This is a genomic window from Paenibacillus solisilvae (genome assembly GCF_042656405.1).
Classification (GTDB): Bacteria; Bacillota; Bacilli; order Paenibacillales; family Paenibacillaceae; genus Paenibacillus_Z; species Paenibacillus_Z solisilvae.
Map to the genome: position 1 here is coordinate 1 of NZ_JBHSOW010000092.1, position 57,671 is coordinate 57,671.

Genomic DNA, 57,671 nt, shown 5'->3' on the forward strand with positions numbered 1-57,671 from the left:
CTTCGCGCCGCTGCTGCGCTCACGGCGCTTCGCGCCGCTGCGCTGCCGGCCGCCTTCGGCTCCGGCAGCTGCGGGCGCGGCGGCGCCGGCGGCATCAGCGCCGCCAGCCGCGCAGCATGCGCAGCCGCGCGCTCCGCAAGCGCGGCCAGCTGCGCCAGTGCGCCGGCTTGCGCGCCAAGCCCGCGCAGCCGTTCGCGCACAGGGGCAGCGGCAGCTTCGCCAGCCGCTGCAGCCCGTTCCGCAAGCGTGTCGATCCACGACAGCGCCCGCTTGCGGTAAACCGCTTTAACTTCCGCGGCAAGCTCGCTGCAGTAATTAATCGTATACTCCCCGCTGAAGCTGGCTCCCGGTTTAACCCGCTGAATGAGCAGCTCCGAATGAACCGAGCCTTGAAACAGCGCAACTAACTCCTGTTCCAATGACTCGCCTCGCCAACCAATCGCATCCGCTGATTTGCGAAGCAAATCAATCAAATGCCACTCGATATCAGCTTTGACATGAGCGGCAAAATCGTCAAAGAACGCTGATAAGCGCCGTTCTTGCTCCGCTGCCGTCTTCGCGCCCGCGAATATAAGACCCGCTTTGAAACCCGGCTTACGGCTTTCAAGAAAATGGTGTGCCAGATCCCGAGTAGCGGCTGGCGTGATGTTGGCATTATCAAGCAGACGCTGCACTTCCATGCGCAGACGCGTCCGCAGGCTATCCACTTCAGCTGCAGATAAAGTCAACTGGGCTTCAAGGTCAGCAATTTCTGCTTTCACCTTCTCCGCTTCTGCTTCACCGCCTGCAGCTTCAAGCAAACGTTCGCGCTCAGGTTCATTTATTTCATCCAGCAGCTTGGCATGCATGCGGACGAGATGGCGGGCAGAAGCATCCACGCTGCAGACCGCAAGCGGTTCACGCAGTTCAGCAAGCAGCTCAAATAAGCCTTCAAGCTTATCGAATTCCGAATAAGGATGATTAGGCTGGCGCAAGGACAGATAGATGATTCCATTCGGCTCCAAATGCCAGTTGGCAAAGCCTTCTTCTACACTTCGTTTATAGTGATCGAAGCTGATTTCGTTCGCCCGATGCTTATCGATTTGATTCACAATCAAGTACAGCGGCTTGCCCCATTCTTTAAGCTGCTTAGCAAACGTAAAATTGATTTCCGACTGAACGTGATTATAATCCATCACGTAAAAAACGACGTCCGCCAAATGGAGCGCCGATTCGGTCGCCATCCGGTGCGCGTCGTCAGTGGAATCAATACCAGGCGTATCAAGCAGCACGGTATGAGTGCCAAGCCTTGGTATTGGATAAGACAAAGAAACGGATTGCACCGTTTCTCCGTCCTTACAATAGTCGTTCACTAGGTTAATGGGTACTTCAAGCTGCTGCGCTTGTCCTTGGACAAGCTTGGTTATGATAGCCTTCGATTCTCCGTTCACGATCTTAACGACATTCGCGCTTGTTGGAATCGGGCTCGACGGTAATAGGTTCGTCCCGCATAACCGATTGACCAGCGTCGACTTGCCTGCTGAGAAGTGACCGCAAAAGGCAACCGTCAATTGGTTCTCCGATATTTTGCCCCGGAGCTCTATTAGCTGCTCTGCATGCTGCTCGTCGCCTGTGCTGACCATGATGGAAGCCATTTCCCCAAGCGATCCGATAAGCGAATGAGCAGCCGTTTCAGTTGGATGGCTCATTTCTCTCTCTCCCCGTATTCTTAACCGTTCTTGTGAAGGTTATTGTTTACACCAGCAGTGCTGCAGGCATGCAAATTTCAAAAACTTCGCCATGCTGCAGAATGGTAATGTTACGCTCTCTTTCTTTCATCACGACACACTCCGGTTTCAAGCGCATACGTTCAATATATTGATCAGGCACGTCTCCTGCTCCACTTACTGTGACGCCTTCAAGAATAATTTCTTCGTTCTCAGCTGGCGGTGCCTCCATAATTTGCTCGTAGATGTCAGAGAACAGCGCGAAGTCTTTCGTGTATACGGAAATGCATTTCATAGTAATCATCCTTTTTAGTTTATTTGTTTGGATTAGGTTTAGCCTTTCGGTTTACAGCAGGTTTCATACGTTGTTTGCCTTCTTTGCAAACATCCAGCAATGGGCATACCGGGCAATTCGGATTTTGTGCTTTACAATGATACCTTCCGAAAAAAATAAGTCGGTGATGCGTATCGGTCCAATGCTCGCGCGGGACAAGCTTCATCAGCTTCTTCTCCACCTCAAGCACGCTATCATCAGCTTTTGCTAGGCCCAATCGTTTGGACACTCGTTCTACATGTGTATCTACAGCAATGGCAGGAACCCCGAATGCGTTCGATACGACGACATTGGCTGTCTTACGCCCAACACCAGGTAACTTTGTCAGCTCTTCATGCTGCTGTGGCACTTCACCGCCATAATTGTCAATCAACATCTGGCTCAGCTTCTGAATATGGGCGGCTTTATTGCGAAATAGGCCTATCCGTCGGATGTCCTGCTCCAGCTCCTCAATGGGAACTGCCAAATAATCAGCAGGAGTTTGGTATTTCTGAAACAAGCTTGCTGTTACCTTGTTGACAGTTTCATCGGTGCATTGCGCTGAAAGCAGAACAGCAATCGTCAATTCAAACGGATTGCGATGATTCAATTCGCAATGTGCATCCGGGAACATCTCTCCCATGACACTTAAAATATGAGACATCTTGTCCTTCGCGTTCAACCGTCTCTCCCCCAATTTGGGCTATCGAATCAAAGTGTAGCGAAAAATGTCACAATAAGCAACCTTAAAAGGCTACATTTTCAAGCTTTTTCATGACACTTTCAACATTTTGAAAAAAAATTGTCCCAGCAGGTAAGCCGGGACAAGGCAGGATGAAGTTGATTACGTGTTTTTAACAATTTCTACTAGTTTATTTTGGTAAAAATAGAGTGTAATTTTATCGCCATCTTTTAACTGTGTAATGGAAACTGGAGTATCGTTTTGTGTAACTTTCGTGCTTGTTGTAACCCCAAAAGTATTTGATTCTGACAGATTAGCCCGTTTAACCGATAGAATGCCCGTCGAGCTGTCATACTTCCAGAATTCCTTGTTGAGTCCGCTTAGGACTGTAATGATAATTTGATCCTTCGAATCTCTCTTAACCTCTACACGGTCACCAGCTTGCAGAGTGCTCGCAGAGCTGCTTGTAACTCCGTTCTTCACTACACTGTAGACGGTTCCGAGCAGCACATCTGAGCTTGCGCCGTTATAGTCCACAATAGTTAGCTTATCAGCCGCTGCAGCAGCAAGACGTCCAACCGTTACCTTGACCGTTTTAAACGATACCGGTGTAGAGCCCATATAATTCAAGTTACCGATTTGACCTGCTGATACGTTAGCAATCGTTACTTTTTCACCATTCTCATTGAAGAAATCCCATGAAAGCGCGGAATATTCTGCAGTGACTTGGCCGCTGCTTTTCAGCTTGAGCTTCTTGCCTGCCGCATCAACCGAAACGACCTCGTATTGAGCAGTTGTTTGCACCTGCAGGGAGACCGCTTTGTCTTGATTCGCATTCAATAATGCGGTAACGGTGTCTCCAACTTTGACATCAGCAAGTGTCGCGTTCGATTTGCCATAGATGTCTACGCTTGGATACTCCAGCGGCAGTGTAATTGTAGTGCCGTTAGACTGGTTTATCGTAACGATATTATTGACTGCATTAATTGAGGTAACCGTTCCTGTATACTTATAAACAAACTGCAGAAGAACGGCTTTATCATCTGTATACCCTAGAGTCAGCTTTCTGTTCTTAACCAGAAAGCTGCTTGAAGCACTCAAGGTCATCGAAGTTCCGTTATAATCGATTTTTGTTTTGTCGGACAAGTAAACAGACACTAAGCCTCCTGACGCAGTTTTAACTAAGAGGGCCTTTGTATCCGCATCGTAGCTGATGATTGAAACTCCGTTTAATACTTGAACTTTACGGTTTACAACTTTAATGGCAGTGACCTGATCATTCTGGTTGAGCGTAAGATCAAGGACATCCCCTTTAATAAGATCGGTCAGCATCGTTCCATTCAGACCTTCGATCGTCACTTCAACTGCATCCGTTACGAACTTCGCTTCAAGCCTCTCTTGTGCTGTTCCTGCGTTCCGCTTGTATTGAATCGTCTTACTGTCCGAACTGGCCGAGTAGAATTCTCCACGAATTGTAGAAGTTGTTACGGTCGATTGCAGGATAACGATCTTCGTTACGACACTGTTTACGACTTCATAAGAAACGGTATCGCCTGCATGAATCTGAGCAACTCCGCCTTCTACGATCGTTCCCTGCCAGATTACATCGGCTTGGGAAGCAACGGGAAACGTTTCTTCCTGGTTCGTGGCAGCATTCAATACTTTAATAGAAGCTGGAGAGGGCTCCACGCTTACGATTTTTCCTTGACCTGTTTTATTCACAGGTGCAGATTGAACCTTAATTGAGATCGCCTGGGGCTCCTTCTGATAAGCGGTGCGGGTAATTTCAATCTTACTATTATTAGGAAGCGAGCTTACCGGAATAACTGCACCGGAAGCATCTTTGACTTCAACTTTATCGTCATAAGAAATCTCCAGCGGTTTCTTCTGTACCAGAATGTACAACAAATGCTCGTCGGGCAGCACGCTGACCAAATCACCGGATATGGTTTCAAGCTGCTGCTTGTCTTCGGCCTGTTCCAGATAAACGACTTTATCGCCGTTTGTGATGAAGGATATTTTAGCATGAAGGACAAGCTTATCCGTGGTCGTCGAACGCTCCGAATCAAAACGTGTTACATACGTATCCGGTGTAAGCTGGTAGGTCATCTCTTTGCTTTCCCCGTACACTTTAATAGAAGAGCCGTCTATAAAAGAAAGTATTCCTGTCGATTGACCAGTGTAATTAACCGGAAATTGACTCTCCGCACGACTGAAGATCGTCGCCAGAGAAGCTCTCGTAGCATAACCTTTTGGATCAAATTTATCGGCTGTGATGCCTTTGACGAGCTGCAGCTGAACCGCTGCATTCACGTAGCCTTTAAATCCAGTGCCGACTTTATCTGCATCTTTGAACGAAACTGCTGTAGAATCAAGGCTTTCAGCCAGCTTCTGCTGTCCGATCGCTCGAATGATCAGCTTCGTAATCCACTCCCGGCTTGCTTTCTGCTCCCCCCAGTTACTGCCTGGATTAGTCTCTGCAAGCTTAAATTCTTGCATCCGGTCAAGTAAACCTAAGTTAAAGGCAAGTACAATGTAGGGTTTAAAGTAGTTGCCTACCTGGAATGTCGGCGGAAAAACAACCGCTTCATCTGTATTTATTTCATTTTCCTTGCCGATGAAACGAACCGCAAGTGTAACGGCCTCCTGTTGCGTAATATTATCATTCGGTTTGAATAGCCCGTTGTTCCCTTTGACGATTCCCTGAAGCGCAAGCTTCGCAATGTGCTTTTCCGCCCAATGACCGGCAGCAACATCACTAAAGCCCGCTATTCCTGCACTGCTGGCATTTGCTGTAGTGCCCCAGACGCAAAGACTTGCAAGTAAGGAGAATATTACAAATGATGACAGTATTCTTGTCCACTTTGTGTGAAGTGACATACTCACGAATCCTTTCGTTTATTGGAATTTTTATTCGGGCTCCAATTACTCGGCTGCCGGTTTCTTAAACGGGTGTTCCAATTCATCATGACCCATCAAACTCTCGACCTGCTCGCCGTCTACGAGAATATCCAGCGAGTCTACGTCATCGAACTGAAACATCGTTTTTTGAATCGATTCCATGGCCAGTTCTTCTCCAGGTGCTCCTAACCGGGCTTCGTCAGGAAGGTGGACATCAATAGTGACTGCTTTACCTTCGACTTTAACATGGAGCAGCTCGACGTTCTTCCAAAGTGACATCTCTCCGCCAGCCCCATCTTTCTGCAGGGCCTTGAATGTCTGTTCGATTTTTTCGTCGCTGCTTGCAAATTCAATTTCGCTTTGCTGCTCTTTAAGAGAAGATAGATCATCATCTGCCGCAACGTATACGTTGACAGTTGCTTTGTCCTTAGCCGGTTCAACCGGCTGAGGCGTATCTTGCCCCTGATTCACAGAAGGCTCTTGCGCGGCATTAGAGCCTTGAGTCGGATCTTCTGTCTTTGCTCCACATGCACTGAGTAACAGGACAACTGCAATCGCCGAAAGCATAAGTATGGATCGTAATGGCATCTGACGTTTCATCGGCACTCTCCTAATTTAATTTCAAATATTCTTTAATTCCTTTAACGATTTCTTCTGCGATCTTATTCTGCTTTGCATCAGAGAAGAGAATCGATGAATCTCCTTTATTAGACAGGTACCCTGCCTCTAGAAGCACAGCAGGCATTGTTGTTTTTTTGATTACGACAAAGCCGGCTTGTCTTACTTTGCGATCCGCAAGACCTGTGCCCGCAACTAAATGCTTATGTAAGACATCTGCAAGAGCTTTGCTGTTTGCACGGTTATAATACGTTTCTGAACCTGATACAGTTCCACTCGAGGCACTATTCGCATGAAAAGAAATAAATAAATCCGCCTTCAGGTCATTCGCGAACATGGCACGGTCATTCAATTCAACGAACGTATCATGTGAACGAGTCAAATAGGGCTTTATCCTTGGTTCTTTATCCAATAGTGCTTTCACTTTCAGCGTAACAGACAAATTATATTCCTTCTCGTGACGTCCATTTACCGAGTAAGCCCCAGGATCTTTAGCGCCATGCCCCGCATCCAATACGACTTTAAACACGCCAGTGCCAGGTTTATCCGGATTCTCTGGAGGCGGAACGACAACCGGACCGGTTACGTCCAAAAGATCGATGCGAACGATATGATCCTCATTCGAGACTTGGAAGTTGGTAGCAGCGCCTAGGTCAAGCACAACCCGGACGGTTGATGGCTTGTCCGAATAATAAGAATATCGAATTTTCTGTAAAGAAGGATGTGTATCAACGACAATTTCTCCAAGCATCGCGCTTGCATTGGAAGTGAAAGCCGGTGTGAATGTAGGGTCGAAATTCATATTTGGCAGATCCACGACGATGCGTTCCGGACTATGCAGAACTTCAGTCTTCACAGTGCCAAACTCACCGTTGTAGGGCAAGTATATGCTTGCTAATCCGTCAAACTCAACAGCCTTAAGCGCAGCTGCAGGACTTTCACTGCCTGGATCCGTAGGTGATCCGCCTGAACCATTGTTTCCATCCGAGCCGTTCCCGGTTCCCGATCCTGAGCCAGGATCCATAGATCCGTTACCGCCATCACCTGATGAAGGAGGTTCTACCTTCTGATAAAGATAGACGGATTTGCTGACCACGTCCCAGAAGACATCAAGTCCAAAGTTTTCGCTAACGAACCGAAGAGGTACCATGGTTGTATTCTTCATGGAAATTGCTGGAACACCCAGTGCGACTTTACTATTATTAACAACTGCGGTCTTGCTGCCGATGGTAAGAACCATGCTGGTTGTCCCATTAGAAATATTCACATTCGGGGATGACCATTCAACATCAAAACCAAGACCTTGCGTAACCGTACGTATCGGCACAAGTGTCGATTGGCCGACAATTTGCGGCTCTGTGGTCGTTTGCAGCTGCTTTCCGTTCAAATAGAGTTTAGGTACGACTGCAGCCCCCACTTCACCCGGGAACAAAGAAACGAACAACGCCAACAACATAATAACGGTTACAAACTTCTTCATCTTTCACCTCGATGACTGATTTTTCGTCTCGAGCATAACGTACAAGCCGATGCCTTCAGACGAATATTAGACGCATGCCGTCAGAAAAAGTTGCGTTTTAAGGGAAAATGTACTAAAATTTTCGCCCAGAAAAAAAGACCCTGGTAAGCCAGGGTCTCCTCGAGATAAGTTCTAGCTATGAATTAATAAGCAACGCGGCTTGCTTCATAAGCTGTGATTTTATCTTCATGCTGAAGTGTCAAACCGATATCGTCAAGACCTTGAAGCAGGAATTGACGGCGGTGCTCGTCCAGATCAAACGAAATTTCAAGACCCGATTGATCTGAAATCTTTTTGTTCTCCAGATCAACAGTCAGCTTATAGCCTTCTGTCGCTGCTGTACGCTGGAACAGCTCTTCCACTTGCTCTTCGCTCAAGCGAATCGGCAAGATGCCGTTCTTGAAGCAGTTGTTGTAGAAGATATCCGCATAAGAAGGCGCGATGACAACTTTAAAGCCATAATCAAGAATGGCCCATGGAGCATGCTCACGGGAAGAACCACAGCCGAAGTTTGCGCGGGAGAGCAGAACTTCAGAGTCTTGATAGCGAGGCTGATTCAGGCTGAATTCAGGAATAACATTGCCTTTCTCATCCCAGCGCCATTCGAAGAACAAGAACTGGCCAAACCCGCTCCGTTCAATACGCTTTAGAAATTGTTTAGGAATAATTGCATCTGTATCGACATTAACGCGGTCAACAGGTGCAACAAGACCGGTTAGTTGTTTAAACTCTTCCATTTCGTGTAACTCCTCTCAATCTTGTTCTCTATTAGTTCAATACTTCGGATTTAACTTTCCAATCACGCACGTCAGTGAATTTACCCATGATTGCAGCAGCTGCAGCCATAGCCGGGGAAACCAGGTGCGTACGTCCATCGCGCCCTTGACGGCCTTCGAAGTTACGGTTGGAAGTCGAAGCACAGCGTTGTCCAGGCTTCAACACGTCCGGATTCATTGCAAGGCACATCGAGCAGCCAGCATCACGCCATTCAAATCCGGCCTCTGTGAAGATTTGATCAAGACCTTCTTTCTCGGCTTGAAGCTTAACACGGCCTGATCCAGGAACGACGATAGCCGTAACACTGTCGCTGACTTTGTAGCCTCTGGCGATTTCAGCAGCTGCGCGAAGATCTTCAATACGTCCGTTCGTACATGAACCGATAAAGACATAGTCAATCGGAATTTCACTCATTGGCGTACCAGGAGTAAGACCCATGTATTCAAGAGCTTTCTCAGCCGCTTTCCGTTCATTCTCAGTTGGCAGCTCCGATGGAACAGGAACATTCTTCGTGATATCTGTACCCATTCCTGGGCTCGTTCCCCAAGTTACTTGCGGAATGAGAGAATCTACGTCAAATTCAACGACTGTATCGTAAGTCGCGCCTTCATCTGTAGGAAGCTGCTTCCAAATCGCAACAGCACGTTCAAAAGCTTCACCTTGCGGTGCGTACTCACGTCCGCGCAGGTAATTGAAGGTTGTTTCATCCGGAGCGATAAGACCCGCGCGCGCGCCGGCTTCGATGGACATATTACAAACCGTCATACGCTCTTCCATGCTTAGCGTACGAATCGCTTCGCCCGTAAATTCCATAACATAGCCGGTACCGAAGTCAGTACCATTCTGCGCGATAACGCCAAGGATCATATCCTTTGCTGTTACGCCTGGTTTACGGCTTCCAACGAAACGGATTTCCATCGTTTTGGCTTTGGATTGCTGCAGACATTGAGTGGCCAATACGTGCTCAACCTCAGATGTTCCGATACCGAATGCAAGGGCGCCAAATGCACCGTGCGTTGAAGTATGGCTGTCACCGCAGACAATCGTTTTACCAGGGTGCGTAAGACCAAGCTCAGGTCCCATAACGTGAACAACACCTTGATCAATGCTGTCAAGATCGAACAGGGTTACGCCAAAATCTTTACAGTTCTGAGTAAGAGTGTCGATTTGCTGCTTGGAAATTGGATCTGTAATGTTGAAACGGTCTTTCGTAGGCACGTTATGATCCATCGTTGCGAATGTCAGATCCGGACGGCGAACTTTACGGCCGGACAAACGAAGTCCTTCAAACGCTTGCGGAGACGTCACTTCATGAACGAGCTGCAAATCGATGTACAAGACACTCGGCTTGCCTGCTTCGGAATGAATGACGTGATTATCCCAAATTTTCTCAAACATTGTTCTTTTCGTCATTGGTATCACCTCATAAGATAAGTTCAATCATTCAACTCTGCTATTCAATGAAACAATCATAGCATTTCTTTCTTCATTGATCCAAGATATAATATCTATAAATGCAATAGGTACGGCCTATGACAGCCAATTGAGGAAAATAATCGTAAAAAGGAGCATCATCCTTCATGGAATTCCGCCAGCTGCAGTATGTGATCCAAATCGCCAAAGAGAAGAACTTCTCCCGCGCTGCCGAGAAGCTGCACATCGCCCAGCCCTCGCTCAGTCAGCAATTATCGAAGCTTGAAAAAGAGATCGGCGTCCTTCTGTTCCGAAGAACGACCAATTCCGTTGAGCTTACCCATGCCGGAGCCGTATTTGTCGCCAAAGCGCAGAGCATACTGGACAATATCGAACAGCTCAAGCAGGAGCTCGACGATCTCGCCCATATGCGTAAAGGAAAGCTTGTGGTCGGCAGTCTTCCGATTACCGGCTCGCATGTTCTTCCGCTTGTACTGCCTGTATTCGGCAAGCTGTACCCCGAAATTGATGTTGTTCTCGTCGAGGACAGCTCCAGCCGTCTTGAGCAGCTGACAGCCAGCGGACAAACCGATCTCAGCCTGCTATCCCTCCCGCTGGACGATCCTTCCCTGGAATGGGTTCCGTTAATTGAGGAGGAAATATGGCTGGCTCTCCCCCATGAGCATCCGCTTGTGAGAATTCAGGAGCCCATCCATATAGCTGATCTGGCATCTGAGCCGTTCATTGTACTCAAGAAAGGTCAGGGATTTCGCCAAATCGCCCTTAAGCTGTGCAATGATGCCGGATTCGAGCCCCGCATCGTATTCGAAAGTTCAAATATAGAAACCGTTCAGTCCCTTGTCGCGGCGGGCATGGGCATTGCTTTCGTGCCAAAAATGATGACACGCGCCAAAACAAGTGAATTTCTGCCGGTTTATTTGCCGATTACCGCTCCATCTCCATCCCGGACCCTTGTCATTGCGAGCCGAAAAGGCCGCTATCTGTCGAAAGCGGCCGAGGCATTTATCGAAACGATGAAGACTACCGTTGAGAATCAATTTAAAGGATGAACGAATGAACTTAGTACAGCTGCGGGCGCCTGTCCTCGAATACAGGAATTTTGGAACGAACTGCATCCACCAGCGACAAATCAATCTCGGCGCGGACAATGCTCTCTTCTTCCGATGCTTCGGCAATGATTTCGCCCCAAGGATCAATCACGAGCGAATGACCGAAGAAATGGCTCGTTCCACTCGTACCGCAGCGGTTGCAGGCGATCACGAACATTTGATTCTCGATTGCCCGTGCCATAAGCAGCGTCCGCCAATGATGCAGCCTTGGACTCGGCCACTGTGCCGGCACGAACAGCAATTTTGCCCCGTTGATGGCCAGCTTGCGCGCAAGCTCTGGAAACCGGATATCGTAACAGATCATCATGCCCGCATCCGTACCAGAAACGTTCAGCTGGCCAAGCTTGTCGCCTGACTGAAGATGTTTTTCCTCATCCATAAGGCGAAAGAGATGGATCTTGGAGTATTGAGCTGTAATTTCACCCTGCTCATTAAATACATAGGTCGTATTATAGACACCGTCCGTGCGTTTCTCCGCAATCGAACCCCCGAATAGTTGGACGTTATGCTCACGGCTGAATGCAGAAAGGAGTTTCTTGGTTCTCTCCCCATTCTCATCGGCCAGCTCATTAATTTGTTCTAAGGCATACCCGGTATTCCACATCTCCGGCAGCATGATCATATCTGGCTTTACTGCATGCTGGATGGCTTCATTCAGTTTTAATTCCAATCTTGTGTAATTCGCATCCGGATTCCCTGCATCCACATGCATTTGCACCAATGCGAGTCGAAATATGCTCCCCATAACAGTCTTCCTCCTACCTATTTTCCCTAATAATAACGTCTCATGGTTCGCTGTCAAGATGGGCAAGGTATATAGGAAGCCATCTTACCTTATCAGAAGGAGACGAAATGATGAAATTAAAACTGATCGCTGTTTTTACACTTGCTTTATGCTTGCTTCTTCCTTATTCGATTGGCGCTGCAGCTGCAATGGACGACGGTTCCGGGCAGCGTCAGGTTCAAGCCTTCGACGTTACAGCCGGGAAAGTAATCAAATCTGTTCCGAACAGCAAGGAATATCAGAAATTCGCCAAGACCTGGCTCGGATCCGTGACCGGACTTTCACCGCAGTTAGGAACTAATGACAAGTGCGGTTATGTGTTCCGTATTCCGCTGGATGAAATTACCACTGTAAAAGCGGGTGCAGAAACGGTCAACACTTCCGATGTATTTTTATTTTACTGCCCCGGCAAGCCGCAGTTATTGCTAATCTTTGACGAAAATAGGAAACCTTATTTACTTCAGTTCACTGCAGATATTAAGCCTTTCCTGAAAGCAATTGATATCAAATAACTATATTATTCTAAAACACTCGAACAGCATACTGGCTCGACACCTATTCCTTGATTATGCTACATTTTACTTTAGGCATAATTTACTCGGAGCCAATATATAGCTGCAAATGGAGTGATAAATATGGATCGAACCAAATCCTTTCAAATTAGCCCGGCAGACCGGATGACCGGTTTGCCGACGCAATTTTTTGCCGGACTTGTACGTAAGGCAAACGCTCAGGTCGCCAAAGGACGGGATGTCATCAATTTGGGGCAAGGCAATCCGGATCAGCCTACACCGCCTCATATCGTTACAGCCCTGCAGGAAGCGGCACCAAACCCCCTCTATCATCGTTACCCGCCTTTCAGCGGATTTCCATTTCTTAAGGAAGCCGTAGCACAGAGGTACAAGGAAGATTACAATGTTGATCTGGACCCCGAGAAAGAAATCGCTATACTCTTCGGGGGCAAAACAGGTCTGATCGAGCTAAGTCAATGTCTGCTTAATCCTGGCGATATATGCCTTGTACCAGACCCTGGATATCCTGACTATTGGTCTGGCGTTGCCCTTGCAGGCGGACGTATGGAATATATGCCGCTAACCGCAGACAACAGCTTCCTCCCTAATTACGACGCGATCTCCACGGCAGTCGCTGATCAAGCGAAGCTGATGTTTATTAATTACCCTAACAATCCGACCGGTGCTGTAGCCGGACCTGATTTCTATGCGAAAACGGTTGATTTCGCCGCTAATCACGGCGTCGTTGTCGCCAGTGACTTTGCGTATGGTGCTATCGGATTTGATGACAAACCGCCGGTGAGCTTCCTTCAAACACCTGGAGCTAAAGAAGTAGGCGTCGAATTCTATACGTTGTCCAAAACCTATAATATGGCTGGCTGGCGCGTTGGCTTTGCCCTTGGCAATCCCGAAATCATATCGCTAATCAATCTTATACAAGATCATTATTACTGCAGTTTGTTTGGCGGCATTCAAGCAGCTGCCGCTGCAGCACTCACAGGTCCGCAGCAATGTGTAACGGATTTAACTGCTACATATGAGAAACGCCGTAATGCGCTCTTTGGTGGGATGGCTAAAATCGGATGGGATGCCCCTAAGCCCGGAGGTTCTTTCTTCTGCTGGCTGCCGGTTCCTAAAGGCCATACCTCCGCTTCATTCTCCGATCTTGTGCTTGAACAAGCCGATGTAGTGGTTGCTCCAGGTATCGGCTTTGGCACACACGGTGAGGGATATGTGAGACTCGGTCTGCTTGCGCCTGAAGCACGTCTGGAAGAAGCTATTTCACGTATTGGAAAACTTCATTTATTCGGCTGACCTATTGGTGTTCCAGTCATTTGCAGCCTTTACATGCCGAGTCAGAACATGGTATGCTTGATGGAATAAATAACAACTGAACATCAACGTATTGATGGGGCCAAGTATGCATAGAACGGCACGCTCAGAGAGTAAATTCAGCTGCTGCAAGAATTTACCGTGACGATTGCAGAAACCAATCCCGGAACGGCCGGCGATGAGTCGGACAGAAGCCTGCTGTTATCAGGTTTATGAAGCGGAACGGCATGTCTTCAAACTTGAAGAACGATAGCCGTTAATAAAGGTGGTACCGCGGAAGTTACACTTTCGTCCTTTCTATATTTTGAGAGGGCGGAAGTGTTTTTATTTTGCCATTGGAGAGGGATAGGTAAGATGACGGAAACGATCGTAGTCAAAATCGGCAGCAGCTCGCTCACATCGGATGAGGGCGGCCTAAACCGCGAAAGAATCGCCTTCTTCTCACATGAGCTTGCAGCGCTTCATGAAGCCGGCTATCAGGTGCTGCTTGTAACCTCTGGCGCAGTCGCCGCCGGCTTCCGCAGAATCGGTTACGAGTCAAGGCCTAAGCTGGTGCATGAGAAACAAGCAGCCGCTGCCGTTGGGCAGGCATTACTGATGCAGGCTTATCAGGAAGCTTTCTCCTCATATGGAGATCATGGCGGTATCGGTGTTGCTCAAATATTGCTTACCCGTGCGGATTTCTCCAACCGGAAACGAATTCAAAATGCACTTATGACGGTCGAAGAACTGCTCAGGCAGCGAACGATTCCCATTATTAATGAGAATGACACGGTGGCCACCGATGAGTTGAAATTTGGTGATAATGATACTTTATCCGCCCTGGTTGCCAACATGGTTAAAGCGAAGCGGCTGATTATATTGACTGATATGGATGGGCTCTACACGGAAGACCCCCGCATTAATCCAAATGCAATTCGAATTGAGCGTGTCGATCAAATCTCAAATGAACTTCTCAGCATCGCCGGAGGCTCCGGCTCCTCTGTCGGAACCGGCGGTATGCGCTCCAAGATTGAAGCAGCCCGCATCGCGATGCGGGGCGGTATTCCGGCTTTCATTGGCCGGGTGCTGGAACCTGGGGATTTGAGGCTCGCTGTCGATAATATTGGCAATGGCACTTATTTTGATACAAGTTCGCATAACTTACCGATGAAGAAACAGTGGCTGGGCTTCCACTCGTTCCCACAAGGAAAAATTATTGTCGACACAGGTGCTCAGAATGCGCTGGTTGAAGGCGGGAAAAGCTTGCTGCCGGCTGGCATTCGTTCCATAGAGGGTGATTTTCATCCCGGTGACGTGGTTGAAGTTATTAACGAACAGCTGGAAACGTTGGGTCGTGGAGTTGTTAATTATGCAGCTTGGCAAATCCAGGCGGTAGCAGGTCTTAGCACGGAGGAAGTCCGAAGACGTGTAGAAGTAAACCGAATTGAAGTTATCCACCGTGACGAATGGGTTACGTTAAAGTCTTAATCGAAATAACTACTTGAAGATTGGGGAGATTACGAATGAGTGAAGTTCGTGGGAAAGCATCGCTGGCCAAACAAGCGGCAGCGACGATGAATCGACTGACTACGGAACAAAAAAATCTTGCCCTCCTGCAAATGGCTGATGCCTTAGTGAAGGAGCAGGCATCCATTGTTGCTGCTAATACTTTGGATATCAAGCGCGGCCGTGAGAATGGGACTAGTGAATCCATGCTGGACCGGTTAACGCTGACTGAGAAGCGTATCCATGCAATGGCTGAAGGGCTGCGTGAAGTCGTACTGCTGCCGGATCCGGTCGGTCGCCTGCTGGAGTCCTTTGACCGTCCGAATGGGCTTCACATCGAGAAATTGTCCGTCCCGCTTGGCGTCATCGGGATGATCTATGAAGCCCGTCCAAATGTGACTGTGGATGCAGCTGCTCTCTGTCTCAAAACCGGCAATGCGGTCGTTCTTCGCGGAGGCTCGGCGGCACTTGAGTCCAACCGCAGAATTATTGAAGTTCTTCGAGCGGCATTGGAGCAAACAGATCTGCCTGCAGAAGCTTTGCAGTTAATCGAAGACCCTAATCGATCCTCTGTAGATGAAATGCTCAAGCTTAACGGTTTGCTTGACGTTATCATTCCGCGCGGGGGCGCTTCGCTGATCAACAACGTCGTCGCTAATGCTACAGTTCCTGTGATTGAGACAGGTGCAGGCATTTGCCACACATACTTCGATGCTAGCGCCGATCCTGCTATGGCTTCAGATATCGCCTTTAATGCAAAAGTACAGCGTCCTTCTGTGTGTAACTCCATGGAGACTCTTCTTGTTCATGATGTCTTCGCTGTACGTTATTTGCGCGATATTGCGGATCGTTTCTTAGCGGCAAATGTCGAGCTGAGAGGCTGCTCACGTACGAAGGAGCTTATTCCAGAGTCAAAAACCGCATCAGAAACAGACTATGCGACGGAATACAATGATTATATTCTTAATATACGGGTTGTAAACGGACTGGATGAGGCGCTTAATCATATCAGCCAATTTAGCACAAAACATTCTGAATGTATTGTCACTGAAGATCAAACGAATGGGGATCGTTTCCTTCTGGAAGTTGATGCGGCAGCCGTTTACCACAATGCATCCACCCGCTTCACGGACGGATTTGAATTCGGATTCGGTGCCGAAATTGGGATTAGTACACAGAAGCTCCATGCTCGCGGCCCGATGGGGCTCCCTTCTCTAACCTCAACGAAATACCGGATACATGGCAGCGGACAAATTCGCGGCTAAGCTAAGATCGCAAGGAAGTATTAAAGAAGTATCACAGAACTTTTAGGAGGTTATACCATGACTCAACTCTCAACATCCGGTGTTATGCCTGAGATTGGCACTTTGCGATTATGTTTCTATGGGGCCGGTTCAATGGCCGAAGCCATTGTTCGGGGCTTGTTAGACCGCGGACTCACGATACCGGATAAAATCGGCATGATGAACCGGCAAAATGCCGAACGCCTGGATGAACTCTCCGGCCGGTATGGAATTATCACAGCAGCCGATGAGGCTTCAAAACAATCGATGCTGCAGAAAGCAGATCTCATTTTTTTGGCAATGAAGCCTAAAGATGCAGCCGAAGCCATTAAGCTGCTGCGAAGCAGCATCAGAGCGGACCAAATTATTGTTTCTTTGGTAGCGGGCATGTCCATTGATACAATCGAATCCTTGCTGCAGAAGAAAACGGCTGTTATTCGTACGATGCCTAATACGTCAAGCACCATCGGACTGGGCGCAACCGGCATCAGTTTCTCAAGTTCGGTTACTGAAGGTCAGAGGCTGCTTGCTGATCAAATGTTTCAATCCATTGGTTTAACGGCTGTAGTCGAGGAGCCGATGCTGGATGTTGTAACCGGTATTTCCGGAAGCGGGCCTGCTTACATCTATTATGTGATGGAAGCAATGATAGAAGCGGGCCGCAAGTTAGGTTTGTCGGAGGAAACCGCCCGCGAATTAACGGTTCAAACGGTGCTCGGGTCCGCTCATATGGTAAGAGCAACGAATGAAACACCCGCTGACTTACGACGCAAAGTAACCTCCCCTAACGGAACGACACAAGCGGCTATTGAAACTTTAGACGCCCATCATTTCACCCAAGCCATTATTGCCGCGGTGAGCCGCGCAGCTGAGCGTGCAGGTGAGATGGGAACTGAAATTGAAAGGGTTGCTAAATCATGAGTGCTCCTGTATGTATAGCCACTTACCGCTGCTTTGATGACAAAGCTGATTTTCATAAGAAAGCACAAGGAATCGCTGTAGGTCTGACCGTCGGCAGTTGGACAGAGCTTCCAGAGGCCCGTAAGGCTGAGATGGAAAAGCATTTGGGACGCGTCATTTCCGTAACTGTGCATGAACCGGCAACCGCCGCGCCAAGTGAACGGTATGCGGATCTCAAAATCGCCTATCCGGATGTCAATTACAGCCGTGATCTCCCTGCACTGCTGGTAACTGTATTCGGCAAGCTTTCCATGGACGGTAAAATCAAGCTGCTCGATTTGGACTTCTCCAGTGATTTCGTTTCTGCTTTTCCAGGACCGAAATTTGGAATTGAAGGTATTCGCACTTTATTAGGGGTGCCGCAGCGCCCGCTTCTGATGAGCATCTTCAAGTCTGTCATCGGCCATGATTTGCCGAATCTTCGCGAACAATTCTATCGCCAAGCGCTTGGCGGCGTTGACCTCATTAAGGATGACGAAATTTTGTTTGAGAATCCATTGACTCCGCTTGAGAAACGTGTTGAGGCCTGTATGGCTGCCGCCAGGCTAGCACAAGCAGAAACCGGGCAGAAGCTGCTCTATGCAGTAAACCTTACCGGTTCAACTTCAAAGCTTGCCGCAAATGCAAAGCGCGCGATCGCATCCGGAGCAAACGCCCTGCTCTTCAATGTGCTGGCTTACGGCTATGATGCTCTGCATGAACTAAGCAGCGATCCCGAAATAACAGTACCGATCGCCGCTCATCCCGCGATCGCAGGTGCCTTCTACCCTTCACCGCACTATGGCATTGCAGCGCCGCTGCTGCTCGGTAAGCTTATGCGTCTCGCGGGTGCAGACCTCGTCCTCTTCCCTTCGCCGTACGGCTCAGTCGTGATGCCGAAGGAAGAGAATTTAGCGGTTCAAGCTGCCCTTATCGATTCATCAATACCTGTACGTTCCAGCTTCCCTGTCCCATCAGCCGGAATTCATCCGGGACTGGTTCCGCTTATCCTGCGTGACTTCGGACAAGATGTTGTCGTCAATGCCGGAGGCGGCATACATGGACACCCGCAGGGAACAGCAGCTGGAGGACATGCCTTCCGTCAGGCAATCCAGGCTGCTCTGGCCGGCATTTCATTACCGGAAGCCGCCGCACAGCCCGGCAACGAGGCGCTTCAAGCCGCGATAGACAGCTGGGGGTACAAAGAATGAGCGAGCAAGCCCTCCGCACAATAGACAACAAGAAGAATCGCGTCATTTTTTGTGATTTTGACGGAACGATTACAGAGAACGATAACATCATCGCCATTATCCGCCATTTTAACCCGCCTGGCTGGGAAGCGATCGTGAACGATATCGTCGGTCAGCGCAAATCCATTCGTCAAGGCGTCGGGGAGCTGTTCCGCTTACTTCCTGCTTCAAGGAAACGGGAAGTTGTGGATTATGCCATATCGAACGCTCGCATCCGCAGCGGATTTGCCGATCTTCTTGAATATTGCAAAACAAACAATATTGAATTCTACGTGACGAGCGGCGGAATTGACTTCTTCGTCTATCCCCTGCTCTCGCCATTTGGTATACAGGCCGAACATATCTACTGTAATGGAAGTGATTTCAGCGGCGAGCAAATCGAGATTACATGGCCTCACGCTTGCGAAAGCCATTGTAAAAACGACTGCGGCATGTGTAAAACGACCATCATCCGCCGCTTTCAGCCGGAGAGCTATTCCCGTATCCTGATCGGTGATAGTGTTACAGATTTTGAGGGTGCGAAGATCGCAGATGTTGTTTTTGCGCGATCACATCTCATCTTGAAATGCAGGGAGCTCGGTTTGGATTTTCATGAATTTGAAACCTTCCATGATGTACTTGATGTAATTAAACAACAAGAGGAGGACGTGAACTAACATGTCATTTGGGGATATCTCATTAGAGGATAAGCAGCGCGCCCTGCAGGAGCTGAGTGAAGTGAAAAGCTTGTTCGCTTCTCGCGGCTGGTTTCCGGGCACAAGCGGCAATCTGTCGATCCGCGTAGGCGATTTCACGCCTGAACAATTCGATTTTGCTATTACAGCCAGCGGCAAGGATAAGTCGCTGTCCACGCCGGAAGACTTCCTGTTCGTCGATCAGGACGGGAAGCCAAGCGAGCTGACGAAGCTGAAGCCCTCTGCCGAAACGCTGATTCATTGCGAAATCTACCGTCAGACCGGGTGCGGAGCTATTTTTCATATCCACACTGTCTTCAACAGTATCGTTTCGGAACTGTTCTGGGAACGCAAATCTATCCCCGTCGATGGAGTAGAGCTGATTAAAGCCTTCAACATCTGGGATGAAGAGGCGCATATTGATATTCCGATTGTATCGAATTTCGCCCATATCCCAAGCATCGTTCCTGAAGTAACACAGCGTCTTGACCCCCGGATTCCCGGAATTATGCTGCGAAAGCACGGCATTTATGCTTGGGGAGCCAACGCTTTCGAGGCTAAACGTCATCTCGAAGCATTCGAGTTTCTTTTTGAATATGTGTACCGGTGGGAGCTTCTAAATAGAAAAGCGTAACCTACAGCTCGTTCCACCTGCAGGGACGATGCAGAAAAGGCAGTGTAAGACGGTCTCAAAAGATCGTCCTGCACTGCCTTTACTATATATTAATGCCAATCCCGATAAATGGAGAGCTTACTTCTTTCGCTTTCGCTTCGATACGCCCAACTGCTGGGCTGCCAATACGGCCAGCTCTATTTTATTGATATTCAAGCAATGCTCTTCCGTGATTTCAAACACCGCAGGAAGAGGCAGAGTTTGCAGAAAGGCACGTACCTGCTTAACATTCGAGAACCAATCTCCGGGCTGGACCGGCTTTACCGGAATATCGCCCCAGGCCTCCCCTAACTCCGGGCTGTATAATGGCGCTGCCCCTTTGTTTAACCGGCTCCCCGTCAGCTTCTGGACATAGGGCGCCCATTCATTACTGACAGCAGCATGTTTAGTATATAAATGAGGCGCATAATCCGCCCGTGAGCCAGAGTGATGCACCGCTCGAACGAACGCATGCACCCCTATTCTAACCTGCGGCACCCCGAATAAGATCGCATATAGGCTTTTTCCAAACTCAATCCGCTCATGAAGCTCACTGAAATTCTCCAGAATCAAGCCGGCGAGCTGCAATTCTCCGGTATTTTGAGAGCCGTACGGCATAATCACCGCATTGGTTTGCAGCGGCGCCTGAAGCTGAAATACGAGCTTATCCAGCACTTGCTTTCGGTAATATTCGTCTTGAACGATCCTGCCTTCAATGACGTTCTGCTCATTCACAATAAGAGCTGTCGTTAGCAGAGCTGAATCTCCCCGCTGCCAAAAATGCGTCCAAACAGGCTTCATAAACCGTGAAACGCCGAATACCGGCAATAAGTCGCTCAAATCAAGCCCAGCCCTCTTACCTGCCTCATATAGCAGCAGCTGAGGATAGGCATCATAAAAAATAAGTGCATTTATCCTCTCCAAGAGTTCAAAAATCCTGCTTCTCTCTTCTTCCGTAAGCAGCCTGGGCAGCAGCTCCCCCTTCAAATCCGTCATGTTCCATCCGCCATTTCGCGATACGACGTGAGCGAGAAGTGCCCAATGCAGCTCCGGACAGCGAAAATAAACCGCACGATACGCCTCCGTACGCGTCACATTATTGCGATTCGCCTGCTCCGTTTCAATTTGAATCCTATAGATGAGCGCTCGCTCGGCCTCCTCTTTCCTGCTCGAAGGGGCATCTGCCGCGGTGTTAGATTGGGCTGACCATTCAGTCACCAGCTCCTCTACAAATTCCTTGCGAAGCGTCAGCAGATTTGCAGTGAGTGACAATCGATGCGAAGCCTGTCGCGAGCGTCGTTTCGAAGCAGCGAGCTGAAAGAGCTGCGGCGGAATCCGCATCATCATTCTAATGCCGCCGGCCAGAAGCTTGAGTACTGCGTGTCCTCGACCGGATTTCCACTCCATCAGCCCGCTTCTCCTCTCTATCGATCCCTTTACGTTCAGTATTGACAAGCCTTTCTACAATTAGCCATTCAACCAGAGGGCTCGGACATTGTATAATAGACGCAAAGCAAAATGGAAAGGATTCGATGCTCGAATGTGCGGAAGATACACCATTACAGTATCACTTGAAGAGCTCATGCTGCGCTATTGGATCGGGGATACGAATATTCCCTTTCACCAGCCCAAATATAACGTCGCCCCCGGACAGATGATCCTGGCGATTGTGAATGACGGAGAAAAGAACCGGCTCGGAGAGCTCAAATGGGGTCTTGTCCCTTCTTGGGCGGATGATCCGAAGATCGGCAATAAAATGCTTAATGCCCGTTCAGAGACCGTATGGGAAAAGCCTGCCTTCAAGAAGCTTATCCAGCGCAAACGCTGCATCATTCCCGCAGACGGATTCTATGAGTGGCAGAAACGGGATTCCGGCAAACAGCCGATGCGAATCGCTCATCGTGACCGCAGTCTTTTCAGCATGGCAGGGTTATATGACACATGGGTCACTCCGGAGGGAAATAAATTAAGCACATGCACAATCTTGACAACAGAACCCAATGAACTGATGGCCCCCATCCATAATCGCATGCCGGTAATTCTAAAGACTGAGGATGAACGGAGCTGGCTGGACCGATCATTGCACAATCAAGCTCATCTAAATTCACTTCTTCGTCCTTATCCGGACGCGCTGCTGGAAGCCTATCCGGTAACAAGTGCCGTCGGTAATGCAGCTATGGATGACCCCATCTGCATTAAACCGCTGGCCGCTGAATCGTAACCTACAAAAAAACCGCTGATCAATAATGATCAGCGGAACATGGCCCACAGCTTAATGAGATGAAGCGTATTATTCGGATCAATCCGGGAACCGAGTACGAATTGAATAAGCTGTTCTTCCTGAGCTTCCGAGAGAGACTCCTGCAGAATGCCGGCTGCTGTGCGCACAAGACGCTTCACCTTCGTTCGATCCTGCAAATCATATTTGGTCAAGCCATTCGTCACTTGCTTAATCCTATCTTTCGTAACCGGGTTCTTCATCTTCGTCTTCACACGTTCAACAAGCTCCGGCTTAATCCCGTATTTCGTGTAGCTCATATCGGTCAAGCACCTCCGCCTTGGCTTTTTAAGCCATACGTTGTACTATATGCCGAACAGCCTGAGAAAAGAAACTAGTCCAATAAATCCCCTTGAAAAAGTTGATCCTTCTTCAAGATACCCCGAAGTCTCGCAAAAGGGGCTTCCGACCAGAAATCAGCACTTGCCGTAAGCTCGGCAGCATCATCACGCGCCTGCTCTAAGATTTCGAAATCGGCTGCCATATCCGCTAATTTGAAATCCGGCACGCCGCTTTGCTTGGTCCCGAAGAAATCACCCGGCCCCCTGAGCTCCAGGTCACGCCTGGCTACCTCAAAGCCATCGTCCGTCTCGGTCATCACCTTCATTCTCTCTCGCCCGGTCTCAGACTTGGGGTCTGCGATCAGTACGCAATAAGATTGATGGGCCCCCCGGCCAACACGTCCGCGGAGCTGGTGAAGCTGGGATAATCCGAATCGCTCAGCATCCATGATGATCATCAGTGTTGCATTAGGCACATCCACCCCTACCTCGACAACGGTAGTCGCAACAAGGACATGCACCTCATTTCTGCCGAATGCCCCCATCACTTCATCTTTCTCTGATGCGGATAACCTGCCGTGAAGCAGTCCTATACGCATATCCGGAAAAGCCTGCCCAATCTGAATATGCAGATCAATCGCATTCTGAACATCCAGCTTCTCAGATTCCTCAATCAGCGGACAGATAAAATAAGCCTGCTGCCCGTTATCTACCTCTCTTCGAATGAACCCGAGCACCCGATCAAGCATACCGTGCTTCACCCAATAGGTCTTAATGGGCTTACGGCCCTGGGGCCTCTCACGAAGCGTAGATACGTCCAAATCGCCAAATGCCGTAATGGCAAGCGTCCTTGGGATCGGTGTCGCTGTCATTGTCAATACGTCCGGATTGACGCCTTTATGCCTTAGAATGCTTCTTTGATTAACACCAAAGCGATGCTGTTCGTCCGTTACAACAAGGCTCAAGCTGCGAAAATTTACACCTTCTTGAATAATTGCATGCGTGCCAACAACCACATCAATAAGTCCCATTTGAAGTCCTGCAAGAATATCCCGTCTTCGGCGCTCGCCCATACTTCCGGTCAGCAGACCTACTTCGAGCCCAACCTCAGCGAACAGTTTCTGCAAAGATCGCAGATGCTGTTCAGCCAGTATTTCCGTCGGCACCATCAAAGCACCCTGATGGCCCGCTTTTACGGCAGCAAATAATGCAATAGCTGCCACAACGGTCTTCCCTGAGCCTACATCACCCTGGAGAAGCCTGTTCATACAATAGGGCTGACGCAGGTCAGTTAGAATCTCGTTCACGACTTTCTTCTGTGAATCGGTTAATTCAAATGGCAGGGTCCGCACAAAGACCCGAATGGACTCCGCATCTACAACATGAGGCGTACCGTCCATTCTCTTTCGATTCAGAGACCGATAGGCTTGAAGCTTCAATTGAAATAAGAACAGTTCTTCATAGACCAATCGTCTCCTGGCAGCTTGTCCGGCACTCGTATCCTCCGGATGATGTATATGGGTGACAGCCTCCCGCCTTGGCATCAACTGATATTTGTCCATTAAGACAAGAGGCAGCATTTCCTCCATCATAGGGCCGTACTGCTGAAGCGCTTGTCCGATGATTTTACGAATCCAGGGCTGCGTAATACTCCCGCCAACCGAATAGACCGGCTGCAGCGAACCCGCACGGGCAGAGCCGCTATCCGGAAACTCAGAATTCGAGACCGTCATCTGAAGACGCTGCTGCTCCCACTTGCCGGTTAATATGATTTCGCGGCCAAGCGTCAGCTGATCCTGCAGATAATGTCTGTTGAACCATACGGCTGTCAACAAGACACCGTCTACGGCAACCTTGCACGTTAACCGATTCTTCGCTCGTCCATATCGCTGCAGGATCGGGTTGCCCACTATCGTACCTTGGACAGTTCCTTTCTCTCCGCTCTTCGTCTCCGCAAGACTTCGAATACGATAATCCTCGTATCGAAATGGAAAATAGTCCAACAGATCCGCAATCGTGTGAATGCCAAAGGCGTGAAGCTCTAATTCTTTCTGAGCACTCACGCCTCTCATCTGCCGAACCGGTATTTGATCCAGTTTCATCATGACAACCTCACACCCGGTTTATGAATAATGCGGCAGTTCCGGGACCGACATGCGTACCGATAACCGCTCCGATCTCCGTCTGCCTGATATTGCGTATTTGAAGATGGGTTTGCGCCAGAGCGGCAAGCTCCAGTGCAATCTCGCTCTTATGCGTCCAGGCTACGGTCATTTCTACCGGATCAGCCCCAAACTCCTGTTTGAACAGTTCCATGATTCTCTGCATCGCTTTTTTGGTTCCCCTTACTTTATCAACAGCAGTAACCTCACCGTCGTCATCTAAAGTAAGGATAGGCTTTACGTTCAGGATCGAGCCAAATAAAGCGGCGGCTTTGCCGATTCTGCCGCCTTTCTGGAGATATTCCAGCGTATCTACCAGGAAGAACAGCTTTTTATCTTTTTTTAAACGTTCAATTTCCGTCAGAATTGCTTCCTTGGACTTTCCCGCTGCTGCCATTTCCGCCGCCCTCACAACCAGCATGCCGGCGCCGTAGGAGGCGGATTTCGTATCGATCACCGTAATATCGCTGTCGCTTGGCTCCTCAAGCAGCGTAGAGCCCAGAAGAGCTGACTGATAGGTCCCGCTAACTGCCGATGACAAATGCAAGGAGATAATGGGAGAACCTGGATGCTTCTGCAAAATTCGCTGGTACGTTTCCAAAAATTCCACTGGCGAAGGCTGTGAGGTCGTAGGCAGAGTGGACGACGCAATAAGCTTCTCATAAAATTGATTATTGCTGATCGAGACCGCATCCAGATACGATTCCTCGCCAAACATCACTTTTAGGGATACCATTTCAATACCGAGCTGTTCACGGACACGTTTAGGAATATCCGCTGTACTGTCCGTCACAATTTTGACCGTGCTCATAACGTCACCCCTATTCCACTGCAAAAAGATATGGATAAAGCGGTTGTCCGCCTTCGTGCACTTCAAGTTCGGCGTCTGGGAATGCAGTTTGAATCCAAGCGGTCAAAGACGCCGTCTCAGCCTCATCAGCCTGCTCCCCTGTCAGTATGGTTACCAACTCTCCGCCGTCCTCCAGCATCGTTGTGAGGAGCTCACGGCATGCCTCTTGAAGACTAGGCGATGCCGTAACAATCGCTTTCTCAACAATACCGATATAATCGCCTTCATGAATATTTATTCCATCGATAGCGGTATCACGGACGGCATGCGTGACCTGACCGGATCGTACCTGTGATATCGCTTGCTTCATGGCATCCGCATTTTCTTCCGCCGTGCTTTCATCTTTGAAGGCAAGCACCGCAGCCAATCCCTGAGGAATCGTTTTGGATGGAATGACAGTCACGCTGCGGCCGCATAATTCTGCTGCCTGCTGAGCAGCCAATATAATATTGCCGTTGTTGGGCAGTAAATAAATTTGCTCTGTCGATAGCGATTCGATCGCATTCACGAAATCCTCTGTGGACGGGTTCATCGTCTGGCCGCCGGATAAGATAATATCGACGTTATTTTCCAGGAAAATAGAGCCGATTCCTTCACCCATCGCAACAGCAATAATTCCGAATGGCGCCCATTCGTGAGCCTGCTCCGCAGGGACATCTGCAGCTGGCGTCCCTGTCAATACCTCTGGAACCGCCAACGCAAGCGCTGCTTCCTCGACACTTGCGGATACGGAAGCTTCCTGCTTGCTTTGATCACGATTTGAAATGCCGTTCTGCTCATCATACAGCAGGTCCCGATGCTGTTGACGCATATTGAGAATATGGATATCAGTAAGTTCACCGTACAGCAGAGATTGCGTAAGCACTTCCCCTGGTTTACGAGTATGAACATGTACTTTAATCACATCATCATCCGTTATCACGAGAATGGAATCCCCGTCTCTGCTTAGCATTCCTTTGTAGAGCGCCTCATCGAAACGAAGAGTGCCTTTACCGGCAAGCTTCCTGTTAATGAAGAATTCCATATCATAGAGAAATTCAATCGTTTCTGTAGATAATCGGGATTGGGCGCTTGACAAGGAAGAAGCAGGAGCTGTGACAGCAGGCTTCTTCAATTGATGCGCAGAAGCTTTGAACGCCCCAGGCAGAGCCGTCTCCATTGGCACCGCGTTATACGCTTGGGCTGCAGCATCGTTCGACAGTGCTCTTAAGAAGCCCTCATAGATGCATACAAGACCCTGGCCGCCGGAATCGACAACACCAACTTGTTTAAGCACGGGGAGCAGATCGGGCGTCCGCTGCAGGGATTCATTAGCTTTCTCATGTACTTCCCGCATGAGATCAACCATATCCGAGGCTCGTTTTGCATAGGCAGTCGCATGTCTTGCCGTATCCTTCGCAACGGTCAGAATGGTCCCTTCTACAGGTTTAACGACCGCTTTATAAGCCATGTCTACGCCATTCTGAAGCGCTGCTGCAAAATGAACCGGATCAATCTGTTCCAGTCCTCCGATGCTCTTGGCAAAGCCCCGAAACAGCTGGGAGAGAATGACGCCAGAGTTCCCTCGTGCCCCCATAAGCAGCCCCTTGGAAAGCGCTTCCGCAACTTTGCCGGCGGACTGTGACGGTTTACTGTTCAATTCACGGGTACCCGTGGTCATTGTAAGATTCATATTGGTTCCGGTATCGCCGTCAGGGACTGGAAAAACATTCAGCGCATTAATGCGTTCAACGTTACGCGTTAAGCATTCCGCGCCGCTATTCACCATAGCTGCAAGGTCAGATCCGTTAATTAAACGTTTAGTCAAAGCGTTGATCCCCTTCCTACCGAGATACCCGTACACCTTGTACAAAAATATTCACAAAGTCAACCTTGAGGCCAACGACGTCGTTAAGCACATACTTCACTTTTGACTGAATGTTATGCGCTACTTCGGATATTTTTGTGCCATAGCTGACGATGATGTATAAATCAATGTGTACTTGCTCGTTCTCCCGGCGAACTTCAACGCCGCGTGACAAGTTATCCCGGCCAAGAAGCTCGGTAATACCGTCCTTTAACTGCTTTTGTGACGCCATTCCAACAAGTCCATAACATTCCAGCGCCGCCGATCCGGCAAGAACGGAGACTACGTGGTCCGTGATGAATACTTTTCCGAGATTTGAATCAATCTGTAGAGGCATGGATTACCACTCCTTCACCGTTTATATTATGGACTAGACATCATTGTACTATAAATAACGACGATTTAGAAGTCCAGTCCCCATAAAGCGTCTATTATCTGCTTTAATCGCCGATATACATCGTATAAAGCTATTTTCAAACGCTTGATGGATAGCCCAGGATATGCTATTATATTGGAGTCTGTTTATTTGCATGGGTCTTCAAGGGAGGTGTATTCCATGTCACGCAAATGTTTCCTTACGGGTAAAGGTCCCGGTACAGGTAATCACGTATCACACGCTAACAACAAAAACCGCCGCACTTGGGGCGTTAACGTTCAAAAAGTTCGCATTCTCGTTGACGGCAAACCGAAACGCGTTTATGTTAGCACACGTGCTCTTAAAGCTGGTAAAGTCACTCGCGTATAACGGCGTTAAGCCATGGACAAAAAGCACCTGACAGGATCAGGTGCTTTTTTGCATATCGAGGCACAAATGCAGCCGTCCAAATCACCGCCGTCTTCTGTGCAGAGAATACCGCACGGTTCATTCGTTTTGCGGCTTTCATAGGCGTTAGTTTTTTTGGAACGTATTCAAAATCGCTTTAACGAACCCGCCCAAAAATTTTGGTAGTTTAATTGTGTAGAATTTCATGCTCCACCCCTCCCAAAAATGTGCCTACAGCCCGGCAGTCCAATCCGTTCATCCACTTGTTAGCTGTATAAGCGCCATCTGCCATTCAACATCCGAATCGGCTCCTTCACCTTCCTCTTAGGCAATAAAAAAGGCTACAAGAACATTCGTTCATGTAACCATAGTATGCGGCGGCAGACTGTCCTATTCCATTGTAAGCATGCGGCGTCTAACCGCTTAACGATGCTCCGCTCAAATTAGGCGGATGCGAATGATAATAAGAAATCGCCGTGAAAACGACTGTGAACAGCAGGAAAAAGAAGATCGCCAGTACAACGAACACAATCCGTGACCGAACAGCTTCGAAGCGGCGGAACGTGTAAACGCCTAGAGCAAGAGCCAGAAGCGAGAACACAAAACGTATGATGCTCTCTATAACAGGAAAAATAGCTAACAGCAAGCCGCAAACCATACCGTACAGAAAAATAAGAAACCCGGCCTTCAATCGTTCACCCATATTCGAATCGCCTCCTATCGTAAAGAAGCAATTGCTGCTGCACGATCCTTATGGGTGAATACCGCATTTCCCGCCACTAATACATTTGCTCCCGCTTCTCTTACGAGCTGTGCTGTTGTGCTGTTGATGCCTCCATCTACCTGCACATGCATGTTATTTAAGCCCCGCGCTTCCAGAATGCCTCTAAGCTGCCGCAGCTTCTCGAGCGACTGAGGGATAAACTTCTGACCGCCGAATCCCGGATTAACCGTCATGATCAGTACGAGATCGAGATCCTCGAGGACATTCTCGATGACGTTCAACGGTGTTGCTGGATTAAGTGCAACCCCGGCCGGCAATCCGGCCTCCTTAATCATATGAATGACACGGTGAAGATGAACACAGGCTTCTGCATGAACGGTTATGCGATCCGCACCTGCGGCAATAAATTCAGAGATATACAGCTCCGGGCGTTCAATCATCAGATGAACGTCAAAGGTAAGCTTTGTATAAGACCTTACCGCGTTTACAACAAGCGGGCCAAATGTTAGATTTGGCACGAAATGACCGTCCATCACATCAATATGAATCCAATCGGCACCCGCGGTCTCAACGTTTTTGATATCTTCAGCTAATGCGGCAAAGTTTGCCGATAAAATCGATGGTGCTATGATAGACATTTCAGTACCTCCGCTTTTTCTCTTTCATTTCAGCCATGAACAGCACATAATTCTCATGGCGGCTTGCTGCTATTTCGCCCGCTTCAACAGCGCGAAGCACTGCGCATTCCGGTTCATGCAGATGTGTGCATCCCCGGAATTTGCAGTCTGCAGACAGCTCGCGCATCTCCCTAAAGCAGCTGCCCAGCTCCTCGATCCCAAGTTCAGCAAAGTCCAATTGGCTGAAGCCCGGTGTATCTGCTACGTAGCTGCCTCCGATGTTAATGAGCTCGACATGCCTGGTTGTATGCTTACCCCGGCCCAGCCGGTTGCTTATCTCATTCGTCTCAAGCGTTAAGCCCGGGACGAGCGCATTAAGCAGGGATGACTTCCCTACCCCTGACTGACCGGCGAATACGGCAAGGTGCCCTTTGAGACGATCCTTCAGAGCTGAGGTTCCTTCCCCTTGCCTTGAGCTTGTTACGAGAACATCATAACCAATAGGCCGATAAATACGAAGCACATCTTCCATCGAACGTTGTGCCTCTTCTGCGGCTTCTCCCTCTTTGGTTAGATCCTGTTTGCTTAAACAAAGAACAGCATCAATGCCGGCATGCTCAATGTGTACAAGGAACTTATCCAGCAGCTGCAAATTCAAGGCTGGCTCCGTGACAGAGAAAACAAGGACAGCAAGATCGATATTGGCCACTTGCGGACGAATGAGTTCCGAGGTGCGCGGCAGAATCGAATTAACAGCCCCTTCACCGTTCTCTGTTCGCTCGTAGCGTACCAAATCACCTACCAGCGGTGATTCATCGTTCTTACGGAAAATCCCCCGAGCGCGGCACTGGATGGGCATAGAGCTCATCTCAGCTTCCAACGGAAGCACATAATAATAACCGCTTAAAGCTTTAATAATGCGGCCAATTTGACCGTCATCCTGGCTGCTTGTTTGCGTCCTGGTTTGGTGGTTCCGTGCCGTTTGGTTCCGTGCCGTTTGGGTTCGTAGTTGTGTCCGTGTTTGTGCTGCCATCTGGATTACTCTCCTCGGTTTGTGCCGGTAAGTCAATTATCGGTGCATCTGTACCAGGTACGGTTTCTGGGGTGGAATCGGCACCTGATTTTACATCCTCATAGGTTTTTGAGAACATATCAACGAATTTGCCATCACGGAAAATATTAACTTTCGCTTCCGTATTTGGATCAAGAACAACCTTGACGGAGAACGTTTGGGTATCCTTTATTTTGCGCTTACCCCATTCAATATTCTCGCCGCGCGCATCCGAAAACACAATTCGGATCTCACTCGTTTTGCCTGCTTCCGCCGGTGAAATAACAATATTGAATGTATACTCGAGCGCATCCTTCGGCAGCCCTGAGCTGACTGTCAGTGTAACTTCCGCACCCTTCGTTACCTTTGCATCAGGCTCATATGGATATTGACCAATGACCGTACCTTCCTCTTTGTAGCTCGGTTCCCTTACAATATCGGTTTGATTGATTTCAAGACCTTTGGATTTCAGCAATGCAACCGCATCGTTTTCTTTCATATCCAGCAATTTAGGCATAGGGAACGTTTCTTTTCCCTGACTTACTGTGAATGAAAATTTCGCGGTCTTTGGATCAAATTGTTCACCTGCTTCAGGTGTTTGTTTAAGGATAGTACCTGGTGCTTCATCGCTGAATTCTTCATCTTTATCTATTCGTTCCTCATCTACACCTAAAGCAACGAGGCTTGCTACCGTATCATCATATGAATGGCCTACATAATCAGCAGCCTCTTCCATCTTAGGCCCTGTGCTGACGTACAATTTAATGAAGGAGCCCACCTTCACGCGCTGATTAGGCTTAGACTGCTCATAAACAATATCCTTGGCAAAACCTTCTTTATCCGTATACACCGTGGGTTCCTCGACCTTTAATCCGGCCTTCTCCAGCATATCCCGTGCATTGGCTTCATTCTGATTGACAACATAGGGAACATCGACTTCCTCGATGTCAAACCAGCCAAGCACCGTCTGCGCACCCCAATACACAAGAGCAATAACGAGAAGTGTCGCAGCAACCGTAACGACCGGCTTCACCCATTTCCGCTTGCGCGGCTCGTCCAGCCCGCTGGAATCCCAACGGTTGGAAGCTGTATCAGAATCCACCGCTGCAGGCTTCTCTGCCCGGTTATTGGCAGCCGGCGGAGCAAGCGTGTCCGCAATACTGCCGCGAATGGCCGGCATAACCCTTGTCTCGTCAAAATCGGGACTATCACTATTAAAGGTAGCCTTAGGCTCCTTTAATCGCTCCGGCTTCAAACAGGTTTCCAAATCGCGAAGCATCTCATCCGCAGATGCGTACCGCTCGTTCGGATTTTTGCGCATCGCTCTCAGGATAATATTCTCCACACTCTGCGGTATGTATGGATTAATGATACGCGGCTCTTCAAATGTCTCCTGCAAATGTTTAAGCGCGACACTGATCGGACTCTCGCCAAGAAAAGGCAATTTGCCGGTCAGCATTTGATAAATGACGATTCCAAGTGAATATAAATCCGATTTCTCACCCGTATTGATCCCCTTCGCATGCTCAGGAGAGAAATAATGGACAGAACCTACAACCGACCCGGTCTGCGTAATTGTAGACGAAGTTACTGCACGGGCAATTCCAAAATCCGTTACCTTTACCCGTCCGTTCTTGCCTATTAATATATTATGAGGCTTAATGTCACGATGAATAATTTGATTATGATGGGCATGTTCCAGGGCATCACAAATTTGACTGGCGAATCGGATCGCCTCGTCAACCTGAAGGGGAGCACGCTCTTGAATAATTTCATTCAGATTTTGACCTTCTACATATTCCATAACAATATAATGTGTCTCGTCTTCCTGTCCTACATCGTAAATGCTAACGACATTAGGATGGGAAAGGGCCGCAGCTGATTGAGCTTCACGCCGGAACCGGCGAATAAATTCCTCGTCGTGCACGAACTGCTGACGAAGAATTTTAACCGCAACCTTACGGTTTAATAAAATGTCGTGGGCTTTATAGACCAAAGCCATGCCGCCCCCGCCAATACGGGTAATAATCTCATAGCGCCCGCCCAATTCATGTCCAATCATGTCGGTCACTCCTCTTGCTCTGTGTCTTCGGCATGATGCAGCAGAACCACCGTAATGTTGTCATCTCCACCGGCTTGCAGCGCCAATTGAATGAGCCTGTCTGCTTTGGCATCCAGATCGAGGTCATCCTGAGATAGCGTATCCGCCATTTCCTGAATACTTAACATATTCGTTAAGCCGTCGCTGCATAGCAGCAGCATATCTCCTGGTTTCCAGGAAATCCCTTTGACATCAACCTCTACCTGCTCATCCGTACCCAGTGCCCGGGTCAGAACGTTGCGCCGTGGATGATTTGCCGCTTCTTCGATGGTAATTTGGCCAGATTTCACAAGTTCATTCACAAGGGTATGATCATCCGTAAGCTGGGACAAAACCCCGTCTCTCCATTTGTACGCCCGGCTATCGCCAATATGACCAATGACGCCACTTTCCGTTTGAAGAAGAGCTGCAACGACAGTTGTACCCATATTATGATATTGATCATTTCGTGAAGCCATATCATAAATGACTTCATTTGCCTGTAAGATTGCCTGCCGGATCAGCACTTTTTTCTCTTCCAGCGTCAGCGTTGCCGTAGTTCCCAGCAGCACCTCTTTGAACGTATCCACTGCAAGCTGACTTGCAACATCGCCAGCCTGATGTCCGCCCATACCATCGGCCACAATGGCTACAGCCAGACCGGTTTCCATCAGCTGGGCCCAGCCTCGATCTTCATTAACAAGGCGAATCCGCCCAATGTCGCTACGATAAGCAACCTTCACAACCAATCACCCCGCCGTTGACTCCATATGTTTAGCACGTAATTGTCCACACGCTGCTGCGATATCATGTCCTTGCTCTCTGCGAATTGTTGCATTAATTTTGTTCCGCTCCAAGATTCGGTGAAACTCAAAGATTTGTTCACGGGGTGTACGAACATAATCGCGCTCAGGAACATGGTTAACTGGGATGAGGTTAACATGGCAGAGCATGCCTTTGAGCACATCGGCCAGCTCTTGAGCATGCTCGCTTTGATCGTTAACTCCACCGATCAGCGCGTACTCAAAAGTAATTCGGCGGCCGGTCTTGGCAATGTAATTACGGCAAGCTTCGATTACGTCCTCAAATGGAAACCTGCGGTTAACCGGCATCAGCTTGGAACGAAGCTTATCATTAGGCGCATGGATCGAAATCGCCAAATTGATTTGCGTGTTCTCTTCGGCGAATTTGTACATGCTTGGCACAATACCGCTTGTCGATACCGTGATATGGCGCTGACCGATGTTAAGCCCCTTCTCATGGATCATACAGCGAAGGAACTTCATCGTTTCATCGTAGTTCTCGAACGGCTCGCCCGATCCCATGATCACGATGCTCGATACCCGTTCTTTGGTCGCATCCAGGATCTGCTGAGCGACAACCACCTGAGCAATGATTTCACCTGCAGTCAGATTCCGTTTCAGTCCTCCAATCGTGGAAGCACAGAAGGTACAGCCGATCCGGCAGCCAACCTGTGTGGTTACACAAATGCTGTTCCCGTAATTGTGGCGCATAATAACGGTTTCGATGGCATGATCGTCATGCAGCCCGAACAGAAACTTAATCGTCCCATCCTTGGATTCAAACCGGGTGATTTCATTCAAGGTTACGAACCGGAATGATTCCTCCAGCTTCTGACGGAGCGCCTTCGAGAGGTTGCTCATTTCCTCGAAATTTTTAACTCGTTTCACATAAAGCCATTCGAACAATTGTCCAGCACGAAAAGCAGGCTCTTCGTTTTCTTTCATCCAATTTTGAAGCTCTTCCAACGTATAGTCGTAGATGAACGGTTTCATCGTTTCACACCTGTTTCTTAGTAAATGTTTTAGGGCTGGATTCAGCCAGTTTTTATTTTACCACAAACGCCCATGGCAGGCCACTTTAAGGCGTCATGGGCGTTTTCACGGGTTACTGCTTGCGTTTAAGGCGGGCGATGAAAAAGCCGTCACTTCCAAAGTGCTGCGGAAGCAGCTGTACACTGCCATCGAAGGAATCCCCAATTACCCCAGCAAGACGAAGCGGTTCAAGCACATTCCCCGGCCAATCTGTATCGAGCTCGAATGAATGATGCTCGCGCAGGAACGATTCGATCTGATCTTCATTCTCTTGCCTTTCAATCGTGCATGTGCTGTAAACGAGTGTACCGCCAGGTTTAACCAGCTTGGCAGCCTCTTTAATAAGCCGGCTCTGCAGATCGGCAATTGCCGATACATCCTCCACTTTTTTGGTCCACTTGATCTCCGGCTTGCGTCTAATGACCCCAAAACCCGAACAGGGTGCATCAAGCAATACAAGATCAAAGGAATCCGCATTAAATCGCAAGGCGAGCTCAAGTGCATCTCCCGTTACGGCTTCAACAATAGTAAGTCCAAGCCGCTGAGCCTGCTCCTCTACGAGATTTCTCTTATGCGGGTGGACGTCATTGGCAATAACCGCACCTTCATTATTCATCAGCTCGGCTAGATGAGAGGTCTTGCCTCCGGGTGCAGCGCAGCAATCCAGTACTCGCATACCTGGAGCCGGCGCGCAGACTTCTGCAACAAGCATAGAGCTCTCATCCTGCAGCGACCACAAACCTTTTCCATAACCGTCCGCTGCTGCAAGATTTCCACCGCCGCTAACGATTATGCCATAAGGAGTCAGCGGCGAAGGCATCGCCTCGTAACCCGCTCCGGCAAGCAGCTCAAGCGCCTTCTCTCTGGAGATTCTCAGCAAGTTTACCCGTAAACTAGCATGAGGCGGATTATTACCAGCGGCACAAATCGCCTCTGCCTTCTCCTCTCCGTACACCTTGATCCAGCGTTTCACCAGCCAGTTCGGGTAGGAATGCGTAAGTCCGATACGTGTTATCGGATCTTGGTCATCATTGGGCCGCTTAAGGTCGGCCAGCTGGCGCTCCATATTTCGAAGAACACCGTTGACCATGCCCGAAATACCGGAATGCCCCCTTCGTTTGGCAATCTGAACGGCTTCATTCACAGCGGCATGAGGCGGAATCCGATCGAGGTAAAGCATTTGGTACGCACTCAACCGAAGCAGCGATAGAACCCAAGGAGATATCTTATCGAAACCTTTGGTAATCAGCTTCCGCAGGGTATCGTCGAGTGTACGCTGAAATTGAATCGTACCGTACACAAGCTCCGTTGCGAGCCCTGCATCTTGGCGTGAAAGCTCTGCATCCTGCAGGGCCCGGTTAAGCTGCAGGTTGCTGTAAGCACCTGCCTCAGCGACCTTGATCAGCGTATTCAGCGCAACTTCGCGGGAAGTCAGCCGCTTCGGCTGTTGGTTCTCTCTTCCGCCGCTTCGATGCTTACGCCCGATCAAACCGCACCTCCGCCAAAAACGGTGCCGGAAGGTAATCTGGCGCCTTTGAGCCATTCCGCTGCGGGCATCGCTTTCTTCCCGGCCGGTTGAATATGGGTCAACAGCAATTGACCGTCACCTGTTTGAACGATGATTCCTGCATCAGATGTCCCAATCACCGTTCCCGGCTGTGAACCTGTTCTTGAACTGCCTGTCTGCAGCTGGCAGCCCCATATCTTGAACGTTTCATAATTCCACAGTGTAAATGCGCCCGCCATAGGTGATAGCCCGCGAACTTGATTGTAGATACTTTTTGCCGATCGGTTCCAATCCACTCGTTCATCTTCCCGTGACAGGTTAGGCGCATAGGTGGCTTCTTCATGATTCTGTACAATCGCTTGGACGGATTCATTCTCTATGGAAGGCAGCGTCTGCATGAGCAGCTCAGCGCCGGCTGCCGTTAACTTCTCGAATAACGTGCCTGAAGTATCCTCATCGGTAATTGGAACTTCGACCCGGCTAATCATATCCCCTGTGTCCAGCCCTTCAGCCATATACATGATAGTCACACCTGTAACGGTCTCACCATTTATGATCGAGCGCTGAATTGGTGCTCCTCCGCGATATTTGGGCAGAAGTGAACCATGGACATTGATACATCCGAGCCTCGGTGCATCCAGTACTGTTTTTGGGAGAATTTGCCCGTAAGCTGCCGTTACGATTAAATCCGGCTGCAGGTCGGTAATTTGTGCCACGGTCTCTGAAGTTCGGAGCTTCTCCGGCTGAGCAACTGTAAGGCCGTGACGAAGCGCCGCATCCTTTACAGGAGGCGGGGTCAGCGTCTTTTTGCGGCCTTTGGGCCGGTCCGGCTGCGTAACCACAAGGACGATTTCATGTCCTGCGGTTAACAGCGCTTCAAGAGATGGAACGGCAAAATCCGGCGTCCCCATGAATACAATGCGCATTACATCACTCTCCCGGCTGACGAGGCGGGCGGGCCGACGCATCATAAATCGATTCTGCAATATCCGTAAATAAGATACCATTCAAATGGTCCACTTCATGCTGAAAAGCCCTTGCCAAAAAATCGGCAGCTTCCATTTCAAAAGGGACGCCGTTACGATCAAGGCCTTTAATGCGAATGTGCTGCGCTCTGCGGACATCCCCGTTCAAATTATTGATGCTCAAACAGCCTTCCGGACCCAGCTGTTCGCCGTTCATTTCCACAATCTCCGGATTAACCATCTCAATCAATCCACGCTCATCTCCTACATCGACAACAATGACACGCTTCGAAATAGCAACCTGCGGTGCTGCGAGACCCACACCTTCCGCGTCATACATCGTCTCTGCCATATCATTCAATAATTTATGCAGATTTGCATTGAACTTCGTTACTTCTATCGCCCTCTCCCTAAGAACAGGATCCGGGTCTTTAACTATAAGCCTGATTGCCATCGTAGCTCCTCCTAAAGAGATCGTTGTAAGCTTTCTAATAAAACTTGTTGTGAGCCTTCTGATTCTATATGATTACCTGCGGGTCAACGTCCACGCTTATCTGAACTGGTGGTTGACCTTTGGGGCCTGCTAGAGTCTGGATCGCTTGCTTCAAAATTGCGACAGCATCAACGTTTCCACGATATTTTAACATACATTGAAACCGATAGCGATCCTTGATCCGCGGGATTGGAGAGGCGACCGGACCTAAAATATCAATATAACGACTGCCGTCACCATCGTCCGAACTGCGCACCCCTGCCGCTGAAACCAGCTCTCTGATTAGGGCTGCAAACTTCTCTCCTGTCGAGATAAGAAGAGCAAGCTGTTCATCCGACAGTGTTACGAGAATCAGCCGGCAGAACGGCGGATAAGCCATGAATCTTCGGTGCCGGAGCTCTTCCTGCACGAAAGCCTCATAATCATGATGCTGGGCTGTCGTTATCGCATAATGATCCGGATTGTAGGTCTGCACGATGACCTCCCCGGGCAATTCATGCCTTCCTGCTCTTCCTGCCACCTGAGTCAGCAGTTGGAAGGTCTTCTCCGCAGCGCGGAAATCCGGCAGATGAAGTGAGGTATCCGCAGCAATAACGCCTACTAGAGTGACAAATGGAAAATCAAGTCCCTTGGCAACCATCTGCGTGCCTAGAAGAACATCCGCCTGCCGTTCGCCGAACATCGTCAGCCACTTTTCATGAGAACCTTTCTCCGTCGTGGTATCAACGTCCATGCGAATGACGCGAATTCCTGGAAAAAGCTTGGAAAGTTCCTCCTCCACCCGCTGCGTACCCGTACCGAAAAAGCGGATATGCTCACTCTCGCATGTCGGACATTTGGTCGGAGCCTGCTCTGAATGGCCGCAATAATGGCAGCGAAGTACACGGCTTTTTTGATGATAGGTTAAAGAGATATCGCAATGCGGACAAAGAGCTGTGTAGCCGCATGAACGGCACATGACGAAAGTTGAATAACCGCGGCGATTAAGCAGTAAGACTGCTTGCTCACCCCGTTCCAAACGATGCAGCAGCGCTTGATGAAGCTGACGGCTGAACATGGAACGGTTGCCTTCCTTCAGCTCATCCCTCATATCGACTAAATGCACCTGCGGCATAGGCCTCATCCCTACCCGGTTCGGCATTGGCAGCAGTGCCGCTGTCGATGTGCGGTCTGGAACGGGGAAATACCCGGAATGACCTTTTTGTTGATCAGATAATCCGGCAGTTGTTCGTTCATTCATTCCAATGTTGATCACACTGTTCACAGGACGATCTGTTCCTGTACCGCCCCGGGCAGCTGCTGCGAAGCTTTCAAGCGATGGTGTTGCGGAGCCGAGCACAACAGCGGCACCGTGCTGCCTCGCACGTCTTATCGCAACATCGCGCGCATGATATTTGGGCGTTTCCTCCTGCTTATAGGAGGATTCATGCTCTTCGTCGATGATGATAAGCCCAATTCTCTCAAAAGGAGCAAAAACCGCCGATCTCGCCCCTACAGCTACACGAGCACGGCGCTCTCTTATTTTACGCCACTCATCGTACCGCTCCCCATTAGACAAACGACTATGCAAAACCGCGACCTCATCGCCGAAGCGGCCCTTGAACCTCTCCACCATCTGAGGAGTTAAGGATATCTCAGGAACGAGTACAATGGCTTGACGCTCTAATTTCAAACAATGCTCAATCGTCTGCAAATAGACTTCCGTTTTTCCGCTGCCGGTAACACCGTGCAGGAGAAATACGCGAGAATCACCGGAATCCAGCGTCGATACAATCTCGCCGTAAACATCCTGCTGCCCCTCGGTTAACGGCAATGCAGCAGTACGTTTAAATTGACGGCCTGCGTACGGATCTCGCTTATGCTCAATATTTCGCAAGGTGACGAGGCCTTTATCGGCCAGAGCTTTCACTGTTGATGAGGTGGCAGGCACCTGTTCAACGACGATCGACATCGGTACCGCTTCACCGCGTTCCAGCATATAACGAAGGACCTCCCGCTGTTTCGCTGCCCGAGGCGGAAAGGAATGCAGAGCATCCTGTGCAGCTTCGCGATCTTCCGGCGGGAAAACAGTCATCACTTTGCGTACAGCCATCCGATCCCGAATGGATACCTGCTCCGTTAAAGCACCGTCACGAATGGCGCCCTTAATGGCCTTTGCGTTCAAGGTATAACGCTGCTGCAGGGCAGATAACCGCACACTTCCACCATTACGGCGAATATAATCCATCCATTCCCCTTCATAAGGAAGCAGCAGCTCGGGAGATTCTTCGCTGTCTTCACTTATCGAAACAACAGTATCCGCTTTTCCCTTGAGGGCAGCCGGTATCATGACTTGCAAGGATGTGGTTAGTGCACAGCAATATTTATCGCTAATCCACTGTGCTAGCTCAATTAAATCAGGGGATAGCGGCGGAGTATGATCTAGCAGTTCGGCAATCGGTTTGAGCTTCGCAAAGCTGACATCCGAGAATTCCGAGACGCCAATAACAAAGCCCTGAACGACTCGTCCGCCGAAAGGCACACCAACCCTGCTGCCTACCTCAACCCAGCCCATTAATGATGCCGGTATTTCATAGTCAAAGGGCCGATCCGTTTGACGGCTCGGAACATCGACGATTACCTGTGCGATCATTCATCGGCCTCCTTAGCCGGATGTGTGATTCGCTGTGCAATAAGCGTAAGCAATCGATCCGCCACCTCTCTCTTCTGGAGCAGCGGCATCTCTTCAACCAATCCTTCTTGGCCGAATACTTTCACAATATTGGTGTCGACGTTGAAGCCTGCGCCTTCCTTAGAGACATCATTAGCTACGACCAAGTCGCAGTTTTTACGGTTCAGCTTATCCATCGCATAATGCTCCACCTGTTCAGTCTCCGCCGCAAAACCAACGAGAAACTGACCCTTTTTCCGTTCACCGAGCGTTTGAAGAATATCCGTTGTACGCTCGAGTTCAATAATTAACCGGCCATCGTTTTTTTTCATTTTGCTGGCCGCTCTCACGACAGGCCGATAATCCGCTACCGCGGCAGCTTTGATAACAATATCCGTCTCTTCATATCGGCTCAATACCGCCTGCAGCATTTCTTCAGCAGTTTCTACGTGAATGACACGGATGCCGGCAACCGAATCCGCTGTCGTTCTCGCCGCGATCAACGTGACGTCAGCACCGCGGTTCGCTGCTGCTTCAGCAATTGCAAAGCCCATTTTACCGGAGGAATCATTCGTCAAATATCGAACAGGGTCAAGCCGCTCCACCGTTCCGCCTGCTGTGACAAGAACGCGTTTCCCCTTTAATTCCTGATTTTTCGCAAACCAATTCTTTACGGCAAATACGATATCCTCGGGCTCCGCGAGCCGTCCTTTGCCTACATAGCCGCAAGCAAGCTGACCTGTACCCGGCTCGATAAAGCGAACACCCCGCTCCGCCAGCAGCGCCATATTATGCTCAACCGCCGGATGGGCATACATGTGCACATTCATGGCAGGCGCAACCAGAACCTGCGCTGTCGCAGCAAGCAGCGTCGTACTCAGCATGTCATCTGCCAAGCCATTTGCCATCTTTGCAATGATATTGGCCGTAGCCGGCGCAATAATAACTAGATCAGCGCTGTCTGCCAAATCAATATGCGACACGACTGCCGCATTAAACTCATCAAATGTATCTATGTACACTGGATGGCGCGAGAGCGTCTGAAGCGTGAGCGGAGCTATGAATTTCGTCGCCGATTCCGTCATAATCACCCGGACGTTAGCGCCGGCCTGTACTAATTTACTGCACAGCGCTGCCGCTTTATACGCTGCGATTCCGCCAGAGATGCCAAGCACAATCGTTTTTCCATTCAGCACTTCATCCCGCCCCTTATCATAGCAAAATCACAAGAGTCACCTTTGCAAAGAGTCCTATCCTCACACAAGAAGAAAACTTGCCAGCCCCGGCTGCGGCTCGACAAGTTTCTTCCCCCTCTTGAAATTGTTCGTTCTTGTATCTAAAAAAATAACAACCCTAAGGTTGTTATTGGCCCAGCATCATGGAGTAATACTTAATCCTGTGGATTACCGGAGCTTTCTACGAGAAGAATGTCATTGTAGATTTCTTCCAGGGCAACTCCGACAAACTTATGGGACTTGGGAAGACGCAGATCCGTCTTACCGCCATCTCTAAGCAATCTTGCCCGGCGCGATGCAGCAACAACCAGAGAATATTTGCTGTCAACCTTCTTCATCATTTCATCAATAGATGGATATAACACGATTTCTCACCCCGCTCAAGCTTTTTCTGTAGCTTCTTTCATCGTTTCCAGGTCGGCAATGAACCGATCCTTGCGGCAGTGCTCTGCCGTGATGATACTTTGTATTCGATAACATGCGGAATCAATTTGATCGTTAACGACCGCATAATCGTAATAGCGAATCAGGTTCATTTCTTCTACTGCTACAGACATACGGTGATCGATAACATCAGAATTCTCCGTGCCGCGACCCGTAATGCGGTCTTTCAGTTCGTCCAATGATGGCGGTACAAGAAAAATAAAGACCCCTTGTGGAAACTTTTCTTTTACTTTCAATGCCCCTTGCACTTCAATCTCAAGAATGATATCTTTTCCAGAAGCCAGCGTCCGTTCTACAAAATCACGCGGCGTCCCGTAGTAGTTACCCACGTATTCTGCATGCTCCAGCAGCGCATCTCGTGCTATCATATCCAAAAACTGATCTTTGGATTTGAAAAAGTAGTTTACACCGTCGACTTCTCCAGCGCGTGGCACCCGTGTCGTAGCCGAAACGGAATACACCAAATCCTTATGCCGCTGACGAAGCTCCGTACAAACCGTTCCTTTACCTACGCCCGAAGGGCCGGATAATACAATTAGCAATCCCTTATTCATAATACTCCCCGTCACTATTCGTCGTGATCGTCATCCTTAGTCGATAATCGGTGCGCGACCGTCTCCGGCTGTACCGCTGACAAGATAACGTGATCGCTGTCCGTAATAATAACAGCGCGTGTGCGTCTGCCATATGTTGCATCAATCAGCATATGACGGTCGCGTGCTTCTTGAATAATTCGTTTAATCGGCGCAGATTCTGGGCTCACAATAGAAATAATGCGGTTGGCTGATACGATATTTCCGAAGCCGATATTAATTAATTTGATCGCCACGTCAGGTTCCCCTCCGGTCTCTCTCGTGCATGCAAATGCAATTGTACACGATGTATAAATAAACGCAAGAATGATGGAGTCGAATATTCTGCCAAAATGTTGAACAAAGACAGACATATTGCACTATTCTTGACGAAAAAAGTCCGGAGCATACGTTCGTTCTACCCGTAAATAATCCTGTCAAGTACAACCCCGCTTCAATGCCTGTCATTATTAGCTCTTAACCGGCATGGCAGGTGCATCCATTATCTTATTCTAATCCATTTTCGTAAGACGAACAAGTGTTAAAGCGCAATCGGGAGAAAAAACGAGATTTCATCGCGTTAAGCCTGTTTTTTGCCACACGTAATCCGTTAGTTGAACAGTCATGTCATAGAACATAAACGGAGTGATTAAATAGATGCCGTTAAAATATTGTAAAGCAGTTTCGAGGAGCTCCTCCGCTATGCGGACACCTTCGGCACGGCCAGCTTCCCCTTCAAGTCCGGCCATCCGTTTGCGAACCTCATCCGAAAGCTGAATTCCCGGCACTTCATTATGCAGATACTCCGCGTTTCTTCCGCTCGCAAGAGGCATAATGCCGATAAATACCGGGACGGGTAAGTCTTTTACCGCTTCCGCCACACGAATAATCAGTTCCTTGTCGTACACAGGCTGAGTCATAATATAATCGGCACCGGACGCGATTTTGCGTTCCAGACGTGCAACAGCTTTGTCCAGGTACTTGACGTTTGGATTAAACGCAGCTCCAGTGATGAATTTCGCCTTTTGCTTCAGCGGCTTACCTGAGAATGCGACACCCTCGTTTAACTGTTTGATCATCCGTATCATTTCGAAGGACGTCAAATCGTATACGGAACTTGAGTCCGGCAAATCCCCAAACCGTGCAGGGTCGCCGGTCACCGCCAGCACATGGTCGATTCCGAGTGCATCTAGTCCCATCATATGCGACTGCGTTCCGACCAGGTTACGGTCCCGGCAAGCAATGTGCACCAGCGGCCTTATCCCTACCTGCTGTTGGACAAGCGATGCCAGCGCGATATTGCTCATCCGGGTGACGGCCAATGAATTATCGGCCATGGTTACCGCGTCCGCTTTGATATCCTTCAGCGCTTGGGCACCTTGCATAAACTTGCGGATATCAAGATCCCGCGGAGGATCCAGCTCTACAATAACCGTATGCCGTTGTTTGACCAGATCGACGATTGACGGCTCTTGATAGAAATTCCCTCCCGCTGCATGGGCTGCTTCTTCTTGCGGAGGTGATGCCGTAATCGTTACGGCCGGCGATTGAATACCCGTTGATTGCTGCTGCTCGAGATCCACCGGCTGAGGGATATAACCATTCAGCGCAGCGGCTATAGCTGCAATATGCTCTGGCGTCGTTCCGCAGCAGCCCCCAACGATCCGTGCGCCGCGATCGGCGAATTTACGGGCTGATTCTGCAAAATACTCCGGCGTTGCCGTAAACATATATTTTCCATCCACATAATCCGGAATACCCGCATTCGGATAAACGGACAGCGGTAATTTCACTTCTGCATTGATGGAATCAATGGCGCGCATAATGCCGTTCGGGCCGCTTCGGCAGTTGAAGCCGACAACGTCTGCTCCCTCTTGACGAAGGGTTTCGAAGGCAATTCCGAGCGGATGACCGTCCTGCGTCACCGCTTCCTTTTCTACTGCAAATTGGCAAATAACCGGAACATCCGAGACCTTGCGGATGAGACGAAGCGCCAACAGCACCTCTTCCAGATCGTAAAAGGTTTCTAATAGCAGACCATCTACGCCCGCGCTAAGCAATGCATCAATCTGCCGATGAAACGATTGCATCAGCTGGTTCGAACGGATATTTTTCCGTTTACCCGCACGGATGGAACCAACGGCTCCAACGACATAAGCGTCGCTGCCGACGGCGGATCGGGCGATTTGCACGCCCGCACGGTTGATCGCTTCTACTTCCCCATCCAGCCCGTAGCGGGATAAGCTTTCGTAATTTGCGGAGAATGTGTTCGTCTCAATTACTCTTGCACCCGCCTCGTAATAACGGCGGTGAACGTCTTCGATTACATTCGGGCGAAGCAAATTAAATTCTTCATATGAAACGCCGACAGGGAACCCCATCTGATATAGATAGGTTCCCATCGCTCCGTCGCCGGTCAAGATGCGCGTCTTCAACGCTTCCCGCAAATCCGGTTTCATTGTCAAAACTCCTTCGTGATTTCCTTATAGTGTACCGCGGTACACTTCTGCTGCCGGTCCAGACATATATACATGGTTATCTTCTTCATTCCATTCGATCAGCAAATCTCCGCCTTTCAGCGATACCGTTGCCGTGCGATCCGTAAACCCGTTCAATACGGAAGCTACTACCGTTGCACAAGCGCCTGTTCCGCATGCAAGAGTAGGTCCCGCACCGCGTTCCCAAACACGCATATCGGTGAAATCTCTCGAGAGGACCGTTACAAATTCCACATTGATTTTACGCGGGAATAACGGATGAACCTCTAGTTTAGGCCCCCATGTATTCAGGTCAAAATGAACCGCATCGTCCACATAAATGACGCAGTGCGGATTGCCCATGGATACCGCAGTAAAATGAAACTCATGTCCATCCACTTCGATCTGTTGGTTGATGACCGGATTTGCATCAATTGTAGTTGGAACCTGCAGGCCGTTAAGAATAGGCTGTCCCATATCAACGCGAACAGTCTCCACTTTGCCGCCCGCAACCCGCAATTGAACCTGCTGCACGCCTGCACCAAGCGTTTCGATCGTAATGTTTTCTTTATCGGTTAAACCATTATCATAGACGTATTTGGCAACGCAGCGAATCGCATTCCCGCATTGCTCTGCTTCCGATCCGTCGGAATTCATGATCCGCATACGGAAATCGGCTTTCTCCGAAGGCAGGATGTATACAAGTCCATCAGCGCCTATGCCGAAGAAGCGATTGCACAATTGTTCAGCCAGCTCAGCTGCGTTATCCGGTAATTTAGTTTCACCCTCAACGACGATAAAATCATTGCCCAGTCCATGCATTTTGGTAAAATTCATTGGCTTAGCTCCTTCTGATCGAACGAAAATATGACAGCGTTCTTAATTTTCCTATTAGCATACCGCAAAGATTGGGGGATTGCTATTGATAAATTGTTGCAATGTTTGCATTAAAGTACATCCGTTAAATCAATGGCATCCCCCTAAATCCCCCTTGGAAAGGGGGACCCCGAGGGCCCGGCCCTCTGGACACCCGGAAGGTATAAGTTAATGCGGCAGAGTACCGGAATGAGTAAGCGTGCTTTGCTCGCTTTCGTCCCTTTGGGACACGCTTTACTTTGGAACGAAAAAGCTTGCAGGCAAACTTGTAATCCATTTTTCTTTCCACTTTGTACAACATTTTATATAATAAGAACATACATTCGCGAGGGGTTGTGTGTGATGGAAATCCGGAATGAGGACGATATTTTGCAGGTTATTCGGGAAGACCGCTGGATGATGGATATTTTGTTTTCGGTACGGGAATTGGGTTTGCCGGATTGGTGGGTTTGTGCCGGTTTTGTGCGGGGTAAGGTTTGGGATACCCTTCATGGCTACGAGGAGAGAACAGTTACGCCGGATGTGGATGTGGTGTATTACGATGCCGCTCATATCTTGGAATCCGAGGAAAAACAGCTCGAAGCAAAGCTTCACAAGCTGCTTCCGGGTGTCCCTTGGTCAGTTAAGAATGAAGCAAGAATGCATATGCTCAACGATCTCCCGCCCTATTCTTCAGCCGAAGATGCCATTTCTAAATTTCCGGAGACAGCCACTTCATTAGGCGTACGTCTAAATGAAAAGGACAGCCTGGTCTTAACTGCTCCTCACGGTATAGATGATTTGGTGAATTTCATCGTGAGACCCACCCCGTTATTTGAGCCCAATCAGCCCTTGTCTGCGACCTTCGAAGCACGTATCCTTAAGAAAAACTGGCAGCTCATCTGGGATAAAGTCACTATACATAGAGCAGCTATGATTTAATCAAGAAGAAGCCGGCGGGAATTTCCACCGGCTTCTTGCATGAAAGGAAACCTTATAGATCCGAACCCGTCATCTAGCAATCGATTTTGGCCCGCTGAGCGGCCAATTGGATTTTTTCTTTTTCTCAGTTGTGCCAAGTACGCTGCCGATACCCATGAGGAAAGTCGGTATGCCGGCTGCAACAAGAACGAGGCACCATTCCCGGAAACCAAGCGGAACCGTTTTAAAGATTGGCTGCAGAGCGCTGATATAAAGGACGCCGAGCATGAGCAGTACTGAAGATAGTACCGCGAACAAGAGGTATTTATTTTGCAAAAAATTGCGGTGAAAGATGGAACGGGAGCTGCGGCAGTCGAACACGTGGATCAGCTGTGCCATGACTAATGTTGCGAATGCAACCGTCTGGGCTTCGATCAGATTCGTAGGACTTCCAGGATCCTGCCTGAGCGTTATCCAGAACGCCGCCAAGGTACAAACGCCGATAAGGATTCCGCGGCTGATGATCTTCCAGCCGAGCCGTCTGGCAAATATATTTTCCTTCGCAGAACGCGGCTTTTGCTGCATGAGATCCTTCTCTGCCTGGTCAACGCCAAGCGCCATCGCAGGCAGTCCATCTGTCACGAGGTTGACCCACAGAATTTGAATCGGCACAAGCGGCAGCGGCAGACCCGCCATCATTGCCAGGAACATCGTTAAAATCTCTCCGACGTTCGACGCCAACAGGTAACGGATGAATTTACGAATATTCTCATAAATGCCGCGACCCTCTTCAATAGCGGCTACGATACTGGAGAAGTTGTCGTCGTTCAGTACGAGTGAGGAGGCTTCCTTAGCCACATCCGTACCGGTGATGCCCATCGCAATTCCGATATCTGCCGCCTTGATTGCCGGAGCGTCATTAACGCCGTCGCCGGTCATGGCGACGACATGCCCCTTGCGCTGCAGGGCCTTTACAATCCGCAGCTTATGCTCAGGCGACACCCGCGCATAAACGTAGATATTATCGATGAGCCGATCGAGCTGCTCCTCATTCATTGACGCCAGCTGCTGGCCGCTGACGGAGAGTCCTCCCCGCGGCATGATTCCCAGCTGTCCGGCAATGGCTTCGGCTGTCAGCTGATGATCGCCTGTAATCATGACGGTCTTGATACCGGCGCGCCGGCAGGACGCGATAGCCTCCTTCACCTCGCGGCGAGGCGGGTCAATCATGCCGGAGAGGCCAACGAAGATAAGCTGGCACTCAACATCGGACTCCGCTTCCGTAGCATCGAATGAACGAAGATCCCGATAGGCAAAGCCGAGAACACGAAGGGCGGACTGTGCCATCGTCTCTCCGGCATCCGTCACCTTCTGCTTCAAGGAAGCTGTAAATGGAACAACTTTACCGTCCCACAGTATATAATTACACTGCTCCATCAACATATCCGGAGCACCCTTCGTACAGATCAGCCTGCCGCCTTGATGGCTGACGAGCACAGACATCCTTTTGCGCTCCGAATCAAATGGATATTCCTTCACTCGCTCGTACAAGCCTTCCAATGATTTGGCAGAGACGCCGAGCTTGGCCGCAAGGACGGTTAAAGCTCCCTCCGTCGGATCGCCTTTAAGCAGCCATTCATCTTGAATGATTACATCCTTTGCCTTTCTCTTCTTAGTCTCGGCATCATCCTCTACCTTAGAGATTGATGCGTTGTTGCAAAGCGCGGCAACCTGCAGGAGCCTGCGCAGCGGCAGATCATGTTTAACATCAAGCGTCTTGCCGCCTTCGTAGATGGAACCGACCGGTTCATACCCTTCTCCGCTGATCTCCATGGAACGGCCGCCGATCCACAGCTTCGTGACGGTCATTTTATTCTGAGTCAGAGTACCTGTTTTATCCGAGCAGATCACGGATGCGCAGCCGAGTGTTTCAACAGATGGGAGCTTCCGTACGATTGCTCTTCGCTTGATCATCCGCTGGACCCCAAGGGCGAGCGCAATCGTTACAATAGCCGGAAGCCCTTCCGGAATCGCAGCTACCGCCAAGCTGACACCGGCAAGGAACATCTCATAGGCCGGCTGCCCGTGCAGAATACCAGCCAGCACAACCATTACCGTTAATCCGAGCGCAACGATGATAAGTATCTTACCGAGCTGCTCCAAACGATGCTGCAGTGGGGTCTCCATCGAATCCGTTTTCTGAATAAGCTCAGCAATCTTGCCCATTTCAGTTCCCATGCCTGTTCGAATCACGATACCTTTGGCTGTTCCTCTTGTAATCATTGTTCCCATGTAGCCAATGTTCCGCAGATCGCCTAGAGGCAGGTCATCTGCGGCAATAACCTGGCTATGCTTACTGACCGGCACAGACTCTCCCGTTAGGGCTGACTCCTCCGCGTAGCAGCTGTTCGTCTCAATAAACCGGATATCCGCAGGGATTCGATCCCCGCTCTCCAAGCTTACGATATCGCCAGGAACAAGCTCACTCGCCGGAAGAATGACGGACTCTCCGCCGCGCAGGACTTTGGCGAGAGGGGCGGATAATTCCTTTAACGCCCTAAGCGAGCGCTCCGCTCTAAACTCCTGCACAAAACCGAGCACCGCATTAATGATAATAATCGCAACAATTGTAATTGCATCGAGAAACTCCCCAAGCAAGCCGGATATTAACGTGGCTCCTATCAGAACAAGCACCATAAAATCCTTAAATTGCCCCATAAACAGCAGCCATGGCGATACTTTCTTTCCTTCCGACAGTTCATTCCGCCCGACATGCTTCTGTCTTTCCGCCGCTTCCTGAAGCGTCAGACCGGTATTCAAAGAAGCTTGAAGCGCCTCCGCTAGGTCGGTTTCTCCCATTTGATGCCACTTACCTTGTTCCATGCTTCGTCTCCCTCCCGTTACGTGCCGCCTGAAGGACAGCCTATATTGCCTAAATGTATTCGGACAAACTGCAAAATATCCCATTGAAGGACTTAAGTTTTTGTCCCAACTATGGCATGATAGAAGAGGACCGACGGCAGTGACTGAAAAGGAGATATCAAACATCATGGCTTTAGATGGAATTGTTACACGTGCTATCGTGCATGAGCTTCAAAAGTGCGTAGGCGCTCGCATTCATAAAATACATCAGCCGAACCCGCATGATTTGGTTTTGCAAATCAGAGGAAACGGTGTTCAAGGTAAAATATTGCTCTCTGCAAACCCGACTTATCCCCGCGTTCATTTTACGGATCAGTCCTTTCTCAATCCGCTGGAAGCTCCAATGTTCTGTATGCTGATGAGAAAATATTGCGAGAGCGGCTCGATCGAGGCTGTCAGCCAAATTGGCAATGAGCGTATCATCCATATGGATATCAGGCAGCGCGATGAGCTGGGTGACATTTCCTTCAAAACGATAGTTGTTGAGATTATGGGCAGACACAGCAACATTATCCTGATGGATGAGGCAACCAAGACGATTCATGACGGCATTCATCATGTTACCCCTGCAATCAGCAGCTACCGGATTGTAATGCCCGGGAATCTATATACAGCGCCGCCTGAGCAGCACAAAACCGATCCGTTTACCGTACAAAGCGAAGCCGACTTCGCCAAAGCGCTTCAAGCGCCTTACGAATATGTCCCGCCTCAGCCGGAATCGAATAAAGATGGCCTATACAGCCTTGATGCACCTGTGGAGCTGCCGCCTGTCAAACCTGCCAAAATGACACCGGACAAGCTGCTGGTCGCGGCATTCAGCGGAATAAGTCCGCTCCTGGCCAAAGAAATCGTCTATCGCACCCCTGGGGCGGAACCATCGGAAGGACTGCCCGCCTGGCTGTGGACTGCTTTTCGCGAAATGATTCAATCCTTCTCGACTCATCAATATGAGCCGCAGATTATTACTGCTGAGACAACCGGAAAGGCTTCCTTCTCGGTCACTTCCCTGACCCACCTGCAAGGACAAACGACAGCATTCAATAGTGTCAGTCTCTGTTTGGAGGCGTTTTATGGTGACAAGGCAGACCGGGATACGGTTAAGCAGCGTGCGCTGGATCTGATCCGCTTTCTGCAGAATGAACGGAATAAGAATGAGAAGAAGCTGGAGAAGCTTCGAGAAACGCTTGATGATGCGAAGGATGCTGATAAGTACCGCATACAAGGCGAGCTGCTGACGACGTATATGCACCAATTTTCGCGTGGGGACGAGATCGCAGAAGTGGTCAACTATTATGATGAAGAGCAGTCGATGATCCGGATCGCACTTGATCCTCAGCTGACACCGCCGCAGAACGCTCAGCGATATTTCAAGCGTTATACGAAACATAAGAATAGTCTCAGCATCGTTGCCGAGCAGATGGAACGGACAACCGAGGAAGTGATCTATTTGGATTCCCTGCTTCAACAGCTGGAGAGCGCTTCATTATCCGATATCGATGAGATTCGCGAAGAGCTTGTGGAGCAAGGGTATTTGCGTGATCGAACGAAACGCGGCTCTAAGAAGCGTAAGGCCAAGCGCCCTGCACTCCTATGCTACACCTCCTCTGAAGGGGTTCCAATTTACGTCGGCAAGAATAACACGCAAAATGAATTCCTAACAAATAAAACGGCCGCACCGAACGAAACCTGGCTGCATACTAAAGACATCCCAGGCTCCCATGTCGTTATACGAGCATCCGAATTCGATGATAACACCTTAGAGGAAGCGGCGATGCTTGCTGCACATTTCAGTCAGGCTCGATCATCCAGCCTAGTACCAGTGGACTATACATTGATCCGGCATGTGAAAAAACCAAGCGGAGCCAAACCTGGTTATGTTATTTATGACCATCAAAAAACGCTGTTCATCACAGTGGATGAACAGCGCCTGAAACAGCTGCCTTCACAAATCAAGCTCTAACTGCTCGCGTCACGACTGCTCACCTGAGAGTCGTGACGCGATTTTATTTACTGCATCTTCTGCATCGCTTTGATTGTGAATAATCGACCGGTCAACGCTTATCTCTCCAAACAGGGTTCAACTGCTGAAGTACGCTGACGTCTACGGTACGATTGCCGATAGGTCCATGAAAAACCGCGCCATGACGCTCGCCATGAAAATCCGAGCCGCCGGTAATAATTAACCCGTGCGCCCCAGCTAACTGCTCGTAGCGGGCTTCATCTTCGGGTGAATGATCCGAGTGATAGACCTCAATGCCTTGCGCTCCATATCGAATAATAGCTTCTACAAGAGCATCATTCTCATATAAACCGGGATGGGCGATTACACTCGTACCGCCGGCTTCCCGAATCCAATCGACCGCTTCAAAGGGATGAAGACGAGGAGGATTCGCATAAGCTGCGCCATCCGTTCCCAAATACCGATCGAAAGCCTCCTGCATCGAGGCAACGACTGATTTGGCAACCAGAAGAGAAGCAATGTGAGGTCTGCCGATCGTCCCGCCATCCTTCCCCTGTTTTCTGGCTTCTTCGACAACTTCTTCTAAAGTAATCGAGATCCCCATTTCCTGCAGCTTCTCAATAATCATTTCATTTCTGCGTTCCCTCGTATCCAGCAAACCCTGCAGTTTCCGGCGCCACCCTGGGTTTTTCCAATCCGTATAATACCCCAGGATATGGATGTCGATTCCTTCGGCAACCGTACTTATTTCGACACCGGGCACGACCGTAATACCCAGCTGTTCTCCGGCCTCCATCGCCTCTGCTATACCATCAATTGTATCGTGATCTGTAATCGCAATAGCTGCAAGTCCTGCTTCCTTAGCCAGTCTTACATTTTCCTTGGGCTGCTGCATCCCGTCGGAAGCTGTCGTATGGCTGTGAAGATCTGCACGGTTTACATCCATTGCTGAAGATCTTTCTCACGCAGGAAGGTAAGGAACGTAACCGCTGAAATCGGCAGCAGAGCGGATTTCAAATAAATCGAGTAGAACTGTCGTTTGAACTGAACATCACACAGCGGGATTAGATGAATAAGTCCAAGCGCAATCTCGTGCTTCACAGAAGATTCCGAGACAAATGAGATCCCGAGTCCCGCTTCAACTGCGGATTTGACCGCTCCTGTGCTCCCAAGCTCCATGATGATTTTTAAATCACCCGGATTAATATGCTTCTTCTTGAGCTGCTCCTCCATGACAAGGCGAGTGCCGGAACCCTGTTCCCGCAGTACGAAGGGATAGTCCAGCACATCCTCAAGATCCACCTTCTTACGCTCTGCAAGAGGGTGAGATTTACCTACAATAAGCCGCAGCTCATCACTCATCACAGCTTCCATATGCATGTCAGGATGGTTTACAGGTGCTTCGATCAGTCCGAAATTCAATTGATGATTCAATATTTCTTCCATGATTTGCGCGGTATTCATTACTTTCATGCTAATCGAAATATGCGGAAATTCCTGACCGAAGGGCCCTAAGAGACGCGGCAAAATATATTCTCCAATCGTCAAACTGGCCCCGAGCTGCAGCCTGCCCTTAAGCTGCTTGGTGAACTTGGACATTTGTGAATCCGTGTCCCGTATTAGATCAATACTCCGCTGTGCGAAGGGCATTAGTGCACGGCCAGCCTCCGTTAATTCAATTCTTTTGGTTGAACGCTGAAGCAGTTTTGTTCCAAAGTAATCTTCCAGTGACTGAACCTGCATCGTAACCGCGGGCTGTGTCATGTGAAGAGCTTGAGCTGCAGCAGAGAAGCTCCCTTTTTCTGCAACCGTGTAAAATATATGAAGTTGATGAAAATTCAGTGCCATCGGACAACCATCCTTTCTCTTCCGTTATTATACTACAAACCTTGTACGATATCTTCTCATATGCATAAGGGAACCGGCTAACCGTCCTCCTTAACGGCCTTCGACAAGAGGAAGAAGAAAGAAGTGGAATTGTAATGAACTGGTATTGCAAAAAAAGCACAGGCTCGCTTAGCCTATGCTTTAAACTGATTAGAAGATCGATTATTTCCGTTTTCTGCTATTTTTTATCAACGTCATTCTACGCGAATGTCGAAGCCAAGAATAATAGGACTTCAAATCCCGTAGTTCAATGGTCTCAGACATCCGTCCCAGGAAGGTAACAACAATCATTTTGTGGAGCGGATTACCAGCTAGATCCGTTTCTTTATCCAAGGTAGCGAATTCGGCAACGAACACAAGATCATCATCGATCAAATAAACATCCTGCTCATTTCGGTAATAAGGCTCAATTCGGCCTTGTTTCAAGCATTGCCACATGAAATCTGCAATATCCTCAAATCCGGTTTTCTCGCTCTCGACCCGATCTATCCATCTTACTTTGGCGTGGTTCGTGATGACGATATCTGCAACTTTCTTGTCACCTAGTACGACGTGGAATGACTCATACGTACTCCATCTTTCCGTCATCTTGTCTTTCATCGCGATCCACCCCTCCCCAAGAAGTAGGCCTTATTATCTATATGTACATTTCTTTTCATTGTAGCATGCCTGTCCGAATTTTCAACAATAAAATAAACTCACTCCATAATTGTAATTTCATGGAATTCCGATGTATAAAAATAGGCTTCCGTCCGTGCATACCGGTTGCGGAAGCCTAGCCACTACAAGCTGTAAAACCGTGTCTTATCAGGTACACCCTGTGTATACTCGGTCTTAATTTCATTCCGGTAAGAACGCTCTATCTTCTTGACGAACGAAAGGCGTCCAATGTTGCGCACAACTTCCTCAGCGCGATCTGCATTCATATACATAACGACGTAATGCATTTTACGAGACATATAGTGAACCGTACCATATTTCTCTAGTGTACGGGCCGCTTTTAAATCGCTGACCCACACAATGTAACCCATGCGTTCCGAAAACATAAATGCCCTCCGTCCTTGTCTCCTCTAGCCGCAACCGCCGCTACCACAGCTGCATGAGCCACCGCTGCCGCAGCTGCCTCCGCCCTTGGGCAGGGGGTCATTGCTTGGTACTTTTATGGATTCAGACACCGATCCGGCGATTTGCTTCGCAATATCGTGCAGCATCTCATCGACCGCCTGTTCAGCAGCCTTAAAGCGGCTCACACAATCAAGCTCGCTCAATTCCAGTTCGATCGCCTGCACCTTTGCTTTTGCTTCGTTAAAGTCTGGATGAAAGCGTCCAAACCTTTCGCAGTCAACAAAAATGTCCTTTGCTTTCGCAAACTTTTTCATAAGCTGGCGAACTTCTTCATCCTGCTCGACGATCGTTTTCCAATATGCGTATTCGGCTACTTCAGCCGACTGATTGACCATATCACCAATTTCGTAGGCACTCAGAATAAGCTGCCCCATATCCAGCGATGATGTATCACTTTCGCCTTCATACGACGGGACCCATACAAGCTCACTAGGGTCTGACGTTTGGATCGTTTGCACTGGTTACCCACCCCTTCATGACGTTAGGCTTTTGCCCATAAGTATCATACCACAAGAAGTGCAGAAAAAGGTAGAGCAGGCTTTGGTTTACCTAGGCTTGCAGCATATTGCTTTCTTGCGGGATATCAAGCATCATCTCCCCCCACATCTCAGGACTTAAACGGACAGGCTCCCTGTCTGTTCGCTGCACAAAATGACCTACAACTGACCAAGCTGTTCCGGCTTCTTCAATCCGTTCCGGAACAAAAGCCTGAACCGCGCCTTGATACGTTAGTTTAACCGCCGTACGCCAGCTTAACGCTCTCTCCAGCAGCTCCCTCCTCGTCGTATGGTGATAAGGACGTAGCTGCTTGATCCACATATTAGGCACCTCATCCAGGCCGTCAAATAAAGAGCGGTAGGAAGGCCAATCCGTCAGCAGTTCAAACCCGTACAGGGAGTTAGGATCCGGGAAGAGAGATGGGATAGCTTGTTTAGGCTGAGCCGTTTGCGGGGGCTGAATCTGAACCGGCTCCCTGGGCATTCCTTCCATGATGGACAGACGCACGGTTTCCGGCAGTCGTTCTCCTGATGCCTGCTCAAGCAGTTCGATGATTCTCTCACCTGATATTCCCTCCTTCTGAGCAAAGGACAGCGAATGGGCATTCATTTTATAGACCGTAACCCTATCCGTTTGCTTTCGCTCCGCAATTAATTCCAGCAGCCATCTTACGTGATCGGGTCCGTTCGAATCCACAAAGATTTCGCCATCCGGAGTTATTCGAATCCGCTCAAGGTCAGTTCCTTCAGAGAAATTGACCAAAAAATCCACGTTTGGAATTCGGATCTTTACTGTGATCAACCATCGGATTATCTTATGCCCCTGCTTCGTTTGAGCGGTTTCTAACCAACCCAATGACGATAACCATCGGCAATAATCATCAACGGCCGCAGCGGCTGCTTCCGCTCTGTCGATATCAGCTATGATTGAACGGAGTGAATCGCCCAAATCGGCTAAACGGTACCATTTCATCGGAAGAAGTTCACTTAGCAGAGCTGCAGCCTGTCCGGAAGGGATATGCTGAAAGGCAAATTGCCGGAAGATCCGGTGTACAAGTTCAGTTTCCCGCGTGATAGTAGGCATCATCAACCAGTTGTTCCAATACTCCTGAATTTGCAAGCTCTCCTGCTGCTTAACCAACCAGCCATGACTGAAAATGATCTCTAATGCAAAAGCTACAGAAAGCGGGTAACCGCTAATCATGTCCTCCGAAATTCTCAGAGCTTTCTTTTCAGCAAAGGTTGTTTTGAGCTGCTTTAAGCACCGGTCTACCGTGCGCTTGGTTAGAATACCTTTGCTCGTCAGCCTCATATCCGTACGTTTTATAGCCGCCATGGTGTGCAGAAGCTGAAGCCTAAACGGCGGTGTATAACCTTCATCTTCTTCATTCGGTACAATGTCATGAACCTTCAGATTCTCGACCGGCAAACAAACAGAATCCGAATAAATGATTCGATACCAGAGCAAAAACGTATCCTGCGGAACAAAATACAGCTTCTCCCCCCAACCTTTACGCACAGCAAAAATAATGCCCGATTGCAATAACCGCAGCAGCCCAAGACGGTAATTAACGCCAATTGAACCGGCTGGCACACTTTGGAGCAGCTGCTCCTCCTTGAAGGGAGCCGCTCCAAAACTACTGATCACCACTGCCAAGGCCTGCGAAGCCGTCTTAGGCAGCTTCTCCCATGCTGCCCTTAAATGAGGCTCTGACAATAAACAAGCCGGCCATTGTGCAGCCGACATTTTATTTTCATCCATCTCATCTGGAGGATGGCACCAGACGGATGACTTTTCAAATTTCTGTTTGTCAGCCGGATTCATCCGCTTCTCTATTTCTTCCACAATCATAAAGCCGCCTCCCGGCTTGCAAGCATTTCTTCGATTTCATACCGGTACCCTTGTTCCAGTAGAAATAACTGCCGTTTCTGAGCATATTGGATCTCTTTGGTTGCTGAAGATACCAGCGTATAGAACCAAGAATGATTGTCACCGGGTTTCGGACGCATAATGCGGCCGATCCGCTGCGCTTCTTCCTGCCTGGAACCGAAGCTGCCTGACACCTGGATCGCGACAGCGGCATCGGGCAAATCAACTGCGAAATTAGCTACCTTCGATACAACGAGTACGGGAATTTCTCCCGCTCTGAACGAGTGGAATAATCGTTCCCGCTCTGCGTGCGGAAGCTCTCCCGTCAGAACCGGCGCATGAATCTCGTCAGCTATTTCATGCAGCTGCTTTAAATATTGACCAATAATAAGGATGGATTTCCCTTGATGTCTATTCAGCAGTTCTTTGACAGCTCTAATTTTGGCGGAATTCTCGCCGCATAATCTTGCTTTGGTTTTCTCATCGGCAGCCTCATAACAAGCCAGCTCCTGCTGCGGCAGCGGAATGCGCATCTCTGTACATGAAACCTCAGCGATCCAGCTTCTTGTTTCAAGCACCTTCCATGGCAGATCAAATCGTTTGGGTCCGATTAGTGTGAATACATCCTCCTCCCTGCCGTCCTCTCTTACTAGCGTCGCAGTAAGCCCTAATCTCCTGGTTGCTTGCAGATCAGCAGTCATTCGAAAGACAGGGGCAGGCAATAAATGTACCTCATCATAAATAATCAGCCCCCAGTTCCGCTGTTGAAACAGCAGCATGTTGGCATATTCGTCTCCTTTTTGACGACGGTTCGTTAATAGTTGATAGGTT

Annotated in this window: 53 protein-coding genes (1 of these 53 running past the window's edge); 13 read left to right on the forward strand and 40 right to left on the reverse strand. The window is 49.2% G+C overall.

The window, feature by feature from the left end; genetic code table 11:
* The 8 genes from ACFPYJ_RS23795 to leuC all read right to left on the reverse strand — a co-directional run.
* Window positions 1-1,688, reverse strand: a 1,688-nt coding sequence (locus tag ACFPYJ_RS23795) for a dynamin family protein (RefSeq protein WP_379190719.1), incomplete at its 3' end; no start/stop codon positions are given.
* Between the two features lie 46 nt (window positions 1,689-1,734).
* Window positions 1,735-2,001, reverse strand: coding sequence for an NAD/NADP transhydrogenase alpha subunit (locus ACFPYJ_RS23800; RefSeq protein WP_379190720.1), 267 nt, complete (start codon window positions 1,999-2,001; stop codon window positions 1,735-1,737).
* Window positions 2,002-2,020: 19 nt separating this feature from the next.
* On the reverse strand, window positions 2,021-2,683 hold the full coding sequence (nth, locus tag ACFPYJ_RS23805) for an endonuclease III (protein WP_379190875.1): 663 nt from the start codon (window positions 2,681-2,683) through the stop codon (window positions 2,021-2,023).
* A 180-nt stretch (window positions 2,684-2,863) separates the two neighbouring features.
* Window positions 2,864-5,581: an S-layer homology domain-containing protein gene (locus ACFPYJ_RS23810; protein ID WP_379190721.1), complete on the reverse strand. Its 2,718-nt coding sequence runs from the start codon at window positions 5,579-5,581 to the stop codon at window positions 2,864-2,866.
* A gap of 45 nt (window positions 5,582-5,626) precedes the next feature.
* Window positions 5,627-6,202 carry a GerMN domain-containing protein gene (locus ACFPYJ_RS23815; RefSeq protein ID WP_379190722.1) on the reverse strand — a complete coding sequence of 192 codons (576 nt, stop codon included), beginning with the start codon at window positions 6,200-6,202 and terminating at the stop codon, window positions 5,627-5,629.
* A gap of 10 nt (window positions 6,203-6,212) precedes the next feature.
* On the reverse strand, window positions 6,213-7,700 hold the full coding sequence (locus ACFPYJ_RS23820) for an N-acetylmuramoyl-L-alanine amidase (RefSeq protein WP_379190723.1): 1,488 nt from the start codon (window positions 7,698-7,700) through the stop codon (window positions 6,213-6,215).
* A gap of 182 nt (window positions 7,701-7,882) precedes the next feature.
* Window positions 7,883-8,476, reverse strand: coding sequence for a 3-isopropylmalate dehydratase small subunit (leuD, locus tag ACFPYJ_RS23825; protein WP_379190724.1), 594 nt, complete (start codon window positions 8,474-8,476; stop codon window positions 7,883-7,885).
* Window positions 8,477-8,507: 31 nt separating this feature from the next.
* Window positions 8,508-9,929, reverse strand: coding sequence for a 3-isopropylmalate dehydratase large subunit (leuC, locus tag ACFPYJ_RS23830; protein WP_379190725.1), 1,422 nt, complete (start codon window positions 9,927-9,929; stop codon window positions 8,508-8,510).
* Window positions 9,930-10,096: 167 nt separating this feature from the next.
* Here leuC and ACFPYJ_RS23835 point away from each other — a divergent pair, with 167 nt between their 5' ends.
* Window positions 10,097-10,999, forward strand: a complete 903-nt coding sequence (locus tag ACFPYJ_RS23835) for a LysR family transcriptional regulator (RefSeq protein ID WP_379190726.1) — start codon at window positions 10,097-10,099, stop codon at window positions 10,997-10,999.
* Between the two features lie 10 nt (window positions 11,000-11,009).
* On the opposite strand, the gene ACFPYJ_RS23840 is transcribed toward ACFPYJ_RS23835, so the two are convergent.
* Complete coding sequence (locus ACFPYJ_RS23840; RefSeq protein ID WP_379190727.1) at window positions 11,010-11,804, reverse strand: carbon-nitrogen family hydrolase; 795 nt, start codon at window positions 11,802-11,804, stop codon at window positions 11,010-11,012.
* Between the two features lie 110 nt (window positions 11,805-11,914).
* Between ACFPYJ_RS23840 and ACFPYJ_RS23845 the strand changes: the two genes are divergently transcribed.
* The 8 genes from ACFPYJ_RS23845 (at window position 11,915) to mtnB (ending at window position 19,955) form a co-directional block, all read left to right on the forward strand.
* Complete coding sequence (locus ACFPYJ_RS23845) at window positions 11,915-12,355, forward strand: hypothetical protein (protein ID WP_379190728.1); 441 nt, start codon at window positions 11,915-11,917, stop codon at window positions 12,353-12,355.
* A 123-nt stretch (window positions 12,356-12,478) separates the two neighbouring features.
* Window positions 12,479-13,669, forward strand: a complete 1,191-nt coding sequence (locus ACFPYJ_RS23850; protein ID WP_379190729.1) for a pyridoxal phosphate-dependent aminotransferase — start codon at window positions 12,479-12,481, stop codon at window positions 13,667-13,669.
* A 372-nt stretch (window positions 13,670-14,041) separates the two neighbouring features.
* Window positions 14,042-15,157, forward strand: coding sequence for a glutamate 5-kinase (proB, locus tag ACFPYJ_RS23855; protein ID WP_379190730.1), 1,116 nt, complete (start codon window positions 14,042-14,044; stop codon window positions 15,155-15,157).
* 35 nt (window positions 15,158-15,192) lie between these two features.
* Entirely contained in the window at window positions 15,193-16,440 is a 1,248-nt protein-coding gene (locus tag ACFPYJ_RS23860; protein WP_379190731.1) for a glutamate-5-semialdehyde dehydrogenase, read from the forward strand.
* A 57-nt stretch (window positions 16,441-16,497) separates the two neighbouring features.
* Window positions 16,498-17,379 carry a pyrroline-5-carboxylate reductase gene (proC, locus tag ACFPYJ_RS23865; protein WP_379190732.1) on the forward strand — a complete coding sequence of 294 codons (882 nt, stop codon included), beginning with the start codon at window positions 16,498-16,500 and terminating at the stop codon, window positions 17,377-17,379.
* Window positions 17,376-18,608 carry a 2,3-diketo-5-methylthiopentyl-1-phosphate enolase gene (locus ACFPYJ_RS23870; RefSeq protein ID WP_379190733.1) on the forward strand — a complete coding sequence of 411 codons (1,233 nt, stop codon included), beginning with the start codon at window positions 17,376-17,378 and terminating at the stop codon, window positions 18,606-18,608. The genes proC and ACFPYJ_RS23870 overlap by 4 nt, the downstream gene beginning before the upstream one ends.
* Entirely contained in the window at window positions 18,605-19,303 is a 699-nt protein-coding gene (locus ACFPYJ_RS23875; protein WP_379190734.1) for a 2-hydroxy-3-keto-5-methylthiopentenyl-1-phosphate phosphatase, read from the forward strand. The genes ACFPYJ_RS23870 and ACFPYJ_RS23875 overlap by 4 nt, the downstream gene beginning before the upstream one ends.
* A 1-nt stretch (window position 19,304) precedes the next feature.
* Window positions 19,305-19,955 carry a methylthioribulose 1-phosphate dehydratase gene (mtnB, locus tag ACFPYJ_RS23880; protein WP_379190735.1) on the forward strand — a complete coding sequence of 217 codons (651 nt, stop codon included), beginning with the start codon at window positions 19,305-19,307 and terminating at the stop codon, window positions 19,953-19,955.
* A 117-nt stretch (window positions 19,956-20,072) separates the two neighbouring features.
* Here the strand turns inward: mtnB and ACFPYJ_RS23885 are convergent, their stop codons facing one another.
* Window positions 20,073-21,380, reverse strand: a complete 1,308-nt coding sequence (locus ACFPYJ_RS23885) for a DUF2515 family protein (protein WP_379190736.1) — start codon at window positions 21,378-21,380, stop codon at window positions 20,073-20,075.
* A gap of 133 nt (window positions 21,381-21,513) precedes the next feature.
* Here ACFPYJ_RS23885 and ACFPYJ_RS23890 point away from each other — a divergent pair, with 133 nt between their 5' ends.
* On the forward strand, window positions 21,514-22,194 hold the full coding sequence (locus ACFPYJ_RS23890; RefSeq protein ID WP_379190876.1) for an SOS response-associated peptidase: 681 nt from the start codon (window positions 21,514-21,516) through the stop codon (window positions 22,192-22,194).
* Window positions 22,195-22,223: 29 nt separating this feature from the next.
* On the opposite strand, the gene ACFPYJ_RS23895 is transcribed toward ACFPYJ_RS23890, so the two are convergent.
* From ACFPYJ_RS23895 to ACFPYJ_RS23915, 5 genes are all read right to left on the reverse strand, one after another.
* Window positions 22,224-22,511: a stage VI sporulation protein F gene (locus tag ACFPYJ_RS23895; RefSeq protein WP_379190737.1), complete on the reverse strand. Its 288-nt coding sequence runs from the start codon at window positions 22,509-22,511 to the stop codon at window positions 22,224-22,226.
* A gap of 74 nt (window positions 22,512-22,585) precedes the next feature.
* Window positions 22,586-24,634 carry an ATP-dependent DNA helicase RecG gene (recG, locus tag ACFPYJ_RS23900; RefSeq protein WP_379190877.1) on the reverse strand — a complete coding sequence of 683 codons (2,049 nt, stop codon included), beginning with the start codon at window positions 24,632-24,634 and terminating at the stop codon, window positions 22,586-22,588.
* A 10-nt stretch (window positions 24,635-24,644) separates the two neighbouring features.
* Complete coding sequence (locus ACFPYJ_RS23905) at window positions 24,645-25,505, reverse strand: DegV family protein (protein WP_379190738.1); 861 nt, start codon at window positions 25,503-25,505, stop codon at window positions 24,645-24,647.
* 10 nt (window positions 25,506-25,515) lie between these two features.
* A complete protein-coding gene (locus ACFPYJ_RS23910) occupies window positions 25,516-27,312 on the reverse strand; it encodes a DAK2 domain-containing protein (protein WP_379190878.1) in 1,797 nt (598 codons plus the stop codon).
* A gap of 55 nt (window positions 27,313-27,367) precedes the next feature.
* Window positions 27,368-27,727: an Asp23/Gls24 family envelope stress response protein gene (locus ACFPYJ_RS23915; RefSeq protein WP_379190739.1), complete on the reverse strand. Its 360-nt coding sequence runs from the start codon at window positions 27,725-27,727 to the stop codon at window positions 27,368-27,370.
* A 219-nt stretch (window positions 27,728-27,946) separates the two neighbouring features.
* Between ACFPYJ_RS23915 and rpmB the strand changes: the two genes are divergently transcribed.
* Window positions 27,947-28,135 (forward strand): 50S ribosomal protein L28, encoded by a 189-nt coding sequence (gene rpmB, locus ACFPYJ_RS23920; RefSeq protein WP_379190740.1) that lies wholly within the window; start codon window positions 27,947-27,949, stop codon window positions 28,133-28,135.
* A 144-nt stretch (window positions 28,136-28,279) separates the two neighbouring features.
* Here rpmB and spoVM read toward each other — a convergent pair whose 3' ends face one another.
* From spoVM to dapF, 17 genes are all read right to left on the reverse strand, one after another.
* The gene (gene spoVM, locus ACFPYJ_RS23925; RefSeq protein WP_010345573.1) at window positions 28,280-28,360 is read right to left on the reverse strand and encodes a stage V sporulation protein SpoVM; all 81 of its coding nucleotides are present in this window, start codon (window positions 28,358-28,360) and stop codon (window positions 28,280-28,282) included.
* Between the two features lie 208 nt (window positions 28,361-28,568).
* On the reverse strand, window positions 28,569-28,856 hold the full coding sequence (locus tag ACFPYJ_RS23930; RefSeq protein WP_379190741.1) for a hypothetical protein: 288 nt from the start codon (window positions 28,854-28,856) through the stop codon (window positions 28,569-28,571).
* Window positions 28,857-28,870: 14 nt separating this feature from the next.
* Complete coding sequence (rpe, locus tag ACFPYJ_RS23935) at window positions 28,871-29,515, reverse strand: ribulose-phosphate 3-epimerase (protein WP_379190742.1); 645 nt, start codon at window positions 29,513-29,515, stop codon at window positions 28,871-28,873.
* A gap of 1 nt (window position 29,516) precedes the next feature.
* Window positions 29,517-30,362: a ribosome small subunit-dependent GTPase A gene (rsgA, locus tag ACFPYJ_RS23940; protein WP_379190879.1), complete on the reverse strand. Its 846-nt coding sequence runs from the start codon at window positions 30,360-30,362 to the stop codon at window positions 29,517-29,519.
* 67 nt (window positions 30,363-30,429) lie between these two features.
* Window positions 30,430-32,607, reverse strand: a complete 2,178-nt coding sequence (gene pknB / locus ACFPYJ_RS23945; protein ID WP_379190743.1) for a Stk1 family PASTA domain-containing Ser/Thr kinase — start codon at window positions 32,605-32,607, stop codon at window positions 30,430-30,432.
* A 5-nt stretch (window positions 32,608-32,612) separates the two neighbouring features.
* The gene (locus tag ACFPYJ_RS23950; protein WP_379190744.1) at window positions 32,613-33,368 is read right to left on the reverse strand and encodes a Stp1/IreP family PP2C-type Ser/Thr phosphatase; all 756 of its coding nucleotides are present in this window, start codon (window positions 33,366-33,368) and stop codon (window positions 32,613-32,615) included.
* A gap of 6 nt (window positions 33,369-33,374) precedes the next feature.
* Window positions 33,375-34,421 carry a dual-specificity RNA methyltransferase RlmN gene (gene rlmN, locus ACFPYJ_RS23955; protein ID WP_379190745.1) on the reverse strand — a complete coding sequence of 349 codons (1,047 nt, stop codon included), beginning with the start codon at window positions 34,419-34,421 and terminating at the stop codon, window positions 33,375-33,377.
* A gap of 112 nt (window positions 34,422-34,533) precedes the next feature.
* Window positions 34,534-36,003 carry a 16S rRNA (cytosine(967)-C(5))-methyltransferase RsmB gene (gene rsmB, locus ACFPYJ_RS23960; protein ID WP_379190746.1) on the reverse strand — a complete coding sequence of 490 codons (1,470 nt, stop codon included), beginning with the start codon at window positions 36,001-36,003 and terminating at the stop codon, window positions 34,534-34,536.
* On the reverse strand, window positions 35,946-36,893 hold the full coding sequence (gene fmt, locus ACFPYJ_RS23965) for a methionyl-tRNA formyltransferase (protein ID WP_379190747.1): 948 nt from the start codon (window positions 36,891-36,893) through the stop codon (window positions 35,946-35,948). Before fmt ends, rsmB begins: the two co-directional genes overlap by 58 nt.
* A gap of 4 nt (window positions 36,894-36,897) precedes the next feature.
* On the reverse strand, window positions 36,898-37,386 hold the full coding sequence (def, locus tag ACFPYJ_RS23970; protein WP_379190748.1) for a peptide deformylase: 489 nt from the start codon (window positions 37,384-37,386) through the stop codon (window positions 36,898-36,900).
* A 64-nt stretch (window positions 37,387-37,450) separates the two neighbouring features.
* Window positions 37,451-40,057 carry a primosomal protein N' gene (gene priA, locus ACFPYJ_RS23975; protein WP_379190749.1) on the reverse strand — a complete coding sequence of 869 codons (2,607 nt, stop codon included), beginning with the start codon at window positions 40,055-40,057 and terminating at the stop codon, window positions 37,451-37,453.
* On the reverse strand, window positions 40,054-41,271 hold the full coding sequence (gene coaBC / locus ACFPYJ_RS23980) for a bifunctional phosphopantothenoylcysteine decarboxylase/phosphopantothenate--cysteine ligase CoaBC (protein ID WP_379190750.1): 1,218 nt from the start codon (window positions 41,269-41,271) through the stop codon (window positions 40,054-40,056). The genes priA and coaBC overlap by 4 nt, the downstream gene beginning before the upstream one ends.
* Before the next feature lie 194 nt (window positions 41,272-41,465).
* A complete protein-coding gene (gene rpoZ, locus ACFPYJ_RS23985; protein ID WP_379190751.1) occupies window positions 41,466-41,675 on the reverse strand; it encodes a DNA-directed RNA polymerase subunit omega in 210 nt (69 codons plus the stop codon).
* 15 nt (window positions 41,676-41,690) lie between these two features.
* Entirely contained in the window at window positions 41,691-42,308 is a 618-nt protein-coding gene (gmk, locus tag ACFPYJ_RS23990) for a guanylate kinase (RefSeq protein ID WP_379190752.1), read from the reverse strand.
* A gap of 14 nt (window positions 42,309-42,322) precedes the next feature.
* Window positions 42,323-42,583, reverse strand: coding sequence for an extracellular matrix/biofilm regulator RemA (gene remA / locus ACFPYJ_RS23995; RefSeq protein ID WP_020615370.1), 261 nt, complete (start codon window positions 42,581-42,583; stop codon window positions 42,323-42,325).
* Between the two features lie 315 nt (window positions 42,584-42,898).
* The gene (locus ACFPYJ_RS24000) at window positions 42,899-44,785 is read right to left on the reverse strand and encodes a bifunctional homocysteine S-methyltransferase/methylenetetrahydrofolate reductase (RefSeq protein ID WP_379190753.1); all 1,887 of its coding nucleotides are present in this window, start codon (window positions 44,783-44,785) and stop codon (window positions 42,899-42,901) included.
* Window positions 44,786-44,809: 24 nt separating this feature from the next.
* Window positions 44,810-45,640 (reverse strand): diaminopimelate epimerase, encoded by an 831-nt coding sequence (dapF, locus tag ACFPYJ_RS24005; RefSeq protein WP_379190754.1) that lies wholly within the window; start codon window positions 45,638-45,640, stop codon window positions 44,810-44,812.
* A 381-nt stretch (window positions 45,641-46,021) separates the two neighbouring features.
* On the opposite strand from dapF, the gene ACFPYJ_RS24010 reads away from it, so the two are divergent.
* Window positions 46,022-46,600, forward strand: a complete 579-nt coding sequence (locus ACFPYJ_RS24010; RefSeq protein WP_379190755.1) for a nucleotidyltransferase family protein — start codon at window positions 46,022-46,024, stop codon at window positions 46,598-46,600.
* A 69-nt stretch (window positions 46,601-46,669) separates the two neighbouring features.
* Here ACFPYJ_RS24010 and ACFPYJ_RS24015 read toward each other — a convergent pair whose 3' ends face one another.
* Entirely contained in the window at window positions 46,670-49,462 is a 2,793-nt protein-coding gene (locus ACFPYJ_RS24015) for a calcium-translocating P-type ATPase, SERCA-type (protein ID WP_379190756.1), read from the reverse strand.
* Between the two features lie 166 nt (window positions 49,463-49,628).
* Between ACFPYJ_RS24015 and ACFPYJ_RS24020 the strand changes: the two genes are divergently transcribed.
* Window positions 49,629-51,461 (forward strand): Rqc2 family fibronectin-binding protein, encoded by a 1,833-nt coding sequence (locus ACFPYJ_RS24020; protein WP_379190757.1) that lies wholly within the window; start codon window positions 49,629-49,631, stop codon window positions 51,459-51,461.
* Between the two features lie 91 nt (window positions 51,462-51,552).
* Here the strand turns inward: ACFPYJ_RS24020 and ACFPYJ_RS24025 are convergent, their stop codons facing one another.
* From ACFPYJ_RS24025 to ACFPYJ_RS24055, 7 genes are all read right to left on the reverse strand, one after another.
* A complete protein-coding gene (locus ACFPYJ_RS24025) occupies window positions 51,553-52,407 on the reverse strand; it encodes a PHP domain-containing protein (protein ID WP_379190758.1) in 855 nt (284 codons plus the stop codon).
* Window positions 52,398-53,309 carry a selenium metabolism-associated LysR family transcriptional regulator gene (locus ACFPYJ_RS24030; protein WP_379190759.1) on the reverse strand — a complete coding sequence of 304 codons (912 nt, stop codon included), beginning with the start codon at window positions 53,307-53,309 and terminating at the stop codon, window positions 52,398-52,400. Before ACFPYJ_RS24030 ends, ACFPYJ_RS24025 begins: the two co-directional genes overlap by 10 nt.
* A gap of 201 nt (window positions 53,310-53,510) precedes the next feature.
* Window positions 53,511-53,948 carry a hypothetical protein gene (locus ACFPYJ_RS24035; RefSeq protein ID WP_379190760.1) on the reverse strand — a complete coding sequence of 146 codons (438 nt, stop codon included), beginning with the start codon at window positions 53,946-53,948 and terminating at the stop codon, window positions 53,511-53,513.
* Between the two features lie 182 nt (window positions 53,949-54,130).
* On the reverse strand, window positions 54,131-54,394 hold the full coding sequence (locus tag ACFPYJ_RS24040; protein WP_379190761.1) for a YlbG family protein: 264 nt from the start codon (window positions 54,392-54,394) through the stop codon (window positions 54,131-54,133).
* A gap of 24 nt (window positions 54,395-54,418) precedes the next feature.
* On the reverse strand, window positions 54,419-54,931 hold the full coding sequence (locus ACFPYJ_RS24045) for a YlbF/YmcA family competence regulator (RefSeq protein WP_379190762.1): 513 nt from the start codon (window positions 54,929-54,931) through the stop codon (window positions 54,419-54,421).
* A 91-nt stretch (window positions 54,932-55,022) separates the two neighbouring features.
* Window positions 55,023-56,822, reverse strand: a complete 1,800-nt coding sequence (locus ACFPYJ_RS24050) for a helicase-associated domain-containing protein (protein ID WP_379190763.1) — start codon at window positions 56,820-56,822, stop codon at window positions 55,023-55,025.
* Window positions 56,819-57,671 carry the 3' portion of a DNA repair helicase XPB gene (locus tag ACFPYJ_RS24055; protein WP_379190765.1) on the reverse strand. 839 nt of this gene lie beyond the right edge of the window, so only the last 853 of its 1,692 coding nucleotides appear in the window; its start codon lies off the right edge, out of view; the stop codon is at window positions 56,819-56,821. The genes ACFPYJ_RS24050 and ACFPYJ_RS24055 overlap by 4 nt, the downstream gene beginning before the upstream one ends.

Coding starts and splice junctions, on each gene's coding strand:
- ACFPYJ_RS23800 (WP_379190720.1), bottom strand. CDS start 2,001: ATGAAATGCATTTCCGTATACACGAAAGACTTCGCGCTGTTCTCTGAC.
- nth (WP_379190875.1), bottom strand. CDS start 2,683: ATGTCTCATATTTTAAGTGTCATGGGAGAGATGTTCCCGGATGCACAT.
- ACFPYJ_RS23810 (WP_379190721.1), bottom strand. CDS start 5,581: ATGTCACTTCACACAAAGTGGACAAGAATACTGTCATCATTTGTAATA.
- ACFPYJ_RS23815 (WP_379190722.1), bottom strand. CDS start 6,202: ATGAAACGTCAGATGCCATTACGATCCATACTTATGCTTTCGGCGATT.
- ACFPYJ_RS23820 (WP_379190723.1), bottom strand. CDS start 7,700: ATGAAGAAGTTTGTAACCGTTATTATGTTGTTGGCGTTGTTCGTTTCT.
- leuD (WP_379190724.1), bottom strand. CDS start 8,476: ATGGAAGAGTTTAAACAACTAACCGGTCTTGTTGCACCTGTTGACCGC.
- leuC (WP_379190725.1), bottom strand. CDS start 9,929: ATGACGAAAAGAACAATGTTTGAGAAAATTTGGGATAATCACGTCATT.
- ACFPYJ_RS23835 (WP_379190726.1), top strand. CDS start 10,097: ATGGAATTCCGCCAGCTGCAGTATGTGATCCAAATCGCCAAAGAGAAG.
- ACFPYJ_RS23840 (WP_379190727.1), bottom strand. CDS start 11,804: ATGGGGAGCATATTTCGACTCGCATTGGTGCAAATGCATGTGGATGCA.
- ACFPYJ_RS23845 (WP_379190728.1), top strand. CDS start 11,915: ATGAAATTAAAACTGATCGCTGTTTTTACACTTGCTTTATGCTTGCTT.
- ACFPYJ_RS23850 (WP_379190729.1), top strand. CDS start 12,479: ATGGATCGAACCAAATCCTTTCAAATTAGCCCGGCAGACCGGATGACC.
- proB (WP_379190730.1), top strand. CDS start 14,042: ATGACGGAAACGATCGTAGTCAAAATCGGCAGCAGCTCGCTCACATCG.
- ACFPYJ_RS23860 (WP_379190731.1), top strand. CDS start 15,193: ATGAGTGAAGTTCGTGGGAAAGCATCGCTGGCCAAACAAGCGGCAGCG.
- proC (WP_379190732.1), top strand. CDS start 16,498: ATGACTCAACTCTCAACATCCGGTGTTATGCCTGAGATTGGCACTTTG.
- ACFPYJ_RS23870 (WP_379190733.1), top strand. CDS start 17,376: ATGAGTGCTCCTGTATGTATAGCCACTTACCGCTGCTTTGATGACAAA.
- ACFPYJ_RS23875 (WP_379190734.1), top strand. CDS start 18,605: ATGAGCGAGCAAGCCCTCCGCACAATAGACAACAAGAAGAATCGCGTC.
- mtnB (WP_379190735.1), top strand. CDS start 19,305: ATGTCATTTGGGGATATCTCATTAGAGGATAAGCAGCGCGCCCTGCAG.
- ACFPYJ_RS23885 (WP_379190736.1), bottom strand. CDS start 21,380: ATGGAGTGGAAATCCGGTCGAGGACACGCAGTACTCAAGCTTCTGGCC.
- ACFPYJ_RS23890 (WP_379190876.1), top strand. CDS start 21,514: ATGTGCGGAAGATACACCATTACAGTATCACTTGAAGAGCTCATGCTG.
- ACFPYJ_RS23895 (WP_379190737.1), bottom strand. CDS start 22,511: ATGAGCTACACGAAATACGGGATTAAGCCGGAGCTTGTTGAACGTGTG.
- recG (WP_379190877.1), bottom strand. CDS start 24,634: ATGAAACTGGATCAAATACCGGTTCGGCAGATGAGAGGCGTGAGTGCT.
- ACFPYJ_RS23905 (WP_379190738.1), bottom strand. CDS start 25,505: ATGAGCACGGTCAAAATTGTGACGGACAGTACAGCGGATATTCCTAAA.
- ACFPYJ_RS23910 (WP_379190878.1), bottom strand. CDS start 27,312: ATGGTGAATAGCGGCGCGGAATGCTTAACGCGTAACGTTGAACGCATT.
- ACFPYJ_RS23915 (WP_379190739.1), bottom strand. CDS start 27,727: ATGCCTCTACAGATTGATTCAAATCTCGGAAAAGTATTCATCACGGAC.
- rpmB (WP_379190740.1), top strand. CDS start 27,947: ATGTCACGCAAATGTTTCCTTACGGGTAAAGGTCCCGGTACAGGTAAT.
- spoVM (WP_010345573.1), bottom strand. CDS start 28,360: ATGAAATTCTACACAATTAAACTACCAAAATTTTTGGGCGGGTTCGTT.
- ACFPYJ_RS23930 (WP_379190741.1), bottom strand. CDS start 28,856: ATGGGTGAACGATTGAAGGCCGGGTTTCTTATTTTTCTGTACGGTATG.
- rpe (WP_379190742.1), bottom strand. CDS start 29,515: ATGTCTATCATAGCACCATCGATTTTATCGGCAAACTTTGCCGCATTA.
- rsgA (WP_379190879.1), bottom strand. CDS start 30,362: ATGAGCTCTATGCCCATCCAGTGCCGCGCTCGGGGGATTTTCCGTAAG.
- pknB (WP_379190743.1), bottom strand. CDS start 32,607: ATGATTGGACATGAATTGGGCGGGCGCTATGAGATTATTACCCGTATT.
- rlmN (WP_379190745.1), bottom strand. CDS start 34,421: ATGAAACCGTTCATCTACGACTATACGTTGGAAGAGCTTCAAAATTGG.
- rsmB (WP_379190746.1), bottom strand. CDS start 36,003: ATGGCTCAAAGGCGCCAGATTACCTTCCGGCACCGTTTTTGGCGGAGG.
- fmt (WP_379190747.1), bottom strand. CDS start 36,893: ATGCGCATTGTATTCATGGGGACGCCGGATTTTGCCGTTCCATCTCTT.
- def (WP_379190748.1), bottom strand. CDS start 37,386: ATGGCAATCAGGCTTATAGTTAAAGACCCGGATCCTGTTCTTAGGGAG.
- priA (WP_379190749.1), bottom strand. CDS start 40,057: ATGATCGCACAGGTAATCGTCGATGTTCCGAGCCGTCAAACGGATCGG.
- gmk (WP_379190752.1), bottom strand. CDS start 42,308: ATGAATAAGGGATTGCTAATTGTATTATCCGGCCCTTCGGGCGTAGGT.
- ACFPYJ_RS24000 (WP_379190753.1), bottom strand. CDS start 44,785: ATGAAACCGGATTTGCGGGAAGCGTTGAAGACGCGCATCTTGACCGGC.
- dapF (WP_379190754.1), bottom strand. CDS start 45,640: ATGAATTTTACCAAAATGCATGGACTGGGCAATGATTTTATCGTCGTT.
- ACFPYJ_RS24010 (WP_379190755.1), top strand. CDS start 46,022: ATGGAAATCCGGAATGAGGACGATATTTTGCAGGTTATTCGGGAAGAC.
- ACFPYJ_RS24015 (WP_379190756.1), bottom strand. CDS start 49,462: ATGGAACAAGGTAAGTGGCATCAAATGGGAGAAACCGACCTAGCGGAG.
- ACFPYJ_RS24020 (WP_379190757.1), top strand. CDS start 49,629: ATGGCTTTAGATGGAATTGTTACACGTGCTATCGTGCATGAGCTTCAA.
- ACFPYJ_RS24025 (WP_379190758.1), bottom strand. CDS start 52,407: ATGGATGTAAACCGTGCAGATCTTCACAGCCATACGACAGCTTCCGAC.
- ACFPYJ_RS24030 (WP_379190759.1), bottom strand. CDS start 53,309: ATGGCACTGAATTTTCATCAACTTCATATATTTTACACGGTTGCAGAA.
- ACFPYJ_RS24035 (WP_379190760.1), bottom strand. CDS start 53,948: ATGAAAGACAAGATGACGGAAAGATGGAGTACGTATGAGTCATTCCAC.
- ACFPYJ_RS24040 (WP_379190761.1), bottom strand. CDS start 54,394: ATGTTTTCGGAACGCATGGGTTACATTGTGTGGGTCAGCGATTTAAAA.
- ACFPYJ_RS24050 (WP_379190763.1), bottom strand. CDS start 56,822: ATGATTGTGGAAGAAATAGAGAAGCGGATGAATCCGGCTGACAAACAG.